Source organism: Bradyrhizobium sp. 139, assembly GCF_023074175.1.
Classification (GTDB): Bacteria; Pseudomonadota; Alphaproteobacteria; order Rhizobiales; family Xanthobacteraceae; genus Bradyrhizobium.
The window spans coordinates 1-56,702 of record NZ_JADPKS010000111.1; the positions used below are offsets into that span (position 1 = coordinate 1).

Consider the following 56,702-nt stretch of genomic DNA (forward strand, 5'->3'; position numbering starts at 1 on the left):
ACAATCGGTCGCCCTCATGCAGTTGCGCTTCACTTCGCTCGTTGTGATCAACTCACGATGGGACTTTCACCCATAAGAGTGCACCCATGCTGGGCGCACAAGAGAAAGAGCCGGGTCCATCGACCCGGCTCCAGTGGCGTCATCCCGAAAACTCAGGACGCCTTCTTCTTACGCAGTGCATCGACGAACTTGATCAGCTCGATCGTGCCATCCCAGTCTTTGGTGGTGGCGGGATGAAAGCCCTTCTTCTGGCCGTCCTGGAGGCGATCGAAAGCGGCCTTGTCCTTCGCCGGAGCGTCGAAGAACGCCTTGGCGATCGCGGCCTTGGCCTCTTCCGGCAGATCGGAATTGTAGGCATAGGGGCCGTTGATAATCGGTGCCGACTTGTGGATGATGCGGAAATCATCCTTCTTCATCGCCGAGCCGTCGGCATTCTTCAGCATATTCTTGGTCAGCATCTGCGCCAGCGTCGAATCGTCGTCGCTGGTCCACTGGTTGGCCGCGACGTCGACCGTGCCCTGCGCCAGCGCGAGGATCGCGTTCTCATGGCTGCCGGTGAAGACGACCTTGCTGAAATAGGCGTCGGCGTCCGCGATGCCCATCTTGTCGAGCTCGAAGCGCGGCACGTTGTTGCCGGAGGTCGAGTTCGGGTCGACCAGGCCGAGGTTCTTGCCCTTGAGCTGATCGACGCTCTTGTAGGGGCTGCTCGCCTTGACGAAGAACACCGAGTAATAACCGGTCGAGCCGTCGGCGTTGATGTCGTTGGCGAAGGCGTCGGTCTTGACGCCGGTCAGGCGGGCGCGGGCGAACGACGCCGAGCCGTAGCTGGCGATATGAATGTTGCCGGCGCGCTGGCCTTCGATGACAGCGGCGTAGTCGCTGGCGATGCGCAGCGTGACCTTCACGCCCAATTCCCTGGAGAGATAGCCCATGAACGGCGCCCAGCGCTCGGTAACGCCCGAGGCGTTCTCCGCCGGAATGACCGCGAAGGTCAGCTCGGGATACTTTGCTTTCCAGTCTTCGGCGGAGGCCGACGAGGTGAACGCGAGCGCGGCGGCGCCGGCAAGAATGAGTCTGCGAGTGATCATGATAACCTCTTCATCGATTGGATCGGTTGACGAAAAACTGGCGAGTACTGATGCGTTGCGTCGTGGCTCAGGCGGCAGCCGCCGTTCCGAGCGCCGGGACACCCTCGGGCGCCGGCGCGGGCATGCCGCCCATAACGTCGGCGGCTTCGAGATCGTAAAGCTCGCGCGCGACATGATCGGTCAAGGCGGCCGGCGCGCCGTCGAACACCACCCGGCCCTGCGCCATGCCGATCAGGCGGTCGCAATAGCTGCGCGCCAGGTCGAGCGAATGCAAATTGCAGAGCACGGTGATGCCGAAGTGCTTGTTGATGCGCAGCAGCGCATCCATCACGATCCTGGTGTTGCGCGGGTCGAGCGAGGCGATCGGCTCGTCGGCGAGAATGATGTCGGGCTGCTGCACCAGCGCGCGGGCGATCGCGACGCGCTGCTGCTGGCCGCCGGACAGCTGGTCGGCACGTTGGGCGGCGAGCGAGGCAATGTCGAACTGCTCGAGCGCGGACATCGCCAGCGCCTTGTCCTGCTCGGGCCATGTCTGCGTCAGCGAGCGCCAGGCCGGCATCGTCGCAAGGCGCCCCATCAGGACATTGGTGAGAACATCGAGCCGGCCGACCAGATTGAACTGCTGAAAAATCATCGCCGAGCGCGCGCGCCACTGCCGCAGCTCCTTGCCGCGCAGCGTCGTGACGTCGATGCCGTCGAACAGGATACGGCCCTGTGTCGGCGTCACGAGACGGTTGATGGTCCGCAGCAGGGTCGACTTGCCAGCCCCGGACCGTCCGATCACGCCGACGAAGCCGCCGGGAGAAACTTGAAACGAGGCGTCATCCACCGCGGCTTTTGCGCCGAAGCGGCACGTCAGACCTTCAATCACCAGCATGCAGGACTCCAGAGTAGCTGGAGCAAACCGCTAACGCCGGCGCTTGACACTTGTGTGACACGCGCGTTGCGGTGCGGCGATCCTACGCACCTCATCCCCTGTCATCGCGCCGTCATGACATTGTCATCAGACCGCTCGAATAGGTACGCCCGCCCTCGATCTATCGGATGCAGCATGGCCGGCAAAACGCTCTCGGTTCAACCGACCATCGACCCCTCGGCCAAGGTGCACGAGACCAGGCTCGGCGCCTACACCGAGGTCGGCGCGCGCACCACCTTGCATGAAGTCGCCATGGGCGATTACTCCTATGTCGTGAACGACGCCCAGATCACCTACACCACCATCGGGAAATTCTGCTCGATCGCCGCGATGACGCGGATCAATCCGGGCAATCATCCGATGCATCGCGCGACCCAGGCGCATTTCACCTACCGTTCCAGCGCTTATTTCGAAGGCGAGAGCGACGACACAGACTTCTTCGACTGGCGGCGCCAGCATCACGTCCATATCGGCCATGACGTCTGGATCGGTCATGGCGCGATCGTGCTGCCGGGCCGCAACATCGGTACCGGCGCGGTGATCGCGGCGGGTGCCATCGTCACCAAGGACGTGCCGGCTTACACCATCGTCGCCGGCAATCCGGCGCGCATCGTGCGGCGGCGGTTCTCGGAAGAGATTGCCGGACGGCTCGCGAGGCTCGCCTGGTGGGACTGGGATCACGACAAATTGCGTGAAGCCCTGCCCGATTTCCGCAAGCTTGGGATTGAAGATTTCCTCTCGGCATATGAAGCACGGGCGAATTCCCTTACTCGTTCTCTTACTGGTTCTCTTGCCAGCAACCGAAGCGCGGTCGCGTGACAGACATTTTCCTTGAGGGCGGCCGGTCCCTGATCGGCTCCGAGCTCGTCGAAACTTCACTTGCCGTGTCCGGAACGGACATTGCGCAGATCGATGCCTCTCGCGGCCGCGCACGGCTGGCGATCGATGCACGCAATTTGCTGGTGCTGCCCGGCATCGTCGATCTGCACGGCGATGCCTTCGAGCGGCAGATGATGCCGCGCGCCGGCGTCGATTTTCCGATCGACGTCGCGCTTGCCGACAGCGACCGCCAGGCGATCAGCAACGGCATCACCACGGTATTCCACGCCACGACCTGTTCGTGGGAGCCGGGCCTGCGCAGCAGCGACAATGCGCGCAGCCTGATGGAGGCGATCGAGTGGCAGCGCCCGCAATTCGCCGCCGATACCCGCTTCCATCTCCGGCACGAGACCTACAATCTCGACGCCGAGCAAGAGATGAGCCAATGGCTCGCCGAGGGCCGCGTCGACCTGTTCGCCTTCAATGACCATATGGACGTCACCGTTGCCGACATGGCCAAGCCGCGCAAGCGCAACCGCATGGTGGAGCGCACCGGGCTGTCCAGCGAGGAATTTGACAGACTTGTCGAACGCGTGCTCTCGCGCGCCAGCGACGTGCCGGCGTCCGTGTCACGGCTGGCGGCGGTTGCCCGCGCCACCGACGTGCGGATGCTCTCACATGACGACGCGACGCCGTCGATGCGCGAGGAGTTTCGCGAGTTGGGCGCGATGATCGCCGAGTTTCCCATCAACGAGGAGACGGCGCGGGCGGCCGCGGCCGCGGGCGATGCCATCGTCTACGGTGCTCCGAACGTCGTACGCGGCGGCAGCCACACCGGCTGGACCAGGGCATCCGACATGATCGCCAAGGGCCTCTGCTCGGTGCTGGCGTCGGATTATTACTATCCCGCGCAGCTGCTCGCCGCGTTCCGCCTCGCCGCCGACGGCGTGCTGCCGCTGACCGAGGCCTGGAGCCTGGTGTCCGCAGGACCGGCCCGCGCGACCGGCCTCACCGACCGCGGCGTGCTCGCGGAAGGACGACGCGCGGACATTTTGCTGGTCGATGACAGCGTGCCATTGCGGCCGCGGCTGATCGCGGTGATTGCGGGCGGAAAGCTCGTGCATCTCACCGATGCGACGCGGCTGCTCGCTGCGGTGGCGACGCCGCGCGAAGCTGCCGTCGCGGCATAAACCGGCTATGTTCGGACGATGACAGGTTTTCCCCGCTACGCGATCTATTTTGCCGCGGGTGCCGACAGCGCCCTCTCCCGCTTCGGCGCCGAGCTGCTCGGTTACGATGCACACACCGGCAATGAGCAGTCATTTCCGGACGAAGCGCTACGCGCGGCAGCGGACTGGCACGACATCACCGCCGACCCCCGCAGATACGGCTTTCACGCCACGCTGAAGGCGCCGATGGCTCTGGAGCCCGGCAGCACCGAGGCCGATCTCGTGGCCGCCTGTGCGACATTCGCCGGCAAGGCGCGTCCGATCCCGTCAATCCGTCCGACCGTCGATTCGATCAGCGGCTTCATCGCGGTGATTCCAGCGGAGCCGGTCGACACGCTCCAGCAACTCGCCGCCGATTGCGTTTGCGATTTCGATGGCTTCCGTAGGGCCCTGACCGCGGAAGACCGCGTCCGGAGGAAGCCCGAGAAGCTCAGCGAACGGCAGCGCGACTATCTCGATCGCTGGGGTTATCCCTACGCGATGGAAGAATTCCGCTTCCACATGACACTCACCGGCCGGCTGGATTCGGAACGGCGCAGACCGATTCTGGAGATGTTGCGGGCAAGGTTTGCGGCGCTCGGGCTTGATACGCTAACGATCGATCGCATCGCGCTGTTCAAGCAGGATGATGCCAAAGCAAGATTCCGCATCATCGGCGAGTGGGCGTTGACGCGGTAGGCTTTACTGCCAGCTCGCAAGATTGAAGACGAGCGCCACGACGCCAACCACAATGAGGCTGGTCGCCCAGATCGCATCCAGATTGAACCAGCTTCGCGAGACGAACCTCAATCCCAGATAGCGGTAGACCAGCCACGCCAGACATCCGCCGGCGCCGATCATGGCGGCAACGTGCACCAAAGATGCCAGCACTGCCATCCCGAGACTTGCCTTCATCAGCACGCCGGCAGCCTCATGGCCGGCATCGAGTTCGAAGGCCTGGCAGAGCCCGAGATAGATCGGCACGAGCATCAAGGCGGCGCCGTGAGCAATGGCAACGGCAAATGACCAGAGCGCCAATTGCGCTGGCGGAATCCGTGCCAGCGTGCGCGGATGCCGCCGCTCGATCAGCCGATAGACGCCGAAGGTGATGACGAGAAGGCTCGCGCCGAGCTGGATCGAACGCTGCCACTCGGCCAGCACGAGCAGGAACGCGAATGGCAACAGCACGAGAAGCGTTGCCAGGAGATGTCCGGCCGCCAGAGCCCACAACGCACGAAAGAGCGCGCGCGGGCTCTTGTCCATGAGCCCGGCCGAAACGGCGAGCGGCCATCCCATCCCCGGATTGACCCCGTGATAGAGACCGCTCGCAACAAGAGCGAGCCACAGCCAGCCGAGCGGCCAACTCCCGTGCCCCCAGCCTAGGCCGACGGGTAGCAAAAGGAGTCCGTCGAACAATCGCCGCCCTCCAGCCTGATCTGGTGCGCACGATATCCGTCGGGGAAGCTCACGAAGTAGTCCTTGTCGAGCTCGAGGCCGCCGTTGCGACCGACATTGGCCATGACTTCCACACCGGGAATCCCGTTGGGATAGAACTGGTCATCCCAGGTGGAATAGAGCGAATTGGTCCAGTATACGCGCCTGCCATCGCGGCTGATTTCGACCATCTGGGGACCGGCCGCAAATGCCTTGCCGTTCGGATGGGGGGTGCGGCGCGCGATGCCGCCGATGTGAACCGAGCCGGCGAGCTTCGGCTTTCGCGGATCGCTCACATCGTACTGGCGCATTTCACCCGTGCCCCAGCACGAGACATAGAGAAACCGGTCATCCATCGACAAGTCGATGTCGGTCACCAGTGGCGGCACGGCCCCAAAGCCCTGGAGCAGCGGCGGGAGCTTCTCCTTAGGCGCGGGCTCGGGCGGGATCGTCGCCGTCTTCTCCGCATGGAATTTTCCGCCTTCGCGCCACCAGGTCCAGATCGATGCTTCGAGATTCGTTGTGTCGACCACAACGCCTACGAAGCCGTATTCGCGAACCGGATCGTGCGCGGGCCGCACCTCCAGCGCCATCTGATGATTGGCACCGAGGTCGATGGTCTGCACGTTGCGACGGGCGCGGAGATCCCAGAAGTGGAGATGATGCCCGTATTTGTTCGCCAGCAGATCTTCCGGGACGATCCCGTTCTCGAACTGCGGCGGCAACGCCCATTCGCTCGTCACCATGTAGTCGCGCGGCAGGTTCCACCAGAAATCATAGTGCCGCGTCTGCGGACCGCGGTCGATCTCCCATCGTCCAAGGACCTCGAACGTCTCGCAATCCATGATGAAGACGCCTGGAGGCCCGTTGGTGCCGTCTTTGCCGCCGCCGCCCAGCGTGCTCACATAAATGCCGTCCGGCCCGCAATGGATGGTATGCGGCCGCGAGTAGCCGGTCTTTTTGAAGACTTCCTCGGGCTCGATGATCTTGTGGATTTTGGCTTTGGTCGGATCTGGCTTGGTATCGATGATGTAAATCCGCGACGAGCGCAGCCCGGGGATAATGAGATAGCGCCGCTCGATGAAGGCATGTCCGGCGAGTGGCGACAAGGCGGAGGAGCAGGCGTTCCAGCCGAAGTGATGAAACTCATCGCCCTTGTTGGGCATCGTCACGGTGTGAACGATTTGGCTGTAGGTCGGCGATCCCGGCTTGACGTCGATGACCGCGAGAGCATCCGGTCTCGAGAAATCTGGACTGAGCAGCAACGTGTAGGCAAAGTTCTCCGCAGGTGCTTCCATCGCAAGCTTGGGCGATGCGTGAAAGGTGGGATCCGGCCTCATCGTCATGGCACTGCCTCCCTGTTTCGTCGGCTCGCTCCAACCTGGCTCGGGATAGCGGCATAATGAAGAGCTGTTACGCGATGTCTTGAGATGCTCCGCGGGCCTGGTTGGCGAGCGTACACTACGTCATCGCCGGGCTGCGGGAAACCGCCCGAACCGCGCCAATTCGACGCCTTTAGCCAAACGGAAAACGGCGGGATCAGGCGAGCGCGCGCACCTCACATTCGGCGCCGCCCCGGGGGGCGGGGACCCATAACCCCAGGGAGCGGTATCCGCGCGAGCTGGCAACTCCGATTTTTCGCCAAACCCCTCCCCTATGGTTATGGGTCCCGAATCTGCGCGCGCTTAGGGCGCGCTTGTCCGGGACGACAGGGGAAATTGCGTTACTTCCCCCACCGCAGCGCCAGCGCATCGCGCTCCTTCGCCAACTCCAGCAACCCTGCCCGCGTCGCCGGGTGCAGCGGCTGAAGCGGATGACGTACAGCGTCCGATTTGATCACGCCGCCGGCCTGCATCATGACCTTGCAGGCGATCAGGCCGCATTGGCGGTTCTCGTAGTTGATCAGCGGCAGCCAGCGCTCATAGGCGGCTTTCGCCTGCTCGCGCTTGCCGGCGAAAAAGGGGTCGACGATCTGGCGGATGCCGTCGGGATAGCCGCCGCCGGTCATCGCGCCGGTCGCGCCGGCGTCGAGATCGGCCAAGAGCGTAATCGCCTCCTCGCCGTCCCAGGGACCCTCGATGTCCTTGCCGCCCGCCTCGATCAGGCTCCTCAGCTTTGCGGCTGCGCCGGGCACCTCGATCTTGAAGTAGCGGATGTTGGAGAAGTCGCGCGACAGCCGCGCGAGCAGCTCGACCGACAGCGGCGTGCCCGCCACCGGCGCATCCTGGATCATGATGGGAATATCGATCGCGTCCGAAAGCACGCGGAAGAATTCGACAATGCCTTTCTCGGGAACCCGGAAAGTCGCGCCGTGATAGGGCGGCATGACCATCACCATCGCGGCACCCGCCGCTTCCGCCTGCTTGCTGCGCGCGGCGCAGACCGCCGAGCTGAAATGGGTGGTGGTGACGATCACGGGAAGCCGGCCCGCGACATGCTCCAGCACGGCATGCATCACGGTGTCGCGCTCGGCATCGGTCAGCACGAACTGCTCGGAGAAATTGGCGAGAATGCAAAGGCCATGCGAGCCGGCATCGATCATGAAATCGATGCAGCGGCGCTGGCCGTCGAGGTCGAGCTCGCCGCGCTCGTCGAAGATGGTGGGCACGACCGGGAACACGCCGCGATAGGGGCGCTGGGCCTTGGGTTGTGTGACCGGCATCGAACTCTCCATCCCTGACGTTCTCTTAAGTCTGCAACGCTCGCGTGGCGCAGCGTCACAGATGTACTCGTCGCGCGGACCGGCGGCAATGCCGTTTGCGCGACGTTGGGATGAAGAGATTTTTGAGGTTATGCGGTCTTCACCGCGCCGAGGAAGCCTTCGACCGCGACGCGGAGACGGTCGGCGTCGGCCGACATCTTCTGCACGGACTCTGACAGTACCGTGCCGGCGTTGCCGGTTTCCTGGTTGAGCCTGGCGACGCTACCGATGGTGTCGGTGACCTCGCGTGTGCCCTGGGCTGCCTGCTGGAAGTTGCGCGAGATCTCGGTGGTGGCCGCGCGCTGCTCTTCGACGGCGGCAGCAATCGCCGTCATCTTCTCGTCGATACCGCTGATGGCGCCGCCGATCGAGCGGATGGCGGTCACGGCCTGGCCCGTTGCGCCCTGGATCTCCTCGACCTGGCGGGAGATTTCTTCGGTTGCGGTTGCGGTCTGCGCGGCGAGGCTCTTGACCTCGCCGGCGACCACGGCAAAGCCGCGGCCGGCCTCGCCCGCACGCGCCGCCTCGATGGTGGCGTTCAGCGCCAGGAGATTGGTCTGGCCGGCAATGGCGTTGATCATCTTCACGACCTCGCCGATGCGGCTCGCGGTCTGATCGAGGATCTCGACCGTTACGTTGGTCCGCTCGGCCTGCGACACGGCCTCGCGCGCCTCGCGCGCGCTCGACTGCACCTGTGCGGAGATCTCGCCGACGGACGCGGAGAGCTCCTCGGTCGCGGCCGCGATGGTCTCGAGATTGTTGGTGGCCTGCTCGGCCGCGGAGGAGACTGCCGCGGTCTGGCTGGTCGATTCCGAGACCAGCGTGCGCACATCGGTCGCCGTCGCATCGAGCTCCCTCGCCGACGCAGCGACGCTGTGGATCACCGCCTGCACGGTGTCGTCGAAGCTGCGGCATGCGTCATCCACGGTACCGGAGCGGGCCAGTTGCAGCGCCTGCTGCGATTCGCGCTCCTGGGCCAGCCGCTCGGCGGTCGCCGCGCTCTCGCGCAAGCTTTCGAGCGCGGCGGCCATGGTGCCGAACTCGTCGGGATATTTCGGCTGCGGCACCGGCGTGGCGTAGTCGCGCGCGCCGATGCGTGCAATGGCATCCAGGATAGCGCGAACCGGGCGCATGAGGCGATTGCGCACCACGTATACGCCGGCGAGGGTGACGGCGAGTGCAAGCAGAAACGCGAGCGACTGCACGATGAGATTGGCGAGCGCCTTGGCCTGCACGGTCTCGGCACGCGCGATCGACTGATCCAGCGCCTTAGTCGCGACCCCGACAATAAGCGGGAACGGCGACTGGCAGAGCGAATTCCACTCCGAAGCAGGCATCGCAGGCTTGCCGCTGCCGTCGAAATTCTTGGTGAGATCGCCGATCTGCCTGAGGACGCCGTCTGTCTTGGCCTTCGCGTCCGACGCTGCCGTAACCAGCTCCGCCGTCACGTCGGGCGCAGCCAGCAACTCGGCCATGCCCGCCCAGCCGGAGCTGATCGTGCCGTCCCATTGCGCCACCGACCGCTTCTGGGCGTCGTCAAGCGGCTTGCTGCTGTTGACGTTCGAGCGAAGCGACGAGCAATGGATTCCATAGCGGTCGCGCACCTGCCAGGCGAAGCGGCGGACCTGGATCATGCGGGCGATGTAGGGATCGTTCATCCAGGCGCGGTTCGACACCGCGGTGGAGGCGAGGTTCGCCGTCTCGATGACCTTGGTGACTGCATCGTACCAGGAGTTGGTTCGCTCCATCTTGCGCTCGGCGCGCGGAAGCTTGGCCTCGTCGTAGAACAGCTGGAATTGCGGCGCGGCTTCGTTCCAGCGCTGCTTCAACGTGCCCGCGAGCTCGTCGCGGCGGGTGAATTCGATTGTTGAGAGCGCAGCGCCAATCGCTTCATAGCCGCCCTGCTCGGCCTTCTCCGCTTCGCCGAGCTTGGCGCGCGGATCGTCCTCGCCGAGCAGCGCGCTCTGGGCATCGCCGCGATTGTTGCGCAAGGCGAGCACGCCCTGGAAGATCGCCTTGTCGGCGGCGGCAAGCCGCGCGGTCTCGAGACTGTCGCTGTAGCGGCCGAAGGCTCCGCCCATCTGGATCGCCGTAGAGGCCAACGCACCGGCGGCCAGCAGGGCCATCAACGTCAGGAGAAGCGAGCTTACCGATTTCTTAAACATTGCCATGGATCAGGGGCCTACTCTTTACGAGTGGCCACCTTGCACCGCGACATGCCAATGTTCGGTTAAGGTTTTAATTGAATTGAGGCGGTTCCGTTTGCACGAATTCGGGCGGCCCGCGTCCCTTTACCCGACCTTGGTGAAATCAGGCGGACGGCGCTCGGCGAAGGCGGTGAACGCCTCGCGCGCCTCGGCGGTGCGCAGGCGCTGCGCAAACTGCTCGCCCTCGGCATTCATCTGCGCGACCAGAGCCTCGCCGTTGCGCATCAGCCGCTTGGTCGCGGTGAGCGCGCCGGCAGGCTGGCGGGCGAGACGCTGCGCCAGTGCGAGTGCCTCGGCATCGAGCTTGTCGAGCGGCACCACGCGGTTGGCGAGGCCCCATTCCAGCGCGGATTTGGCCGGCACGGTCTCACCCAGCGCGAACACCTCATAGGCCCGGGCGTAGCCGATGCGCGCCGGCATCAGCAGGCTGGAGGCAGCCTCCGGCACCAGCGCGAGGCTGACGAAGGGCGTCGACAATTGTGCGTTGTCGGCGAGCACGACGAGATCGCAATGCAGCAGCATCGTGGTGCCAACGCCGACGGCGCGGCCCTGCACGGCCGCGACCAGCGGCTGGGTGCAGCGCGCCAGCGACTGGATGAAGCGCACGACGTTGCGGCTGCCCTCGGACTTGCCGGTTGCGACGGCGGCGAACTCGCCGACGTCATTGCCGGCGGTGAACATGTCACCCTCGCCGCGGATCAGGATCACACGGGCGGACGGATCGAACTCGGCGGATTCGATGGTGTCGGCGAGCTTGCCGTACATTGCATCCGTCAGCGCGTTCTTCTTGTCGGGACGCGCCAGGGTAAGCGTGAGAATTCCGCCGTTGTTCTCGATCCGGACGTGCTCGGTCATGGGTCTGCTCCTTCTATGCCTCGGGATCTCTTGGAAACTTGTCCTGAATGCTGGTCAGCCAGCGCGCGACGATGTCGATCTCCGCGCCGGTGAATCCTTCGGTCAACGTCGCGTTGATCTTGGCCGCGTCAGTCTTCGCCTGCGCCAGCGCAGTGCGCCCCTTCGGCGTCAGCCAGATGCGCCAGGCGCGTCCATCCTCGCGATCGGGCTGCCGCTCGACCAGCCTTGCCGCAGCCGTGCGATCGACGAGCCCTGAGATGCCGGCCGGCCCCATATCGAGCGCCGCGCCCGCCTCGCCCATCAGGACGCCGTCCTGCTTGCCGAGGATGAACAGCAGCCCCGCCTGCGCCGGCGTCACCTCGTTCTGCGGCTGCGCCGCCATCCAGCGCTGCAATCGCCGCTGCGCAACGCTCAGCAGGTAGATCAGCCGGTGATGCCCCGCTGCAGCCGATTTATTTCGCATGCGAAATATATAGCCGAGGCGACTCGGGTTGTCAAAGTGCGGCTGCTACGCCGACGCGGCGCGGCAACCGTCCAGGAACAGGACCGCGCAGGTCTGCACCCGGCCGCATCGAGCGAAACGCGTGCCGTTCCTTACGGCGCGCAAGCAAAGCTCGAGGCTTCCGTGACCGGGCCGCTCTTGTAATGCGGCCAGGCCGGCCAGCGGCACAGCGGCATCGCCCGCAACACCGCAAACGACGGCGCCTCGACCTTCTGCTCGGCAACCTCCAAGTCGCCGGGCGCCTTGCCGTTCTCGACCCAGTCGACCAGCGCGCTCAGCATGTCGACATTGGCCGGCGCGCCGGAGCCGACGTGGTCGACGCCCGGCGCGGTGTAGAGCCGGGCGAACTCGGCGGTCTCGGCCTTGCCGAGCTTGCGTTCGACGCTCCCGAAATACCGGATGCCGGCATAGGGGCTCTGCGCGTAGTCCGCCATATGTTCGAGCATGATCAGCCGGCCGCCGCGGGCGCGGAAGCGGCTGAGGTCGGGATCGGTCGAATCCATCAGCTTCGAAACTTCGAGCAGCCGCGCCTTGTGCTCCCCGACCTTGTAGGTGGTGACGTCGAGCTTGGGATCGCGTGCGAACACGTATTGAATGCCGCCGGCGCCGTAGATCCAGGCGATGCCGTTGTTGGGCGCAGGCGGCTGCGCGGGCGGCGCCGTGCCGAGCCACCATGCGACCCAGCCGCCGGTCGGCCCGATCGCCGGCGTGTCCTCACCCGACACGCCCCAGCCCGGGTAATCGTCGAGCCCGTTGGCGAGCGCGAACGGAAATTTGTAGGTCGCGTGCAGCGTATTCACCGCCTTGATCTGGGCCTCGGTGAGGCATTGATCCCCGCTCTGACCCGCCGCGCAGCGCAGCGCCTCGACCTTGAATGCCGCCTTGCAGGCCACGGGATCCTGCACCAGCGCATCGTCGGAGCCGTCGGCCTTGTCGCAAGCCTGCCGCACGGCGTCGCCGACCAGCTTCACCTGGGCCGGATTGATCCAGCCCTCGCCCATGGTGGCAAGTCCCGAGCGCGTGCCGGCATGCTGCAGGCCGACCCAGTTGATCACGGGCACGCGTGCGAAGATGCCGTCGAAATCATCAGGGTAGCGCTGCGCCATGGTGAGGCCTTCGCGGCCGCCTTCGGACGAGCCCATGAAGTACATTTTTTCCGGCGCCTTGCCGTAGGCGCGCTGCATCAGCGCAACGGCGGCGTCGCGGACCTTCTTGTAGGCGCGATGGGCGAAGTTCTCGAAGGCTTCGTCATTCAGCGCGAACAGCTGCGGCGGCTCGCCGGGCCGGGATTCGTGACCGGAATCGGTGCCGTAGGTGACGAAGCCGCGCGCCAGCGGCGACGGCTTGTCGAACGGATAGGCTGGCGGCAGCGCAAGGCCAGTGATCAGCACACCGTTGAAGCCTCCGCCGCCATATTGCAGCGAGCGACCGTTCCATTCGACAGGAAGGTTGACCTGGAACTTGATCGGCGGCGCCTTGGGGTCGGCCGGCTCGATATGGCCGATCACCTTGCAGAAGCCTGGATTGGCCGGCGTGATGCGTCCCGACGGTGTCGGCCCGCGTTCGGCAACAGCGAGCTGCGACGGTGCCTGCAGCGTCGCGGTATCGATCTTCACGGCATCGGCAGCGCCGACGAGGCCTTTACAGGCCGTATCCGCGTCCTCCGCCAACGTCGCCGCGGAGGCGGTGCTTGCGCCCATCACGGCTACCGAACCCACGAGCAACGCACGCAATTTCGCTCTGTTTCGCGGCATCGTTTCCACCCGGCTCTCTCTATCTTTGTTGCGTTCGAAGGTTGGCTGCATTCAATGCAACCTTCGCCTTTCCGTCAATCGCTCGCGCCGGCATTCGATCAGAACGATCCCAACACACCGCCCAACGCAATGACGGCCACCAGCGCCAGCAGCGATGCCACGATACCCACCATCACGATGTCGAAATAGCTGTCGCGATGAGTCAGGCCGCAGATCGCAAGCAGACTCACCACGGCGCCATTATGCGGCAGAATGTCCAGCGTCCCCGAGCCGATCACCGCCACACGGTGCATCAGCGCGAGGTCGATGCCGGTGCGCGCGGCAAGCTCGACATAGGTTGGACCAAGCGCGTCGAGGGCGATGGTCACGCCGCCGGACGCCGAGCCGGTCAGCGCCGCCAGGATGTTGGTCGCAACCGCAAGCGACACCAGCGGGCCGCCTTCGATCGCGAGCACCCAGTCCCGCACCAGCGCGAACGCCGGCAGCGACGCGACGACCGCGCCGAACCCGACCAGGCTGGCGACACTGAATGCCGGTAGCACCGACGCGTTGGCCCCGGCATCCATGGTCTGCCGCAACGCCGGCAGGCGAACCCGGTTCAGTACAATGGTCGTGGCGATGGCCGCACTCAGCGCGGCTGCAACCGACCACACGCCCGCGACGGCGGCCAGCGACGTTTCGCCAAAGCGCTGCTCGGCGAGATAGCCGACGTCGAGTCGCGGCAGCACCAGGAGCGACATCAGGAGGTTGACGGCCACGACGACGATCAGCGGCAGGATCGCGCTCAGTACCGGCGTGGGCACGTCGCTACGGTGACCATGCTGCATCTCCGCCGGATCGAACTCCCGCGCCGTCGTCGCGCGTTCCCGCACGAGTTCGTCCGTGGCGGCGCGCTCGGTCGCATCCTCGATGTCCTCGCCATAGCCTTCTCCGGCACGGCGGGCCGCGGCTTCGGCGCGATGCAGCCACCACAATCCCGCGCCGAGCATGATAAGAGACGCGAGGATGCCGAGGCCCGGCGCGGCGAAGGGCGTCGTGCCGAAGAACGGCATCGGGATCGCATTCTGGATCGACGGCGTGCCCGGCAAAGCCGACATGGTGAAGGTCGACGTGCCCAGCACGATTGCAGCCGGAATTAGCCGGCGCGGAATCGCGGCGGCGCGAAACAGCGACCGGGCCATGGGAACGATCACGAAGAACGCGACGAACAGGCTGACGCCGCCATAGGTGACCAGCGCGCCGGCGAGCACGACCGCCAGAATGACCCGGCGCTCGCCGAGACATTTCGCCATGAAGGCGGCAACCGAGGTCACCGCGCCGCTGTCGTCCATCAGCTTGCCGAAGACGGCACCGAGCAGAAAGATCGGGAAGAACTGCGCCAGAAATCCCGCCGCATTCACCATGAAGACCTGCGTCAGGTTCGCAAGCAACGGCTCGCCGCCGAGCAACGCGGCCACCAGGGCCGCGAACGGCGCCAGCAGCAGGACACTCCAGCCGCGAAAGGCGAACAGGACGAGCAGTCCGAGTCCGACGAGAATGCCGAGAAGACCCACGTCTCAGCACTCCGCCAAGAGGATGTCGAGATCCGCGGTCGAGCGCCGGCCGATATCCGCGCCGTGCTCGCCGAGAAACGTCTCGGCCGCCTGACGTCCCTCAGAGCGCAGCATCGAGACGAACTCCCATTCGGCATTGAGCTTGGATGATGCGCCGAATTTCGCCAGCATGTCGCTCTTGACGCGATGGGTTCGCATCTTCGCCCAGCGCGCGCCCTCGCCGCTGCCGGGGTCGGCGGCCTGGCGCAGCAGCGCGATCATGCGCAACTCCTTCATCAGCGGCGAATTGAACGAAATCTCGTTCAGCCGATTGAGAATCTCCGCAGCCGTCCGCGGCTCTTCCTGCGTTTCAGTCGGATTGATCTGCACCAGGATCGTGTCGTGCGCGTCGCTCTCACGGACCAGCGGCGTGATCGTCGGGTTGCCGGCAAAGCCGCCGTCCCAATAGGGTTCACCATCGAGTTCGATCGCGCGGAACATGGTCGGCAGGCAGGCCGACGCCAGCAGCACGTCAGCCGTGATCTCGGCGTTGCGGAAGATCCGTCCGCGTCCGGTGCGAACCCGCGTCGCGGTGATGAACAGTTTGATGGGCGAGCGCGCGAGCCGTTCGAAATCGATGCTCTCGGCCAGCACCGCGCGCAGCGGGTTGTAACCGGTCGGATTGAGATCATAGGGCGACAACACCCGCGACACCAGATCGGTGAGGATGTAGGCCGGCGACGTGTCGAGTGTCCAGCGTCCCATCAGCCGGTCGAGCGGCGAACGCTGCAGGGGGCTGAAAGCCGCGGCCTTCGAAATCCGGCGCCAGTATTGTTCGAGCGCATCGCGCGCGCCCTCGGCGCCACCTGCGGTCCACCCATCCGCCAGTACCGCCGCATTCATCGCGCCTGCGGACGTGCCGGAGATTGCGGCGATAGCGAGCCACTTCTCTTCGAGCAGGCGGTCGAGCACGCCCCAGGTGAAGGCGCCGTGCGAACCACCGCCTTGGAGCGCGAGATCGATCAGTACGGCGTCCCGTTCCATGGCGGCACTCACGCAACTGAAGCTCAAATTCGACGCGATTTGTCACACGCCGAGGATGACAGCAGTGTAGAGAGCCCTGGCCACGCATTGCAACCAGAACGTGGGCGGCCTAGTGCTCGAATATCAGCCTTGCGCCGACCGTGCCTTCGAGGGCGCGGATCTGCCGAAGCAGCATGGCCGAATCCTGGCCGGCGAGGTCCGCGTCGAGCACGACGTAGCCGAGGTCGCCGGCGGTCTCCAGATATTGCGCGGCGATGTTGATGTCGCGCTGGAGGAAGACCTCGTTGAGCCGCCGCAGCATGCCCGGCACGTTGCGATGAACGTGGCTGAAGCGCGCGCCGGACGGGCGAAGATGCAGTTGCACCTCCGGAAAGTTCACCGCACCCATGGTCGAGCCGGTGATGAAAAAGTCGACCAGCTTGCGCGCGACCTCGCCACCGATCCGCTCCTGCGCCTCCTCGGTCGAGCCGCCGACATGCGGCGTGAGGATGACGTTGCCGAGGCCCTGCATCGGGCTCTTGAAGCGATCCGCGTTCGAGGACGGCTCGACCGGAAACACGTCGATGGCGGCACCGGCGAGATGACCGTCGCGCAAGCAACCCGCAAGTGCGTCGAGATCGACCACGGTGCCGCGGCTGTTGTTGATCAGGAAGGAACCCGGCTTCATCGCCCGCAGCTGCTTGTCGCCGATCATGCCGGCGGTCTCCGGCGTCTCGGGCACGTGCAGGCTGACGACGTCGCTCTGCGCCAGCAGCTCTTCCAGCTTCTCGACCGGTTCGGTGTTGCCGTGGCGGAGCTTGTCGGTGCGATCGAAATAGATCACCCGCATGCCGATCGCTTCCGCAAGCGTCGAGAGCTGCGAGCCAATATTGCCGTAGCCGATGATGCCGAGGGTACGGCCGCGCACCTCGCGGCTGCCGGTCGCGGATTTGTCCCAGCCGCCCTCATGCGCCGACACCGAGCGCGGGAAGATGCGCCGCAGCAGCATCACGATCTCGCCGATCACGAGCTCGGCGACGCTGCGCGTGTTGGAGAACGGCGCATTAAAGACGGGAATGCCGCGCTTGCGCGCCGCCAGCAGATCGACCTGATTGGTGCCGACGCTGAAGCAGCCGACCGCGAGCAGCTGGTCGGCAGCCTCCAGCACGTCGTCGGTGATCTGGGTGCGCGAGCGGATGCCGAGCAGCGACACGCCCTTGAGCGCGCGCCGCAGGTCTTCGCCGTCGAGTGCCTTGGTCAGCCGCTCGACATTGGCAAAACCGGCGCTCCGGAACAGGTCCACGGCGCTGTCATTCACGCCTTCGAGCAACAGCGCCTTCGCGTTGCGCTCGGGGCTTTGGCCTGGGGCTGGCATGGTGTCTCCATCGATGGCGGCCTTGCCCGCAGCTCATAGACCGCGGACGATGCGCAGCACAATAGGGGCTGGATGCGGGGATATGATGGCGGTCCGGTAGAGGTTTACGGTGCCAGCCCCGTTATCCTGAGATGCGAACCTTGGGGCGCCCTTGCGCACCAAGGTGAGCCTCGAAGGATGAGCGGCCCAGATACAGCCGGGCCGTCGCCCTTCGAGGGCCACTAAAGAAGCGGCCACCTCAGGGTGACGGTGCACATATGCTCGCTTAGCCTCAAATCACGTAAAACCCGTGCGTCGCATCGCGGCGGATCTGCTCGACGAGGCCGTACTCCCAATCGAGATAGGCCTGCATCGCCCGTTCGGCGACTTCGGTTCCCTCGTAGGGACGGCGATAGCGATGCGCCGGATCGGGCTTCGGCAGCACGGACGGCGGGCCGACCTCGAGCGCGCCGTCGTAACCGCCTTCGAGGACGTAGACCTCCCAGCCCATCTGCGCGAGCCAGGACGCCGTCATGTCGGCACGCACGCCCTTGTCGTCGGTCAGGACGATGCGCGCGCCACGCACGGGCGCGGCCATGTCGGTTTCCTGGACGAGCTGGCCACCGGGATAGTGACGGAAACCGGAGAGATGGCCGGCCGCATACTCGTCCGCGCCGCGCACGTCGAAGCGATAGAGCGTGCGGTCGGCTCGCGCGACAAGGGCGGACATCTCGTTCACGCCGATATGGCGGACACCGGCGCGATAGGCGACGTCGCGCGCGTTGGCCGGGCCGCCCGCGAACGGCCCGATCGCGCCACGCCTGTCGGCGCCGTGGTTGAGCGTGTGCCGCGCCAGCGTCCAGCCGATGGTGCCGTTGCGCAGCGCCCGCACCTTGTTCGGCACGCCGGCATTGATCAGCGACTGGGTGCCGATGATCGAGCGCGTGCGGCCGGCGCAATTGACGATAATGGTCGTGTCGGGATCGGGCGCGGCCTGCCCTGCGCGCAGCACCAGCTCCGCACCGGGCACGCTGACCGAGCTCGGAATGTTCATGGTGGCGTATTCGTCAAAGCGGCGAACGTCGAGGATGGCGATGTTGGCCTTGCCCGCGATCAGCTTCGCGACCTCGTCGGCGCTGAGCGAGGGCGTGTGGCGGCGTGCCTCGACCAGTTCGCCAAAGGCCTTGGAATAGGAATTGACGTCCTGGAACACCTCATAGCCCGCCGCGCGCCAGGCTTTCAGCCCGCCGTCGAGCGCGCGGACATTGGTGTAGCCGAGCGCGGCAAGACGTTCGGCGCCAGTTGCGACCAATCCCTCGCCGTCGTCATAAAGCACGATCGGCACATCCTTGCGCGGCAGCCGCACCTCGGCCTCGATCGCGATCCGGTCCGCAGTCATGTTGGCGGCGAACAGGGGATGGCCGGTGGCGAAAGCGGCCTCCCGCCTGAGATCAAGCAGCGCGACCTCCTCGCGCAGGAGCAACGCGCTGCGGATGCCGGCGGGGGAGACGGTCGGGAGCTTCATGGCACGAACCTTGAGAAGAGGGCCAGGAGCTTTTGAACCATTGTTGCGCTGTTGGCTAGCCACGCCAGAGAGCCGAGGCAACAAGACGGCAGCCTTGTCGACAGGAGCAAATCGAGAGGGATGCGATGTGCTGGGCTCGCTTGGCGCAGTCACAAATTCACCGCGCAGACAGCGCGCTAGTCACATTCGCATGTGGCGACGACCCCTGAAAAGTCGAGTTGCGCGAGGGCCTCGCCGTCGATCCAAAAGTGAAGCACGCATCCAATGTCGGAGTGCCAATTGAAGAATGCAAGATCGCCTTGTATCTGGAGCAGTAGCACGTCCTCCAAATGCACTTCCGTCGCATCTTGGGGGCCGCTGCCATACCCCAACATCTGATGGAGCGCTGTCAGGAAATGGCGATACTTTCCATCTCCTGCAGCTGGCGTTTTCCAATGATTCTGCCGCGCAAGATTCGCAACGTAGCTGAGGGGCGCGTCGTCACGAGCATCGACATCCTGGGTCGCCATGCAACGGATCGTATGGTTGATGGCATTGCCTAGGTCCCCCGCGATTTTGGACGTGTACGTCGATACCTGTCTGTCCATTTTGCCATAGGCCTGCACGACGCCGATCCACCAAGACCTGAACGTCGCTTTTGTGTCCGCATCGACGTCATCCATTGGGGGCATCGCCCGACAACGCTCTAGCCAGCCGATTGCACCGATGCGAAGGCGATTCAATTCCACGGCTGCCTCGTCGGTGAGCGGCTTGTAATACGATCCGGGTGTCAGATCGCGTAGGACGTTCGACAATACCGACCGAACCACATAGGTGATCAGGAGCCAGTTGAAAGGCCAATTCTCGTCTTTCTCATATTTGGACGCCGACCTAAATTGCAGCAGATCCCTTTCGTTGGGCTCGCCCGGGCCCAGCGCCTTACATAATTCTTCGATCATGAGTTCGCCTCCCACAGTGTCCTCGAGGAAATAGAAATCGCGGAACACGCGGAAGGAGAGCGGATATTTGAATTCGACCTTGGAATGAAAATCGATGGCCGGATCGAGCCATTTGACCTGGGCGTCACCGTCAGTGCCCGCCAGCGGCATCAGATCTGGCGGTGGCGCGCGGTCGGGATACGCGCCACCGGCGGTAGCGCTATAGAGTACGCGGCAAGGTGGATGTCCTTCGCCAACGAACACCGAGCTACAGAAGAAATAGAGTGTGCCTTGTTCCGGAAGCGGCGACCAACCGGAGCCCGGCACCTCGGCCAAGTCGATCTGGGCGACGAAAGTGAGCGCGACCGTCTCTAGCGTTTCGTTCGCCCTGACTTCCGCCGTTGGCCACTCGAGCTGCGGGGGCAGCTTGGGGAGACCGCCGAAGAAACTTCGCGCCGGGTGGGTCAGAGGTACGGGCAGATCGCTGCGGCTGACCAGCACTGCAGGCAATGCCGTCGCCTCGAACTCGTCTCGTTCGGATAGCGCCATCAAGATCACCACGACTCTAGCGTGTACCGCGGGGATCGAACCATTTCGCGAAGCTTCGGGCAAGTGTTTCTTGTCCCGCGCGCGAGCGCTTCGCTGTTGTCACGCGAGAGCTATTTGGTCGACCGCTGAGCGGTCGGCTAGGCGCCTCGTACTCGCTCGCCAGGAGTCAGGCGCCCGAGCGGCGGCGGCATCGGGCGCCGCAGTTTGCGGCGCGACAGGTACAGCAGAACGCCGGAGAGCGCGAACAGAGGCATCAGGGCCGCCGCGATCATGAAGGCGAGCTTGCCGGGCCAGCCCAGAATTGCGCCGCGGTGGATGTCGAGCACGTTCGCGATGATCTGGAGCGTGGCCTGTAACAGCCGCTGTGCGTGAAGAGAACGGCAAGAGCAGTTGAATCGCTCTAGTGTTGAATCATTCCAGGCGCAGAACCATGTTGAATGACAATCATGGATTGCTTTCACGTCAGCCGCGACACGCTATGCGTGAATTTGCGGCAACATGTCGGCCTTTGCCGCGATCTCACGCGATGGCGGGGGTCGTCAGCTCGTCGAGCTTTCGCTTGAGCGCGGCGCCGTCCGACACGGCGCGGAGCGGCGGGCGGACGCACAGCCACGCAGCGTCGCCGGTCTGGGCCGCCAGGATGGCCTTCAGCGTCGCGAGGAACGAAGGCGTGTTCAGCACAACGCCGATCGCGGCCTGCATGCGCGCTTCGACATCCTTGCCTTCGACCATGCCCTTGACAAGCTCGGGCACGACGTTGGCCATGCCGCAGATGGTGCCGGCACCGCCGGCGGCAATCGCGCGGGTGATGTCGGCTTCGTTGCCGACGGTAATGGCGAGCTCGGGAGCTGCGTCACGGAATGCCAGGAACTGCTTGAAGTCGCCGCTGGAGTCCTTCAGGCCAGCAACCACCTTGCCGTAACGCTTGCGCAAATTCGCAGCGACGCTGGTCGGGATCGCGACACCCGAGACCTGCGGGATATGGTAGAGCGAAGCACGCAGACGATCGTCGGCGACGCCATCGATGATCGCGGCAAAGGCATCCTCGATGCCCTCGGGCGTGACGCTGCGATCGAAGTAGGGCGGCAACAACAGCACGTGACGCAGGCCGAGGCCGAGCATGGTGCGCGTCAGTGCGATGCTGTCGGTGATGGCGGGAAAGCCGCCGCCGATACCGATACGCTCGGGCGCGACGCCGGCCTTGAGCACGGCTTCGATGGTGGCGACGCGTTCGGCGACACTGAACGAGGTGCCCTCGCCGGTGGTGCCGAACAGCACGACGCCGTCGACGCCCTTGCCAAAGAGTTGCTTGGCATGAGCCGCGAGCTTTGCGGAGTCCACGCTGCCGTCCGTCGCCAGCGGCGTCGCCGACGCCACCCAGAACCCGCGAATTGCCTCCGTCATCCCACTGCCCTTTTGCTGCAAACTCGAACTAAGCCTCTGATCTCCAATGACCTTGAAGCGCTTGCGAGCCTTGTTTTTGCTTTACTTTTTGTCTTGTACCTTACATACAAGGATCACGCAAATCCTTTCCGTCGTCATGGCGCGCGAGAGGCGCAGCCGGATCCTGAGGAGGTCTCGCTTGGACATGATGAGCCCCGTGAAGCGTTCCGGCCACTTGCTCGGCGCATTGCGCGACAAGCTCGGCGCGGCCGCCGTACTGATCGGCACCGACGTGCCCGCGCGCAATTGCAACGACTGGAGCGCGAGCCTGCCGCAAACGCCGCTTGCGGTGATCCGACCGGTTGATGCGCAAGGGGTTGCCGATGCGATTCTGACCTGTCGGCAAGCGCGCTTGCCATTCGTGCCGCAGGGCGGACTGACCGGGCTGTGCCGCGGCGCATCGCCTGAAGCAGGCTGGGTCGCGATCTCGCTCGAGCGCATCACCGGGATCGAAGAGATCGATCGTGCCTCGGCAACGATGACGGTGAAATCAGGCACGCCGCTGGAAGCGATTCAGAAAGCCGCCGACGAGGCCGGCTTCTTCTTTCCGCTCGACCTCGGCTCGCGCGGCTCCTGCGCGATCGGCGGCAATCTTTCCACCAACGCCGGCGGCAACCGCGTGATCCGCTACGGCATGACGCGCGAGCTGGTGCTCGGCCTCGAAGTGGTGCTGCCGGATGGCACCATCATGACCAGCCTCAACAAGCTGATGAAGAACAACGCCGGCTACGATCTGAAGCAGCTCTTCATCGGTTCGGAAGGCACGCTCGGCATCATCACCCGCGTGGTGCTGCGGCTATTCCCGAAGCCGCGCTCGACCATGGCTGCGCTGTGCGCGGTGAAGGACTATGCCGCGGTGATCGCGCTGCTCGATGCGGCGCGAAGCGGGCTCGGCCCGCTATTGTCGGCGTTCGAGGTGATGTGGCCGGACTATTGGGACGTGATCACGAGGCGCGCCGGCGTGAAGCCGCCGGTCACTGCAGGCCACGGTCTCTACGTGCTGGTCGAGGCCCAAGGCACCGACGAAAGCCTGGATGCACCGCGCTTCCAGAGCTGGCTCGAAGAGCTGATGGAGCGCGGGCTGCTCGCAGATGCCGCCGTGGCGCAATCGCTGGCACAAACGCAGGCGTTCTGGCGCGTGCGCGACATCTGCGCCGAGTTCGGCCAGGTGCTGGGGCCGCACATCTCCTACGACATCGGCCTTGCCGTGGCGCGGATGGACGAGTTCGCCGCGCGCTGCAAGGCGGCGCTCGCGAACGGCATCGCGGGCTGCGAGAGCGTCTATTACGGCCATATCGGCGACGGCAATCTGCATCTCGTCGCGTGGGTCGCCGGTCTTTCCGTCGAGCAGCAGCCGAAGGAAGAGATGGACGCGATCATCTACGGTCTCGTGCGCGAGCTGGGCGGCAGCGTCTCCGCCGAGCACGGCATCGGCACCTTGAAGAAGAAGTGGCTGGGCCACGCCCGCAGCGATGCCGAGATCGCGTTGATGCGGACGCTGAAGGCCGCGCTCGATCCCGATCACCTGCTCAATCCCGGCAAGGTGATCTGAGAGAGCATATGCGCTCCTTGAGACTCGATACGCCGAAATCGCTGTCGCAGCGGGTGGTGCTGCGGCTGCGCCAGGCCATCATCGACGGCGAGTTCGCGCTCGGCGCCGCCATCTCCGAGGAGATGGTGGCAAGCTCCTTCGGCGTCAGCCGCACGCCGGTGCGCGAGGCGATGGGCCAGTTGCAGGCGCAAGGCCTCGTCGTGATCCGGCCGCAGGTCGGCAGCTTCGTGTTCACGCCGAGCGCGGAGGACATCAATGCGCTCTGCACCTTCCGGATCGCGCTCGAGCCCAAAGCCGCCGAGCTCGCCTTCCGCCATGATCGGAGCAATGCGGTCGCGACGATGAGCGAGGCGATCGCAGCGATGGAGCCGGCGGTCGCCGCGAAGGACAACATCGCCTATGGCCGCGCCGATGCCGCCTTTCACGAGGGGCTGTTCGCGCATTGCGGCAACCGCTATCTCATCGAATCCTACCAGCTCGTCTCGGGCCGCGTCGCCGCGCTCCGCACCAATTTGACCTCGCCGATCGACGTGCGCACCCGCTCGTCCTTCGAGGAGCATCGCAAGCTGCTCGATTTGTTCGCGCGCGGCGAGTTCGCCGCGTTCGAAGCGCTGATGAGCACGCACATCAGCAATTCGGGCGCGGTCTACGCCAAAGCGCTAAAGGTGCATTGAGCGCCTTTTACCGGGCGTCGTTCGATCCCGGCCGGTCGAGAAAATCCAGCGCGGTGTTGATCTGTTCGAGTTGATGCTCAATCTTGTCGCGGTCCTCGACCGACGGCGCCTGCTCGAGCTGTTCCACGAGGTTCTGCTTTCGTGACAGCAAGTTCTCTATGACTGTATTCACGGCTCCCCCATCGCCAGCGGCGAACATCGAGGCAATACCAGACCCCGCACGTGAGCGTGCGCGCGCCGGGCTCGGCGCAAACCCTCCATCAGAATGTTCGCGGAGACGGATGGTTCCTGTATCCGGCCTGATCACGACGCTCTGGGCACCCGCATTGCCGTTGGGGGAACCGCGATTCTTCACGGGCCCATCGGTTATATTCGCGGGCACGGAGTCCTATGCGTATCGACGTGGACACCCAGATCATCGCCGCCGAAAAGCCCCTGATGGCCCATGTCCCCGCAAGCCGGCGCCGTTCCTGCCGATGAGCGGCGCCGAGATGGATGCGCTCGGCTGAGACGCCTGCGACATCGTGCTGGTGACGGGCGATGCCTATGTCGACCACCCGAGCTTCGGCATGGCGATCATCGGCCGCTTGCTCGAGGCGCAAGGCGACAAAACGTCGAAAACAACCCCATGCACAGTAGCCGACATGAGCGGGATCAAGGGCTTAGGCGCGCATTGTGGAGACGTTGCCCCGTCGGGCAAAACAGGAGCGGCGCAGTCGCCGTGGCAGGTTATCTCAAACGCTCCATGTTGCGCACATTTTTGGGCGCGCGATAACTACGCGACCGCCAGCATCATCTCGGCGGACCGTGTTGTGTTCAACGTCAAAGGCAACGACTACCGGCTGGTCGCTGCCGTCGATTTCGAGAAGAGCATCGTGTGGATCAAATGGATCGGCACGCACCGGGACTACGACAAGATCGATGTAAGAGAGGTTCGACATGGCGGCGACTGAGATCAAGCCGATTCGGACGAAGCGGGGACTATGATGGTGCGCTCAAGGAAGTGGAGCGCCTCTGGGGCGCGAAGTCGGGTACACCTGAGGGTGACCGCCTGGACGTGCTCGCGACGCTGATCGATGCATATGAGACCGAGCACTATCGGATGGATCCGCCCGATCCCATCGAAGCCATTAAGTTTCGCATGGAGCAGCAAGGGCTGACGCGGCGGGACCTCGAAGAGATCGTTGGAACCCGGACCCGCATCGCCGAGGTTCTGAATCGAAAGCGCGGGTTGTCGATCACGATGATCCGCCGCCTTCACGAGCGTCTCGGCATTTCCGCAGACGTGCTGATCCGACCCAGCCGGAAAAAGGCGGCGTGACGAAATCGTTGACCCGTCGGGCAAAACAGGCGCAGGATGGCAATATCGGGCTCATGAGATGGGCGAGCCCCTACCGCTCCTCGTCATCGATATCCTCGAGTTTCACACCGCGTCCCGCGCGCAGGCTGTTCCGCGCCTGCTCAAAGCCGGACATCGCCAGTTCGCGCCTGCGAATCGGTAGAGGGCCAACGGCGGAAATGGCTGCTATCGTGCGACTCATGAAGCGCACTTCCAACTGGATAGCGACAACCGGCGGTCCTCACCTGCTGATTGCCGATGAACAGCTCCCACATTGGCGGGGCATCGAAGAATGGCGAGATCATAGGGACCCGACTGACCAAAGCGACTATGCTCGTGCGTGTAGAATAACGACCTGGTTGGGATCAGTCCTCAGCAACGCAGGTAGCGCTGTTGCGCTATCCGGCGATGCGGGCGACGTGGCTTGGTACGCAGATGGTCAGGACGACAGAGGCTTTTTCGTTCAATGGCTTGGCGTCGATGACGAAAGACTTATAGAGCCTGCACTGCACGCGCCGCAGTTGCGGCAGAGCCTTGAGAGCGCGGACGCCGAACGGCTCGAATTTGAGACAGGTCCGTCCGGTGCAATGTGGTTGATAGATGCGTCGGATCGAGGTGAAGATCTGCGCAGCGGGCATCAGGCACTGGCGCTACGTCCAGGCGGCTATCTCGCCAAAGCCAACTATTACCGCTCTACTGGGCTGGCGATTATTGTTCGCGAAATCTGTTGGATCCGGTCGCTTTCGAGCAAAGTCAGTTGAGGGTCAGACGCGCGGTCGGAAGTGACGTGAGCCTCAGCATTTTGGTCCACGGGGGAGCATCACCGACGTTAACCCTGTCGGCAAATGATTCGCCGCAGGTCGGCAGCCGCCGGCAAAGTTGCCTTATTCGCGCGGAGAATTTTCAGCGGCACTAACTGAGGTTAGAGGCGCATTATGCTGAGAATGGCGTTGTTGGGCCTCCTCATCCTGTTGAGTGTAGGAGTGCTGTCGGCAATGGAGCTGAGCGCTCCACCGCGTCGCGCAGTCGCGATCGTCCAGCCGTCTGCGGAGCAGAGCGCAAGCAGCTCTGCTTCGCATGACGCGTTGGCGAAGGCCGATCGCCTCGAGGTCGCCGCTGTGAGCAGCGCGATGCCGACACAGGCTGCTTCCGCCGAAATTCACGCTGGTCCGCAAGACATCAAGGTCGGTTCGTCCGCGCCGGAACCGGTCGTCCGTCATCGGCACAATCCGAAGACGATCGCGACCGCCGAACGTCCCAAGCCGAAGCCAACCGATATCAAGGCAACCGTCGTCAAGCGAACGGACAATTTTCAGCGTGCAAAGGCCGCCAGCGCGACCGAGCCCTGTCGGCTCAAGGCGTTCGGCGGCTTGCTCAAGGCTTTGAATTTGACCGGCTGCGAAATCTGAGGATTCCACGAGCAGTTCAAGCCCGAGCCTGCTTCCTCCGAGAGGCGCGGCATACCCTGCCGCCATCTTTCCCTCGGCCGACGTCTCGCAAACTCTTCCGATCATCCATATGTTGCCCCTCATGAAAAAGATCGGATTCCTCTCCTTCGGGCACTGGACGCCCTCGCCGCAGTCGCAGACCCGCTCGGCGGCGGACACGCTGCTGCAATCCATCGAGCTCGCCGTTGCAGCGGAAGAGCTCGGCGCGGACGGCGCCTATTTCCGCGTGCATCATTTCGCGCGTCAGCTCGCCTCGCCCTTTCCACTGCTGGCCGCGGTCGGCGCCAGGACCAACAAGATCGAGATCGGCACCGCCGTGATCGACATGCGCTACGAGAACCCGCTTTACATGGTGGAGGATGCGGGCTCTGCCGATCTCATCGCCGGCGGGCGGCTGCAGCTCGGCATCAGCCGCGGCTCGCCCGAGCAGGTGATCGATGGCTGGCGCTATTTCGGCTACCAACCGGCCGAAGGCCAGAGCGACGCCGACATGGGCCGGAGCCACGCGGAGGTGTTTCTGGACCTGCTGCGTGGCGAAGGTTTTGCAGAGCCCAATCCGCAGCCGATGTTTCCAAATCCGCCAGGGCGCTTGCGCCTGGAGCCGCATGCGCAAGGCCTGCGCGAGCGGATCTGGTGGGGTGCCGGCTCGAACGCCACGGCGGTGTGGGCGGCGCAGCTCGGCATGAATTTGCAAAGCTCGACCCTGAAGAACGACGAGACCGGCGAGGCCTTCCATGTGCAGCAGGCCGCCCAGATCCGCACTTATCGTGCAGCCTGGAAAGAGGCCGGCCACCCCCGCGAGCCCCGCGTGTCCGTCAGCCGCAGCATCTTCGCGCTGATGAATGATCGCGACCGCGCCTATTTCGGCGGCGAACGCGGAGGCGAAGACCAGATCGGCTTCATCGATCCGCGCACCCGCGCGATCTTCGGCCGGAGCTATGCGGCGGAGCCGGATGCGCTGATCGAGCAGCTCCGGCGGGACGAGGCGATCGCCGAGGCGGACACGTTGCTGTTGACCGTGCCGAACCAGTTGGGCGTGGCTTATTGCGCGCATGCGATCGAGGCGATCTTGACTCATGTCGCGCCTGCGCTGGGGTGGCGCTGAGGCGAACGGCGAGATGCACCCGCCATACGCCGGGTTCACCCCGTCTTCGTCCCCGTGATGACGGCGAGCGCCTCGACGAAGCGGTCGAGATCGGACTCCTCGGTGCGCCGGGTTGAGCCGGGTTGAGCCGGTTTGGGCGCTCACCTCGGGCGCCGAAACACTTCAGACCCACCGGCAAACGAGATCAGCCACATGGATGTGCTCGATCGAATGAACTGTTATCGTTGGATTGCGACCAATAGCCTATAGCCGGCATGATGCCGGGGGAAGTTCTTACTGATCTCATCGACGATGTCGTTCGAACGATTGCTTGAAGATTGAAGGGCGTCAATGCGCGTAGACGCTTCAAAGCTCAGGATGCTCAGTGTCGCCATTTGGATCCTGCTGCTGCCTTGCCTGTTCTACACTTTGTATCGCAACTACCGATCGCTCGACGCGTGTCGATTCCAGCAGATCGAGTTGGAGACCCTCGATGCCAGGGTTCGGGAGCAGGGAAATAGCGGATGAGCAATATCGCGAACGCAGCTCCAAACAACATGAGGTATCGCCTCTTTATGGGTGCGGTTGGTGTCCTAATGTTGGGCTGGACGATCGCTTACGGGTACGCGAACTATCAAAGTGACGCATGCCTGAAGAGCGCCAATACCCGTGTCGAGAGCATCAGGACGCACATGGCGCCCGGGACCACAGCGAAACAAGAAAGATAAGCCGAGAAGATTGCCCGGCCCGCCCGGCTACACTTCTGTCATCGCCCCATCTAGCGTCATTGCGCCTGTTTGCGTGTGAAGCAGATTACAGGCGATGGTGCGTGCTGCGCCTCAGGCACAAGGCGTACATGCTTTGAACCTTGCCAGGCGTAGCGCACCACGCCCTTGCCGGCATGGCTGCGGGACTGCCGGAGTGACGGAAGCTCAGGTCGCGGGCTGATAGCGCGTGAGCGACTGGGGCTCCGCATCGCGGTTGACGACCGCCTGCATCCTGATCCGGCTTCCGATCACCAACCCGGTGAGCGAGAGCATGAGCCCCAGCGCCGGCGGCGCGAACAGGGCCTCTTCCTGAAACAGGCCGTTGAGCAGCACCACCATCACGCCGAAGCCTGCGAGGCCCTGCGTCAGATATCCGGATGACGCATAGAGGCGCCAGGCCTTGAGGGCCATCGCGAAATAAAAGCCGAGCGGCACGAGGGCGGCGACGCCCATCTGGTACAGCAGCACGCCGATCGCGCTCTCGACCGCGCCATCGATCGTTCCGGCCTGCTGCGCGGCGCTCCAGTCGATCGAGAAATAGCTGTCCGACAGGTTTCCGCCGATGCCGAGACCGCGGCCAAGCGGCTTCTCGAAAAATCCGTTCAAGCCGCCCATGAGGCCGATGACGTGATAGTCGCCGATCTGCAAGCCAACACGGATCGCGGCAATTGCAAACACGATCAAGGCCACGAAGCCAAGCAATAGCGTCACCACAGCGCCGAGCAGTCGGGTCGACGCCCAGGCTGCGGCCACGAACACCACCACGATGAGCGCTCCCTTCACGCTGCAAACGATCAGGAGAGGCAGCGCAACGAGAGCCAGGAACGGACGCCCCACCGAAAACAGAAACAGCCCAAAAAAAGCGATCCCGTACGCGAAGCTGATCGGGTGCATATTCGGTCCGTGGATGCGAAGGATCTTCGACAGCCCGAACCCTTCGAGCAGGGGCGTATTGAGAAAGTCGAAGCTGAAACGATCCTTCAGATCGACCGGCACGTTGCCGGTCGCGCGCATCTCGGCTTCCCAGACGCCAGAACGGGTCGCCTTGAGCTCGTCGAAACCCCAGAACGTGTAGCCATTCGTGATGGCCAGCCAGAAATCCCGGAACGCAAACTCGATGTATCCGCACAGAATCAGAATAGCCCCAAGCGTCACCAGGAACGGCGTGGCGCGGACCTCATAGGTCGCGGCCGTCAGCAGCGAGAGCTGAAACAGGAACAGCGGCAGCACGATATTGCGCAAATAGACCGTTGCCGCCTGGCCATCCTGGACGAAGCCGATCGCGAAATACAACGACACCACGGCGAGGGTCACGACACCCCAGCGCATGATCTGATTCACTTCGGCCGACCGGTTCCTCTGGCCGAACACGTGCAGTCCAAATGTCGTCAGCCACATCACGGAGCAGACGAGGAAATTATAGCCCTTGATGAAGTCCAGATCGGACGGGACCGAAATGAGAGGCGACAGGATCGAGACGAACAGGTTCTGGAAGAACAGGACGAAGATCGCGATGGGCGGCGCGTAGGTCGGAACCGCAAGGACGACGGCGATGCCGATGAGGATCTCGACGACAATGGCCAGAACCGGACTGGCCACGTGCAGGACCGGAGCAAAGGCGATCGACGCGACGGCAATGCAGATCGTCGGGATCAGCTCGCGCAAGGGCGAAGGCGATGGCCCGAAAATGCCGGCCTGTACGGCCTGATACTGCGGTGCGTACCCACCACTCATAAATCGTCCTTTGGCCTCGCGCGGGTCACGATAGCGGCGGGATGTGTAAGGATTCGTTAACGATAGCGCAGTGGCGCGAGGTCAGCGCCTGCCCGGCCTGGTTGCGCCCAGTAGCGCCCGCATCACGTCGGGATCGGGCCTGCCCGTGCTGCTGTCGAGAAGGCCGAATCCCTGCGCCAGCTCCCAATTCGCCCAGCCCCAGCAATGCTCCCTGGCATAAGAGGTCACCGACGACAGCCAGCGCAACCGGCTGTCCCGGGGCGCGCCGGCTTTCAACACGCCAAACTCGTTGACGATAATCGGCCGCGAGAACTGCTGCTGCCACGCGACGGCGGGCTCAAGCCAGCGATCGACGCCCGGCTTGTCCTTGGCCGCGGCAATCGCCGTGTCGAGCATGCCGAGCGCCTTCGTTGCATTCCTGTCCCGCAAATCCTGGCGGAGCGCCTGAACGGCGGGATCGCCGGCATTGATCGGGTAAGGCAGCCCTGTGATGTCGTGAAGCGGATCCTGCTCATCCCAGTGGGCTTGATGGGTGAACACCATGGGATCATAAACGTGGATCGCATAGACGACGTTCGGATCCGGCAACGGGCGGAATCGTGGCAGCGAATCCGCGCGCTGCCAGTTGACCGGACCGACAATCAGGGTGGTGGCGGGAAGCAATTGGCGAACGAAGGCGGCGAGCGCTTCGGCCTCCCTTTGCCACCTGCCGGCCTCGACATCGGGCTCATTGAGCAGCTCGGCGAAGACGCGATCGGCCGGATAGGGCCGGATGATCCGGGCAAGACTGCTCCATGCGTCCTCCATCTCGCGCAGCGATGCGTCAGGATCGTCCTTGTGCAGGCGATTGAAACGTTCGCCGGGATGAAGATCGACTGATATGGCGTAGCCGAGCGAGATGAGCTGCTTCAACGCCTTGTCGAGCGCCCGCAGCGTCTGGTCGCGTTCCGCCTGGGAGGCGAAACGAAGCATCACGCGCTCGGCGGGCACCGGCAACCGGACATGGCTCATTCCCGCCTTGCGAAGCTGCTGCAGCAACTCCCGGCTTGGCGGCGTGGACGCCTGACCGTTGATCCAGCCATCGGCGTTGAAGCCGCGCGACAGTGCGGCAAGCCTCTCCGGCGCGACCGTCTGCGGCAAAGCCACACAGGTGTCAGCCTGTGCCGGCGGGCCAAATGACATCGACAGGACCATCGCCGCGACGAAAAGACAGCCGCGCGGCGCTGCCCTTGTCAAACCGCCAGCCCCATGGCGCCGCCGTCGGAATTGGGTGCTGCCGAGTTCGACGGCGCATGATTGACGACGAGACCGGTCGGCACGGTACCGTATCGCGAAAGTGCAGCGGTGACCCGCCGCATCGCCGCCGAACCGAGCTCGCCGGCGCGAACCACCGGGATGATCAGATCCGCGTGCGCGGCCAGCGCGATGGCGTCAGGCTGCAAGGCGAGATTGGTCGCATGAACGATGATCAAATCGAACTCCGAACGAAGATCGTCCTCGGGCCTGGCATCGGCTTTTCTGCCGGCGCTCAGCAGCTCGTCGATCGACTGAAGTCCTGCCGTGGTCGCGCCGTCCTGCCATTCGGTCACCGGCGGCTGGCTACCGCCGAACTCCGACTGGAGCCGGATCAGCACACTCATCATGCCCCGATTCACCGCCGCCCGATTCAGCGAGCGCGCAACGGCGTTGCCGCCGGCGCTTTTGCCGACCGACAACACGAGGACGATCTTGCAGCCACGCACCGGCGCGCGATCGATTCTCTCGAGAAGCGGACGCAGATAGGCGCCGAGATCGACCTCGGCCGTCGCGGCGATCGGCCTTTGCCACACAGTGTTGGCGACGGCGCCGGGCGCCAGATCGGGGATGCGGGCCCAGACAGGCAGGTTCGGCATCGCCTCGGGTCGGCGCGCGGCCGGAGCCGGCCGCTGGAGTTGCGCGTCCGCCGCTTCCGCAGGAGCTTGAGCGCGAGCCTCAGCAGGCGCAGGCCTGTCGGACACGCTCGTCATCGCCGCAACTGCGGCCGTCGAGGTCAGGATCGAACCGATCGCGAGCGCCGCGAGCAGCAAGGCGAGCGGCGGACGGGTCGAGCGCAGCGGAGGAATGGCGGGCGAGGCGATCTTGGTCTGGGAGCTTTGCAGCTGCCGCTGTTCGTTGGTGGTCTTGAACCTCGACAGGAACTGCTCATAAATGTTCTTGTTGGCATCGGCATCGCGCTGCAGCTCCTGCAGCTTCACCAGCGCCTGACCGTCGACCAGCATCTGCGTCTCGACCGCCCTGAGCTGCTTTTCCAGCGCGTTTTGCTGCTCCAGCTGAGCCTCATATTCGGACTTCGCCGTGTCGATGTTCTTCTTCCGCTCGAGCTCGATCTGCCTGTTGAGATCAGCCAGCTGGCTGGAGGAGATCGCGAGGTCGGGATGGCGGTCGCCGTACACCGCTCTCTTCTGCGCGATCTGATCGTTCAGGGTCGAGCGCTGCGCGCGCAGCATGCTCAGGAGGTCCTGCTTCACGGGACCTTCGACATTGGCCTTGAGATCGCGTTGCACCTGCTCGTAACGCGCCTTGGCTTCCTCGGTGCGAAGACGAGCGGCGGAGACCTGCTGATTGAGATCAGTTACCCGCAACTGCTGGGTCGTGGAATCTTTTCCGGCATTGAGGATCTTGTGCTCAAGCCTGAAGGCCGCGACGGCGTCTTCCGACGCGCGCAGGCGCTCGTTCAGCGTCTTCAGCCGGTCCTTGAGCCAGTCGGCCGCCTCGTCCGTAGCCTCGGTGCGGACACGGCCCTGGCTGGCGACGAACGCCTCGGCGGTGGCATTGGCGTAATACGCCGCCCGGCCCGCACTGTTCGAGGTGAATGAAATGGCAATGACGTAGGTCAGTCCGCGGCGCGAGATATCGAGACGGCTGCGGAATTTTTCGAGCAGGCGCGTCATGTCGGTATGACCGCCCGCGATGTCCTCGTCGTCGGCGATCTTGAGCTGCTCGATCAGCGGCCGGAGAAAGCCGTCCGATTTGGCGATCTCGATCTGGCTCTGAAGCGCTGCGGCATCCTGGCCGATGCCCGGCAGCACGTCCTGATCCGAGGTCACGCGCAGTTCGCGGGGATCGACGACGACCAGGGCCGTCGCGGCAAAGCGGACCGGCAGAACCATCAGGACTATGATTCCCACCGCGAACAGCGCCAATGCCAGCGTCAGGATGCGCCGGCCATTCTCGCGCAGGAAAGAGAGCACACCGGCGGCGGTCAGCGATCCCATGATCAGTGCCGGGCCGCTACTGTCAGGCTTCGGCGTTGCAGCCCGCGGCGCTTCCCACGAAGCCGCAGGCTCCGTCGGGGCGATGCTTCGCGGAGATGCGCGGCTACCAAACGCCATAGGAATTGGACTCGAAATCAACTGACAGCCACGGTACGGAGGCTTGCTGCACCGTAAATATCCATGGTTAACCGGCGGTTACGGCCGTCGCGGCGAAGCCGCCATGCTGCCGCGTCCGCCCAAGCGATCCGGCCGGATAACCAGCGAGGGACCGATGGCTGTCTCGGGAAAATGGCAAATGGCGCTCGCGGGCAAGGCAGGTTGCGAAGCAGGTTGCAAGGCAGGTTAGAGGCGCTCGTTTCGCAATCGGTCCGCCAGGACATCTATGAACGCGCGCGTCTTCGCGACTGGCATGCGCGTCGGTCGAAAGACCGCATGGATCGGAAGTTTGGAGACCTCGAACTCTTCCAGGACGAGTTCAATCAAGCCTTGATCGAGCAGGCTGCGGATTTGCCAGAGCGGCGCCAGGCCCAGGCCGAGGCCGCCCAGCACGACGGCCGCCGTCGCGGCGACGCTGTCCGTCCGAAAGCGTCCGTTCACCCGCACCAGCCGGCGCTGGCGGCCGATGCGGAACGGCCAAGGCTCGGGGTGTCCGTCGGCGACGCGGACAACGCATTCATGTCGGGTGAGGTCGCAAGGATGCCGGGGGCGGCCGTTGCCGGCAAAATATGCCGGCGCACCGAACGCGACGACGCGAAGCTCGCCAAGCCGCCGGGCCTTCAGCGTCGAATCCGCCAGATGCCTGATGCGCACCGCCACGTCGAGGTCGTCATCAATCAGATTCACGTCGCGATCGGACGGCTTCAGCTCGACCTCGACCTGCGGATGGCGCTTCATGAAATCGCAAATCGCAGGCGCCACATGGACGGCGGCGAACTGGACGGGCGCGCCAATGCGAATAACGCCCGATAGATCGGCGCGCTTGTTGGCGGCTTCCTGCTTTGCATCCGCAATGTCGGCCAAGGCAGGCTTGATCCGCACGTCGGTACGTACTCACCTACCGCGATCTGAAAACGCTACTGACGGACGAACGTCTGCTCGCCAATGAACTTAGGTTCGACGCGATTCAAGGGGCGATAGTGCCTACGACCACCGGCTGGACGTTTAGACTCGACGCGGCATTCTACTTTTCGGGGGACAACCCACCGGACGACACCTCGCTGCTCGTCGGCTTGTCCGACGATCGGTCCGCAGCACAACTGAGCACGTCGTCGTATTTCGACTATCTCAACCGGCCCGCCGCACTCGAGCAACTTCTGAGATCCAACGGCCAGTGGTTCTATCCACATCCGTGGCTCATGACATTCGTCGGTGATTCCAGGATCGAGTCCGTGGTCAGCGGCGAGTTGGACAGGCTGACGCCAGCCGATTTGGGAAGCTTCGGCCAAATCGTGCTCTCCGCTTTCCGCCGACCGGCGGCCGCCAGCCCACTGCTGCGGCTGCCGTCAGACGATTTAATATACGCGTTCAACCTGGTGCGGATTCCCACAACCGCCGCTGCCACCGAAGCCGAACGGCTTATCGCGGACAACAGGTCCGTCTACGAACGGGTCCGCGCCGCCGGCGGAACGTTGTATCCGGTCAGCGCACTTCCGATGACATCGGAGGATTGGCGCAGCCATTTCGGGGCGGCTTGGACGTGGCTCCATGACGCCAAACAAAACTTTGATCCGGGACACGTCTTCGCGCCCGGCTACGAGATTTTCTGAGCAGCCATTGCGCGAGCCGCACGCAGCCTGCTTGGCTGCAAACCGGACTGGATGCCGCCGATCAGCGGCGTGATGACCGCCGCGCTTCTCTATGCCTGGAAGCGGGCGTCCGGCACGACTGAAGGCCCGAAAGCTTAAGCCTGCGAGATCGAGCAATTGCTCTGGCGCTTTGCCGATACGCTCATCGACGCAACACGGCCCTTCGATGACGTCATGGCCGATTGCCTTGCTGGCGTCAGGATAGGCTGGCGTGGAATAGCGAAGATTTGGCGCGCCGCGGCCGATGAAGATGGGCACTATTGCCTCGCCGTTGCGCTGTGATGCCGGGGCCGGCCCCGGCTCCCATTGTCCAATCTGCGACAACCTGCGATGTTCCGCCACGCCTGGTGGGCGGCCGTGTTCCCGATCTCGCCAATTGCGGCGTTCGAGGGCAAGGCCTATGCTGAAGTCCGGCAATCACGCGGCCGCCCATCGTGCGGCGGGGCAGCCTCACGGTGGATGGCTCGCATAACCATCCGGAGGCCACGCCATGTCCATTGCCCCCACGCTGCACCGGTATCTGGCTGCCGAGAACATCCAGTATGCCGAGCTTCCGCACGATCCCACCATGTCATCGACGCGCGCGGCGCAGGCCTGCCACGTCTCGGGCGATCGTCTCGCCAAGGCCGTCGTGCTGCGGCATGACGGCGGCTATATGCTCGCGGTCGTGCCGGCATCGCACCATCTCAACCTGCCGGACTTGAAGGAGAGGCTTGGCGAGGATCTCGCGATGGCCAACGAAACCGAGATCAACCGGCTGTTCGCGGACTGCGCGCACGGAGCCGTTCCGGCGCTCGGCCGGTGCTACGGGCTCGACCTCATCGTCGATGACAGCATCCGGGCCCAGCCCGAAGTCTATATCGAAGCCGGCGATCACGAGACGCTGCTCCAGCTCACCCATGCGCAGTTCGCGCACCTGACGGCCAATGCACCGCATGGACACTTCAGCGTCCACGACTGACGCGGCATAACGACGAGATAAGCCCCGGTACGCCGCGCTCACGGCGCGCGTGCGGTCGCACCCGGTTCGTTGTATAGTCACGTCGCGGGGGCTGCGTTCGCAACGGAGGTCCTCCATGAAGGTCCGAGATGTGATGCACAAGGGCGTCGATTGGGTCAGCCCCGACACCCCGATCATCGAAATCGCAAAATTGATGCAAGAACACGACATCGGCTGCATTCCGATCGGCGAAGACGACCATTTGATCGGGATGGTGACCGATCGCGACATCGTCTGCAAAGGCCTTGCATGCGAGAACTTCAATGCTGAACGCATGACAGCGCGGGACGTGATGAGCGAAGGCATCCATTGCTGCCGGGAAGACGACGATCTGGCGAAAGCCCTGCATCACATGGAGACGCTGAAGATCCGCCGACTGCCTGTGATCAACAGGAGCAGGCGGATGGTTGGCATGATCAGCCTGGGCGATGTCGGGCAATCCGCCCCCGCTGATCTGGTGACCCAATGCGTGAAGAGCGTGTCGGCCCATCATTGAAGCTGGCTTGATCCCGGTCACTCGTCCCGCACTGTGGCTCGAGACGAAGAACAGACGACGACCTCAATGACGCGCCACGGCCGCTGAAGATGCGAACTCCTCGTCGCCGTGGCGCCATGATGGAATCCGCTAGCGGCTCACGTCGAGATCCGACATCGCGACGGTCACCGATCCCGGCTGTCCGGGCTCAGATATCTCTTTGCGCGAGCGCTGTCGGAACTACTTCCGCGGCCCGATCGCCGGGCGGAACGATCACGGTATTCGGCACGCGCATTGTTTGCATTGTTGGTCGAACTGGGGTTGGTCGCACTGGGGTTGGCCGCATTGGGGGAACCTGCTGCGCCGCCCGGCCGCGTAAGGCCCATGCTGCCGGCAGGTGTCTGCTCATTCTTGTTCAAGGCATCGCGATCCGGATATATTGCGCAATCGACGCACTGTGCAGACGCATAGGACGTCAGGGACATTGACATCAAGGATGCGGCGACGAGCGTTTTGTAGTTTATCATAGGCATCCTCTTGGTTCTGGTTGCTGCCAAGGCCGTGCGGCAATCGATCGACACGGAATGATGCCGATCGCTCGGCAGATTTCACCAAAGGGCTGGCTTGCGCAGGCGTCAACGCGATGGCCGACGGCTCATCGAACACAGGAAGGCACTCTTGCGTCAGGTGCGGTCGTGACGGGCGCGTGCGCTACAAAAACGGCGGCATCACATGAAATTGCGAACGGTGCGCCACGATGGACTGGCTGCGCTCATTCCGCGACGGCGGCCGCGGGTTGCAGGCCGTGCGCCTCGTCGGCGCTGATGGTCGGCGCCGATCCCTCCAGCGGCTGCCCAGACGTCTCACGCATGAGCAGCACGGCAAGCAGCCCAACCAGCGCAGCCAGCATCGCGTAGTAGGCCGGCATGTAATCGTCGCCTGTGGTGCGCACCAACCACTCCGCCACCAGCGGCGCCGTTCCGCCGAACAGCGAGGCGGACACGTTGTACGCGATCGACAGCCCGCCGTAGCGGATCGCCGTTGGGAACATGGCCGGTAGCGTCGACGGTGTCGTACCGATGAAGAGCGTCTGGCACAGGCCGAGGATCAGGAGCCCTGCCAGGGTCGTTACGATGTAGCCCCATTGTAGCAGCCACAGTGATGGTAACGACAACGCCAAATAGCCGACGCAGGCTGCCAGCAGCACTGGACGTCGCCCGATCCGGTCGCCAAGCCGCCCCACGAACGGGATCGCCACTAGCATCACCAGCATAGTCAGCAGGCTGAGCAAGAGGCTGTGCTTGGTGTCGTAGCCGAGCGTCCCCGACAGGTAGTTCGGCATGTAGGCCAGCACCAGGTAATCGGTGACGTTGAGCGCCGCCACCACAGCCATGCAGAGCAGAAAGACCCGGCTGTGCTCGATGACGATGTCGTGCAACCGGCTCCCGCCAGACCGCTCATGCGCCCGTTCGTCCATTGTAGCGAAGGCTGGCGTCTCCGAGAGCCTGAGCCGCAGATAGAGCCCAATGAGCCCGAGTGGACCGGCAAGCAGGAACGGTACCCTCCAGCCCCATGACTCCATGGCCGCGTCGCCGAGCGCCGCCGTCAGGCCGGTGACGAGCGCCGCTCCCGCCACAAATCCAGAGATGGTGCCGACCTCCAGAAACGATGCGAGGAAACCGCGTCGCCGATCGGGCGCAAACTCGGTGACGAACGTGCAGGCACCGCTGTACTCGCCGCCGGTGGAGAAGCCCTGCACCAGACGGGCGACGTAGAGCAGAACAGGCGACCAGATGCCGATCGACTCAGCGCTCGGGATCAGGCCAATCGTGAAGGTGGCCACCGCCATCGAGATGATCGTGATGGCAAGTATGCTCCGGCGACCTATCCGGTCACCGAGCATTCCGAAGAAGAACCCACCGATCGGGCGAACCAGAAACGCGACCGCGAACGCGGCCAGACTGTAGATCAATCCGTCGCCGCTGCCGGGGAAAAAGACCTTGCCAAGAACGACTGCAAGGTAGCTGTAGACGCCGAAGTCGAACCACTCCATCGCGTTGCCCATCGCGGTGGCAGCAACAGCGCGTTTGACTTCTTGCTCGTCGACAACCAGCGGCTGGCGCTCTTCTGCAGCACGTCGACCGGCCGTCGGAAATGTCCGGAGCATCGGTCGTATCCTTTGCCGAGCAGACAGCCACCTCGTGACGGGCGATCCGAAAGTCGGAGAACCGACCGGTCCGAGTTCCGAGTCGATAACGCACGAAAGTCGGGCCGGTTCGCGGGAAGATTCGGCGCATGTTCCGAAAGAAATGGACGATTTTCAGAAGGTTTGGATGGCGCCCCAAAGTGACAACCACATTTTCGCTGGCGCTCTGGTCGAACAGCGCCTTTGGCATCGAAAAACCGAACTGCGGCGCAGGCCTATCACGCCGCAGGCGTTGAATCGGCGGCTGCCGATGTTCGCGATTCCATACCGAAATGGCGCGCCCGGAACGATTCGAACGTCCGACCCTCAGATTCGTAGTCTGATGCTCTATCCAGCTGAGCTACGGGCGCGTGTTTCGCAAACAACGATTGCGGGCTAGGCCCACATGCAGCCCCCGGCGAAGCCGGAGGGGTGCGAAAGAGCGCTTTGACTAACCGCTCTTGTTGGAATTGGCAAGGTCCGGAATGGGGTGATTTTGCAGGGAAATGCCGGTTTCCGTTGTCATTCCGGGGCGCGATGAAGTCGCGAGCCCGGAATCCATAACCACGAGCCGGGGTTATGGATTCCGGGCCTGGCCCTTCGGGCCATCCCGGAATGACGGATGGAGTGGAGCAACGCAGCCCGGAAATATCTTCGTCTCGGCCGCTGGCCGACTACGCCCGCGCCCGTTCGTTGCGGATGGAGAGGAGTTCCACGGGGCGGTCGGGGATAACGATCCGGAAGGTGGCGCCGATGGTGCCCTCGACCAGGTGGATCTCGCCGTCATGGGCACGGACGAGTTCGGCGGCGATGGCCAGACCAAGCCCGCTTCCGCCGGGGCGGCCGGAGGTCTGGAACGCCTCGAACAGATGCTCCCGGGTCTTCTGGGGGACGCCGGGGCCGGTGTCGGAGACCTCCAGAATGGCGACGGCGCCTTCGCGTTTCCCCGTAATCCGGATCTGCTGCGCGCCGCCTTGGCTGCCTTGGCCCGACGAATGGCTTTCCAGCGCCTGGGCGGCGTTACGGACGAGGTTGAGCAGCACGCGGAAGAGCTGGTCGGGATCGGCATCGACCGTGAGCCCGCGCTCGATCGCGGCGACCCAGGCGATCGAGGCATCGCTCGCAAGGCCCGCGGTTTCGCGCACCTCCAGCACCACAGGCTCGATCAGGATCATGCGGCGGTCGGGCGCCGCCTCCTGGGCACGGCCGTAGGACAGCGTCGACTGGCAGAAGGCGATGGCGCGCTCGAGCGAGCGCACCAGCTTCGGCGCAAATCGCTGCACCCGCGGATCGGGCACGCTGGCGAGTTGGTCGGACAAGAGCTGGGCCGAAGCCAGCAGATTGCGCAGATCGTGGTTGATCTTGGAAACGGCGAGGCCGAGGGCGGCCAGCCGGCTCTTCTGATGCAGCATCGACATCAAATCGCGCTGCATGTCCGACAATTCGCGCTCGGCGACGCCGATTTCATCGCTGCGCTGGCTCGGCACGATGATACGCGCCGAGCTTTCGGGGTTTTCGTGGAAGCCGACCAGGCTCGCGGTCAGCCGCCGCATCGGGCGCACGAACAGATAATGGAGCGCAAGATAGACCAGCCCCGCGGTCAGCACCGCGATGATCAGCGCGACCACCACGACGTTGCGGGAGAAGCGGTACATCGATTGCCGCAGCGGCAATTCGTCGGTCACGATCTCGATGAACTGGGCATTGCCGACGCCGGGCCCGACGATGCGGATGGCCTGGTTGCCGGTCTCCAGCATCATCCGGAACGAGCCGGTGATCGCCTCCCACACCGTCATGTCGCGCAGGTCGATATCATGCTCGATGGCAGCCGGAAGGTTGTCGCTGGCGAGCAGCCGGCGCTGCTGCCCCATCTTGATGGCGACGGCGCGGGCATTGATGCTTTTCAGGATCTGGCGCGACAGCGAATCGGGAACCATGCCGAGCGGGGCGGCATCCAGTACCAGCGCCGCCGTGTTGGCCGCCGCGACGCGGTCATTGAGCCGGTTGACCCAGAAATTGGCGATGGCGGGCACATAGAGCAGGACGGCGGCGATCATCACCAGGGGGACGGTGAGCAGCAGCAGCTTGCCTGATAGGCCGAGCCCCCCACGGGGCCGCATCGCCGGCTGGCCCGGCTGATCCGTATCCTGGACCGGCTGGAGGTCTGTCGCTGCCACGAAATTCGCCCCTATTGGCCTGGCTAATGGAGGATGCGATCCGCCCCGGGGGCCGGTCAAATTACGAATCGCTCATCTTCCGAAGTGGGATGTAAGCGCGAATATCGCGACTCGCTACCTCAAGGGTTAAAAACCCCGCACAAACAGCGATATTCACTGGAATCGCGCTCTCTTGCGGCGTTGACGAAAAGAAGGCGCTCCCTTATAAGCCGCGCAACTGTCCGCGATGACCCGGTGTGACGCCGGGAGCGGCTCTCTTGGGGCCGAAAACGGCCCGTCTTGGGCCGCATCTTCCGGACTTTACCATCAATTCTACAGGCAAATTGCCCGGTCAGCGGAGAAAAACCCGTGAAGCGGACTTACCAACCCAGCAAACTGGTGCGCAAGCGCCGTCACGGCTTCCGTGCCCGTCTCGCCACTGCCGGCGGCCGCAAGGTTCTCGCCGCCCGCCGCGCGCGCGGCCGCAAGCGTCTGAGCGCCTGAGCCGGACCCCCCTTTTGGGATTTCATCATGGATCGGCTGAGGCAGCGGGCGGATTTCCTCGCCGTTGCCAATGGCGCGCGGGTGAATAGTCCCGCGTTCGTCCTGCAAAGCCGTGGCCGCGACGACAGCGGCCCGATCCGGATCGGCCTCACCGTCACCAAGAAGAACGGCAACGCCCCCGAGCGCAATCGCATCCGGCGCCGGCTTCGCGAATTGGTGAAGCGGCTCGACCCGGTGTCGATGCAGCCCCATCATGATTATGTGCTGGTCGGCCGAAGGGACGCGCTCTCGCGCGACTTCGCGACCATGCTCGACGATCTGCGCATAGCGTTCACAAGGCCCGCGCGGCATACGGGACGCGGCCCAAGAACAGGCCCAAGAACCGGCCCAAGAACCGACGGCTTAAAGCCCGGCCCCGCGACCAGCCGCAAACCGGATTGATGACGAGAGAATGATGACCGACAATCGCAATACCATCCTCGCCGTCATTCTGTCGGGCCTGGTGCTGATCGCCTGGCAGTATTTCTACAACGTGCCGGCGATGGAAAAGCAGCGCGCCCAGCAGCAGACGCAGGCCGAGCTCCAGAAGGGCACGCCGCAGCCGACGGCTTCCGCGACGCCGGGCAGCACGCCGCAGCCCGGCAGTGCGGCCCAGCCGTCAACACCGGCCGCGAACCAGGCCCAGCCGGTCGTTGCCCGCGACAGCGCGATTGCAGCCAGCCCGCGCGTGAAGATCGACACGCCCCGGCTTGCCGGCAGCGTGTCGCTGAAGGGCGGACGCATCGACGACCTCGCGCTGGTGCAATACCGCGAAACGGTCGACCCGAAATCGCCGCCGATCATCCTCTATTCGCCCTCGGGCACGGCAGAACCCTATTACGCCGAGTTCGGCTGGGTGCCGGCGACGGGCATGACGGCGAAGCTGCCGGACGCCCAGACCGTCTGGCAGCAGGACGGCAGCGGCAGCCTGACGCCGACGACGCCGGCGGTGCTGAAGTGGGACAATGGCGAGGGCCTCACCTTCCGCCGCACCATCTCGGTCGACGAGCACTATCTCTTCACCGTCAAGGACGAGGTGAGCAATGTCGGCAACGCGCCGGTCACGCTCTATCCGTTCGCGCTGATCTCGCGCCACGGAACGCCGCAGGTCTCCGGCTATTACATCCTGCATGAGGGCCTGATCGGCTATCTCGATGGCCTGCAGGAATACGCCTACAAGAAGATCGACGAAGCCAGGACGGTGAACTTCAAGGCTACCAATGGCTGGCTCGGCATGACCGACAAGTACTGGGCCTCGGCGCTGCTGCCGGACACCAGTGCCCAGCTTCAGGCGCGCTTCTCGTCGAATCCCGTCGGCAACGTCCACACCTACCAGACCGACTATCTGCTCGATCCCGTCACCGTTGCGATCGGCGGCAGCGCGACAGCGAATGCGCGGCTGTTCGCCGGCGCCAAGGAAGCCGGCGTCGTCGGCGTGTTCCCGTTCGCCGGCCTCGGCGGCTACAACAAGGAGCTCGGCCTCAACCATTTCGATCTGTTGATCGACTGGGGCTGGTTCTACTTCATCACCAAGCCGATGTTCCTCGGCCTCGACTTCTTCTACCGCTTCTTCGGCAATTTCGGCATCTCGATCCTGCTCGTGACCGTGATCGTGAAGCTCTTGTTCTTCCCGCTGGCCAACAAGTCCTACGCCTCGATGGCGAAGATGAAGTCGGTCCAGCCGCAGCTTCAGGCGCTGAAAGAGCGCTATCCGGACGACAAGGTGAAGCAGCAGCAGGAGATGATGGAGATCTACCGCAAGGAGAAGATCAATCCGGTCGCCGGCTGTCTTCCCGTCGTGATCCAGATCCCCGTGTTCTTCTCGCTCTACAAGGTGCTGTTCGTCACCATCGAGATGCGGCACGCGCCGTTCTTCGGCTGGATCAAGGACCTCTCGGCGCCCGATCCCACCAATCTGTTCACCCTGTTCGGGCTGATCCCATTCGATCCGACAACGATTCCGGTGTTCGGCCACTACCTTGCGCTCGGCATCTGGCCGATCATCATGGGCATCACGATGTGGTTCCAGATGAAGCTGAACCCGACGCCGCCGGACCCGACCCAGCAGCTGATCTTCAATTGGATGCCGCTGATCTTCACCTTCATGCTGGCGGGCTTCCCGGCGGGCCTGGTGATCTACTGGGCCTGGAACAATACGCTCTCGGTGCTCCAGCAGAGCTTCATCATGCGCCGCAACGGCGTGAAGGTGGAGTTGTTCGACAATCTCAAGGCGACGTTCGCGAAAAAGGCGACGTAGCGCCCGTCATTGCCGGGCGCAAATGCCTCCATATCGTCATGCCCGGGCTTGTCCCGGGCATCCACGTTTTGGAGGGTCCTATGCGGATAGACGTGGATGGCCGGGACATTTTGAGCGGGAAGACGCGCTTCGCGCTTTTGCCCGGCCACGAAAGGATAGAGCGCTCGCATGACCGACGACAAAGATGCGAAGCTGATCGAAACCGGGCGAAAACTGTTCGCCCGCGACTGGCAATTCATCTGGGCTTCGCCATCGATCGCGACGCTGCCGCCAATGGATGGGCTGGAGATCGCCTTTGCCGGCCGCTCCAATGTCGGCAAGTCCAGCCTGATCAACGCACTCACCGGCCGCAACGCGCTCGCGCGCACTTCGCATACGCCGGGTCGCACCCAGGAGCTGATCTTCTTCGAGGTCCCCGGGAAAAATGACCTGCGCCTCGTCGACATGCCCGGCTATGGCTATGCCAAGGCGCCCAAGAGCCAAGTCGCGTCCTGGACCGAGCTGATCCACACATTCCTGCTCGGGCGCGCCAGTCTCGCGCGCGTCTACCTGTTGATCGACGCGCGCCACGGGCTGAAGGACGTCGATCACGAAATCCTGGGGACGCTCGACCGTTCGGCCGTCAGCTACCAGATCGTGCTGACCAAGGCCGATCAAGTGAGGGCGTCCGAGCTTCAGTCGCGCATCGCCGAGACGGAGGCCGCACTGGCCAAGCATCCGGCGGCGTTTCCGAACGTGCTCGCAACCTCGTCACGGAGCTCGATCGGCATGCCCGAGTTGCGCGCCGCGATGGCGAAGCTGCTGGAAGAGCGAAGCTCGTGACGGCTCGCCTGTTGCTGGGGCTTGCCGGTTTGATGGGCGCCGCCGGCGTCGCGCTGGCCGCCGCCTCCGCTCACGGCGCCGATGCAAACCGGCTCGCCTCCGCCAGCGCCATGCTGCTGTTTCATGCAACTGCCATACTCGCGGCGATCGCATTGCTCGCGCGCGGACTTCTGCACGGCGGAATTGGCCTCATCGCAGCGTTCGGCTTCGTGATCGGTGCCGCGCTGTTCGCGGGCGACCTCACCTTGCGGCAATATGCCGGGCACGCGCTGTTTCCGTATGCAGCGCCGACGGGTGGGACGGTGATGATTTTGAGCTGGCTGGTGGTGACGCTGGCGGCGGTGGTGGCGAAACGCTGACCCGTAGCCTGGATGGAGCGAAGCGCAATCCGGGGCCGGAGAGCGCGGCGCGAACCCCGGATTACGCTTCGCTCCATCCGGGCTACATACCAGTCACACTTTGCGCCCCGTCCGCCAATCGGATAGAACGCGGCCCGAGTGTCCCGCCAGCGAGATCCGCCTCATGACCGAAATCTCCCCGCTCGACCAGGCCCGCATCCTGTCCGAAGCGCTGCCGCACATGCAGCAGTATGACGAGGAAACCATCGTCATTAAATATGGCGGCCATGCCATGGGCGACGAGGAGACCGCGAAGAACTTTGCCCGCGACATCGTGCTGCTCGAGCAGACCGCGATCAACCCGGTGGTGGTGCATGGCGGCGGGCCGCAGATCGCGACCATGCTCAAACGCCTCGGCATCGTCTCGGAATTCGCCGCCGGCCTGCGCATCACCGACAAGGCCACCATCGAGATCGTCGAAATGGTGCTAGCCGGCTCCATCAACAAATCGCTGGTCGGCTACATCAACGAGGCCGGCGGCAAGGCGGTCGGCCTGTGCGGCAAGGACGGCAACATGGTCACCGCGACCAAGGCGACGCGGACCATGGTCGATCCGGATTCGCAAATCGAGAAGGTGGTCGACCTTGGCTTCGTCGGCGAGCCGGAGAAGGTCGACCTCACGCTGCTCAACCAACTGATCGGCTACGAGCTGATCCCGGTGCTGGCGCCGCTCGCAACCTCGAAGCAAGGCCAGACCTTCAACGTCAACGCCGACACCTTCGCCGGTGCGGTTGCCGGCGCGCTCAAGGCCAAGCGCCTCTTGCTGCTCACCGACGTGCCTGGTGTGCTCGACAAGTCGAAGAAGCTGATTCCGCAATTGTCCGTCAAGGACGCGCGAAAACTGATCGCCGATGGCACCATCTCCGGCGGCATGATCCCGAAGGTCGAGACCTGCATCTACGCGCTCGAACAGGGCGTGCAGGGCGTCGTCATCATCGACGGCAAGATGCAGCACGCGGTGCTGCTCGAGCTCTTTACCAACCAGGGCACGGGAACGCTGATCCACAAGTGATGAAAAGCGGGCCAAAGAAAGCCGTCATGGCCGGGCAAGAGCGCGAAACGCGTCTTCGCGAAGATGTCCCGGCCATCCACGATCTTTCGGCCCGCACGGCGAACGTGGATGCCCGGGACAAGCCCGGGCATGACGAGCGGGGGAAACAACAACGGCGCCGCTCGACCCTCACCCGCTTCCTGATGACGCTGCCCGCCGCGGCCGTCTCGTTGTTCTTCTCCTCCGCGCCCGCTCTCGCCGATCTGAAAATCTGCAACCGCATGTCCTATGTCGTCGAGGCCGCGATCGGCATCGACGACAAGGCGGCGACCGCGACGCGGGGCTGGTTCAGGATCGATCCCGCCACCTGCCGCGTGGTGGTGCAGGGCACGCTCAGTGCCGATCGTATCCTGCTCAATGCCCGCGCGCTCGGCGTCTATGGCGCTTCGCCGATCCCGCAGAACGGCAGCGACACGCTGTGCGTGGCGCAGGACAATTTCGTCATCGCGGCTGCGCGGCAATGCCGCAGCGGCCAGACCCAGGCCGCGTTCACGCAGATCACGCCGACGCAGGGCGGTGATGGCAATTTCACTGCCTATCTCGCCGAGGATTCCGAATATGACGACGAGCAGGCCCGCCTCGCCGGCATCCAGCGGCTGCTTGTGGTCGCAGGCTACGACGCCGCGCCGATCGACGGCGTCGACGGGCCGAAGACGCAAGCAGCGCTGGCCGCCTTCCTGAAGAGCCGCGGGCTGCCGTCCGACATCGTGTCCTCGCCGAACGTCTTCAAGGCCATGGTCGATGCGGTGCAGACGCCCTCGGCAACCGGCCTGACCTGGTGCAACGACACGCCGCACAAGGTGATGGCGGCGGTGGCGACCGACGACGGCAAGGCCGTGACCAGCCGCGGCTGGTATCGCATCGATCCCAAGACCTGCCTGCATCCCGACATCACCGGCCAGCCCAAGCAGATCTTCAGCTTCGCGGAAGCCATCGATGCCGACAACCGCGTGATCAAGCTGAAGGACAAGCCGCTGAACTGGGGTGGCGACAGGCCGCTCTGCACGCGCGAGACCAAGTTCGAGACCAATGAGCAGACCGATTGCGGAGCGCGCGGATTTGCTGCGACGGGCTTTGGTGCGGTGGATATGTCGAGCGGCGGTAAGACGCTGCGCTTTACGATGCCGTGATTGAGAGAGCTTTGATGAACCCACCCCGCGCCTTCGCCCATGTCGACACCTGGGTGTTCGATCTCGACAACACGCTCTATCCGCATCACGTCAATCTGTGGCAGCAGGTCGATGCGCGGATCGGCGAGTTCGTATGCAACTGGCTGAACGTGAACCCAGAGGACGCGCGAAAAATCCAGAAGGACTATTATTTGCGCTTCGGCACCACCATGCGCGGCATGATGACCCTGCATGGCGTGCGTGCCGACGACTACCTCGCCTATGTCCACAAGATCGACCATTCGCCGCTGCAGCCGAATCCGGCGCTCGCCGAGGCCATCGCGAAATTGCCGGGCCGCAAGCTGATCCTCACCAACGGCTCGGTCGACCATGTCGATGCGGTGCTGGCGCGGCTTGGCCTCGGCTCGCATTTCGATGGCGTGTTCGACATCATCGCGGCGGAGTTCGAGCCGAAGCCGGCGCCGCAGACCTACCGGAAATTCCTCGCCGACCATGCGGTCGATCCGGCACGCGCCGCGATGTTCGAAGACCTCGCCCGCAACCTCACCGTCCCGCACGCGCTCGGCATGACCACCTGTCTGGTGGTGCCGGATGGGACGAAGGAGGTGGTGCGCGAGGACTGGGAGCTGGGAGGCCGGGACGCCGCCCATGTCGACCACGTCACGGATGATCTGGCGGGGTTTTTGGGCATGCTGCCGCCACGCTAACCGCTGTCGTCCCGGGCAAGCGAGCGCAGACCCGGGACGACAGTGGAGTATGGACGACGGTGGAGTATGCCTTGACTCCACCCCTGCAAATCCCGAAAAAGCGCTCCAATTCACCGTAAATTCCCGCCTGCCCCTGAGGAAATCCCGATGTCCCTCCAAGCCCTCGAATCCAGCATCAACGGCGCCTTCGACGCGCGCGACGGCATCTCGATCTCGACCAAGGGCGAAGTGCGCGAGGCCGTGGACCAGGCGCTTGAGATTCTGGACAAGGGCGAGGCGCGCGTCGCCGAGCGCGGCGCCGACGGCGAGTGGAAGGTCAATCAGTGGCTGAAGAAGGCCGTGCTGCTGTCCTTCCGCCTCAACGACATGGGCGCCATTCCCGGCGGCCCCGGCAAGGCGACCTGGTGGGACAAGGTGCCCTCGAAGTTCGACGGCTGGGGCGAGAACCGCTTTCGTGATGCTGGTTTCCGCGCGGTTCCCGGCTCCATCGTGCGCCGCTCGGCCTTCATCGCCCGAAATGTCGTGCTGATGCCGTCCTTCGTCAATCTCGGCGCCTATGTCGATGAGAGCACCATGATCGACACTTGGTCGACGGTCGGCTCCTGCGCGCAGATCGGCAAGCGCGTGCACATCTCCGGCGGCGTCGGCATCGGCGGCGTGCTCGAGCCGCTCCAGGCCGAGCCAGTGATCATCGAGGACGATTGCTTCATCGGTGCGCGCTCGGAGGTTGCCGAGGGCGTGATCGTGCGCAAGGGCGCGGTGCTGTCGATGGGCGTGTTCTTGGGCGCCTCCACCAAGATCGTCGACCGCGAAACCGGCGAGATCTTCATCGGCGAAGTGCCGGAATATTCGGTGGTGGTGCCCGGCGCGCTGCCCGGCAGGCCCATGAAGAACGGCCAGATCGGCCCGAGCACCGCCTGCGCCGTCATCGTCAAGCGCGTCGACGAGCGCACGCGGTCCAAGACCAGCATCAACGAGCTGCTGCGGGATTGATCTTCTCCGTCATGACCGATGCCCTCTCGATTGCCCGCGATCTGATCCGCTGCCGCTCGGTAACCCCGGCCGATGCCGGTGCGCTGGGCGTGCTTGAACAAGCCCTCAACGCTGTCGGCTTCGCTTGCCACCGCGTGACGTTCTCCGAGCCCGGCACCGCCGACGTCGACAATCTCTATGCGCGGATCGGCACCGAAGCGCCGCACATCACCTTTGCCGGCCACACCGACGTGGTGCCGCCCGGCGACGAGAGCGCCTGGAGCGTCGGCGCGTTCTCGGGCGAGGTGAAAGGCGGCTTTTTGCACGGCCGCGGCGCGGTCGATATGAAGGGCGGCATCGCCTGCTCGCTCGCCGCGGTGCTGGAGCATCTCGCCGCGAACGGCGGCAGGCCGCGCGCCGATGGCAAGGGCTCGATCTCGTTCCTGATCACGGGCGACGAGGAAGATGTTTCGATCAACGGCACCATCAAGCTGTTGCAATGGGCCGCCGAGCGCGGCGAAAAATTCGATCATTGCGTCCTCGGCGAGCCCTCCAATGTCGAGACGCTCGGCGACACCATCAAGATCGGCCGCCGCGGCTCGCAATCCGGCACGCTCTATGTCGACGGTGTGCAGGGTCATGTCGCCTATCCGCAGCGCGCCGCCAATCCCGTGCCGGACATCTCGCGGCTGATCGTGGCGATCTCCGATGAGCCGCTCGATCACGGCAGCGCCCAGTTCCAGGCCTCCAATCTCGAATTCACCTCGGTCGACGTCGGCAACACCGCCAGCAATGTGATTCCCGGCCAGGCCCGCGCAAAGTTCAACATCCGTTACAACGACAACCACACCCAGGCGAGCCTGCGCGAGCTGGTCGAGACCCGGCTGACCAAAGCCTGCGGCAACCGCATCCGCGCCCGCATCGTCTGGGAGCCGTCGAACTCCAACGTGTTCGTGACCAAGCCCGGCCCGTTCACCGATCTCGCGGTCTCCGCGATCGAGGAGGTGACGGGTCGCAAGCCGGAGCTGTCGACATCAGGCGGCACCTCGGACGCGCGCTTCATCTCGAGTTATTGCCCGGTGATCGAGTTCGGCCTGGTCGGCCAGACCATGCACCAGGTCGACGAGCGTGTGCCGGTGGCGGACCTGGAGAAGCTGACGCAGGTGTATCGGGGGATTTTGGCAAGGTATTTTGGGTAGGCGATAGCGCCTCCTTGAACTCCGCTGTCATCGTCCGCGAAAGCGGGCGATCCAGTATTCCAGAGACAATGCGGGGATACGGAAAGTCCTGGCGTACTGGATTCCCCGCCTTCGCGGGGAATGACAGTGGTGGGCGTAGCGAGAGCGTCCCGCCTAATAATCCACCCTCACCAGATACAGCCCGTCCGGCGGGGCGACGACGCCACAGGCGGCGCGGTTTCGGGCTACGAGTGCCGCTGAGAGATCGTCGGCGGTCCAGCGGCCTTCGCCGACCCACATCAGCGATCCCACCATCGAGCGCACCTGGCTGTGCAGGAACGAGCGGGCCGAGGTGACGATGGTGATCTCGCGGCCGTCGCGCAGCACGTCGAGCTGGTCGAGCGTCTTCTCCGGCGATTTGGCCTGGCACTCGGTGTCGCGGAAGGTCGTGAAATCGTGCTTGCCGAGCAGACGTTGTGCCGCCGCATGCATCGCATCTGCGTCGAGCCGGCGCGGCACGCGCCAGGCGTGGCCGATGTCGAGCGCGAGATTGGCGCGAGTGTTGATGATGCGGTAGCGGTAGTGGCGCTTCAGGGCCGAGAAGCGCGCCTCGAAAGTTTCCGGCACGATCTCGGCCTCGAGCACCGCGACCGGATGCGGGCGCAGATGCGCGTTGAGGCCGTCGCGAAAGCGACCCGGCGGAAACTGCTTCTCGATATCGACATGCGCGACCTGGCCGAGCGCGTGCACGCCGGCGTCGGTGCGGCCGGCGCCATGCACGCGAATTTCGACGCCGGTCATCGCCTTCACCGCAGCTTCCAGCGCACCCTGCACCGAAGGCAGCGTCTCCTGCACCTGCCAGCCGAAGAACGGCGCGCCGTCATATTCGATGGTGAGCTTGTAGCGGGGCATCACGCCAGCCGCATCGGCGGTTTCAGCGGCACGCCGCGCAGGAAGTCCGCGGCCTGCATCCGCGCCTTGCCTTCGCGCTGGAGCTCGATGATGCGGATCGCGCCCTCGCCGCAGGCGATGGTGAGTTGGTCGTCGAGCACCTCGCCCGGCGCGCCCGCGCCGTTCGCCAGCTCGCCGCGCAGGATCTTGACGCGCGCATTCTCGCTCACGTCTGTCAGCTCAGCCCAGGCGCCGGGAAACGGCGACAGGCCGTGGATGTGGCGCAACACGGCGCGCGCGGGCCTGGTCCAGTCGATCCGCGCTTCGGCCTTGTCGATCTTGGCGGCATAGGTGACGCCGTCCTCGCTCTGCTTCCTGAGCTGGAGCCCGCCGCGGGCAAGCGCGGCCATCGCGCGCACCATCAGATCGGCACCGAGCCGGGAGAGGCGGTCGTGCAGATCGGTCGCGGTCATGTTGTCGGTGATCGCCAGACGCTCGGCCATGGCAACGTCGCCGGTATCCAGGCCGACATCCATCTTCATCACCATGACGCCGCTCTCGGCATCGCCGGCCATGATCGCACGGTTGATCGGCGCGGCACCGCGCCAGCGCGGCAGCAGCGAGGCGTGGAGATTGTAGCAGCCGAGCTTTGGCGCATCGAGAATGGCCTGCGGCAGGATCATGCCATACGCGACGACGACGGCGGCATCGGCGTCGAAGGCGCAAAATTCATCGAGTGCTTCCGGCGTCTTCAACGTCTTCGGCGTCAGCACAGGCACGCCGAGTTTTCGCGCGGCTTCCTCGACCGGTGTCGGCTGCAATTGCAGGCCGCGCCGTCCGCCCGGCTTCGGCGCACGGGTGTACACAGCCGCGATCTCGTGGCCATGCGCGACCAGCTCGAGCAGCGTCGGCACGGAGAAATCGGGCGTGCCCATGAAAATCAGGCGGAGGGGCATGGGGCGGCGCTCGGTAAGAGTTCTGTTTCTCCGTCATGCCCGGGCTTGCCCCGGGCATCCACGTTCCTGGCCGCTAAGAAGCAAGGCGTGGATGGCCGGGTCAAGCCCCGCCATGACGGCTGAGTGGGCGGCTACTCACTCCGCGCGCTTGGCGGCTTTCTCGAATTTCTTGATCACGCGATCACGCTTGAGCTTTGACAGATAGTCGACGAACAGCACGCCGTTGAGATGGTCGATCTCGTGCTGGATGCAGGTGGCGTAGATGCCTTCGGCGTCCTCCTCGTGCACCTTGCCGTCGAGATCGGTGAAGCGCACGCGCACCTTCGCGGGACGTTCGACCTCCTCGTAATATTCGGGGATCGACAGACAGCCTTCCTCGTAGACCGACAGTTCCTCGGACGAGGCAAGGATCTCGGGATTGATGAAGACGCGCGGCTCCGGCGTGGTCTCGCCATTCTCGTCGCGCTTGGCGAGATCCATGGTGATGAGCCGCAGCGGCTGCGCGACCTGGATCGCCGCCAGCCCGATGCCGGGCGCGTCGTACATGGTCTCTAACATGTCGTCAGCAAGCTTGCGGATCTCCGGCGTGACCTTCTCGATCGGCTTGGAGACCAGACGCAGCTGCTTGTCGGGCAGGATGATGATTTCTCTGAGGGCCATAGCCGCGATTTAAGCCGCGCGCCGGATGCGGTCAATGCGGCGAGGAACTCCGTTAACGGTCCGCTAACCATAAATCTTCAGGTCTTGGTAACCATAAAGATTAGGGGGCTATTAACCATAATCGTTCCCTCTTCGTTCGCTCATTGCAGCGAATCGCGCTAGAAGGGCAGGCATGAACGACATCATTCTCATGCTCGGCGACTGGCCGGTGCGCACGATCGATGCGCTGATCGGCTTCGGCGCCCTTGTCCTCATCCTGCTCGTAGTGATTGCGGTGGTGATCGCGCGCTCGGGACGGCGCGGCGCGGAACTCGCGGTGGCCAATGCCATTCGCGCCGACGAGCTCGAGGAGCGCGTCAGCCAGATGCTGCACGCCCAGAGCGAGGCCTCGGGCCGGGTCGATGCCATGACCCAGGCGCTGGCCGGCCGCCAGGCCGACATGGCGCGGGCGGTCAACGAGCGGCTGGATTCGGTGACCCACCGCGTCGGCCAGTCCATGGAGAACACCACCCGCAACACCATGGAGAGCCTGCATGCGCTGCACGAGCGGCTCGGCATCATCGACAGCGCGCACAAAAATCTTACCGACCTCACCACCCAGGTCACCACCCTGCGCGATGTGCTCGCCAACAAGCAGACGCGCGGCGCGTTCGGGCAGGCGCGGATGGAGGCGATCGTCCAGGATGGCTTGCCGAAGGGCGCCTACGAATTCCAGTTCACGCTCTCGACCGGCAAACGGCCCGACTGCGTGGTGTTCCTGCCGGACCAGCGGCCGCTCTGCATCGACGCGAAATTTCCGCTGGAAGCGATGACCGCGCTGCACGACGCCCGCACCGACGAGGAGCGGCGCATCGCCACGCAGCGGCTGCGCGGCGACGTGATGAAGCATGTCAGCGACATCGCCGAAAAATATCTCGTTACCGGCGAGACCCAGGAGATGGCGCTGATGTTCGTGCCGTCGGAATCGGTCTATGCCGAAATCCACGACGGTTTCGACGACGTGATCCAGAAGGCCTATCGCGCCCGCGTCGTGCTGGTGTCGCCCTCGCTTTTGATGCTCGCGATCCAGGTGATGCAGCAGATCATGAAGGACGCGCGCATGCGCGACGCCGCCGACCAGATCCGCACCGAAGTGATCAAGCTCGGCGACGACCTCGGACGCCTGCGCGACCGCGTGCTGAAACTGCAGAAGCATTTTGCCGACGCCAACGAGGATGTCCGGCAAGTGCTGATCTCCGCCGACAAGATCGAGAAGCGCGCGGGGAGAATCGAGGAACTCGATTTCAGCAAGACCGATGCGCCCGAAGGCCCGCATCTGGTGGCGACCGGAGCGCCGGAGCTGTTTCCGAGGAAGCTCCAGGCGGGGGAGTAGGATTGTAGTACTACGTCATGCCCCGCGGAGGCGGGGCATCCAGTACGCCGCGGCGGTAGTGATTGAGCCGAGACGCTGGTGAGTACTGGATCGTCCGCCTTCGGACGATGATAGGGAGAGGTGGCGAATGGGAGAGCGCTACTACTACGTCTACATTCTCGCCAGCAAGATCGGCGGCACGCTTTACATCGGCGTGACGAATGATCTGATCCGACGGGTGGCGGAACATAAAGCGAAATTGATCGAGAGCTTCACGGAGAAGTACGACGTCGCGACGCTGGTCTACTTCGAACAGTTCGACGATCCGGAGAATGCGATCAAGCGGGAGAAGCGGCTCAAGAAGTGGAATCGCGCGTGGAAAATTCGATTGATTGAAAAGAGCAATCCGAATTGGGATGATCTTTATCCCGGGATAGCCGGCCCACCATGAGGCCGTCATGCCCCGCGCAGGCGGGGCATCCAGTACGCCGCGAGGATCGTGATTGACCGAAGTGCCGGTGAGTACTGGATCGTCCGCCTTCGCGGACGATGACACCGAGGGATGTTGAGAGCTTTCGACTCGCTAGCGTCACAAGAGCCTTTTCAGCCAGAATCTGCTAACACCTCCCCATGACCGCACCCGACGCGACCTCCGCCACCCGCACCGATACCCCAACCGCGTCCTGGCGCGACAGCCTGGCCGTTTACCTGCAACCGCGGGTGCTGATCGTGCTGTTCCTCGGCTTCTCGTCAGGGCTGCCGCTGGCGCTGTCGGGATCGACACTGCTGGTGTGGATGCGGGAAGCCGGGGTTGATCTCAAAACCATCGGCCTGTTCGCGCTGGTCGGAACGCCCTACACGCTGAAATTCCTGTGGGCGCCGCTGGTGGATGCGCTGCATGTGCCGCTGTTTACCCGCGCCTTCGGGCGGCGGCGCGGCTGGCTCTTGTTCTCGCAACTCTTGCTGATCATCGCGATCCTGCTGCTGGCCCTCACCGATCCTGCGCGCTCGCCGTTCTACGTCGCACTCGGCGCGCTGCTGGTGGCGACGACGTCATCGACCCAAGACATCGTGGTCGACGCGTTCCGCGTCGAGAGCCTGCCGGAGAGCGAGCAGGCGGCCGGCATGGCCGCCTATGTCGCGGCCTATCGTATCGGCATGCTGATCTCGACCGCAGGCGCACTGTTCATCGTCTCGGGCTTCGAGAGCACCGGCATTGCGCGACAATCGGCCTGGATGTGGGGCTATGTGGTGATGGCGGCGATGGTGCTGATCGGGACGATCACCGCGCTGGTCGCAACCGAGCCCGAGCAGTCGGTGCGGGCGGAAGCTGCGACACAAAGCGAGACGGCGTTCGCGCGCGTTCTGCGCGCGGCAATCGGGGCCTTCTCGGAATTCTTGATGCGCAAGGACGCGCTCGCCGCTCTCGCCTTCGTCGTGCTGTTCAAGTTCACCGATGCCTTCTCCGGCACGATGACCGCGCCGTTTGTGATCGACCTCGGCTTTTCCCGCAACGACTATGCGGCGATCGTGAAGGGCGTTGGTCTCGCTGCAACGCTGATCGGCGGCTTTGCCGGCGGCTTCGTCGCACGGCGCTATTCGCTTGCGACGAGCCTGTGGATCGGCGGCATGGTGCAGGCGCTCGCCAACCTCTCCTTCTCCTGGCTGGCATTCGTCGGCACCAGTCAATGGGCGCTGGCCTTTGCCATCACCTGCGAGAACTTTACTAGCGCCATCGGCACCGTGATCTTCGTCGCCTATCTCTCCGCGCTGTGCCAGAATCCGCTGCACACGGCGACACAATACGCGCTGCTCACCGCGCTCGCCGCGGTCGGGCGCACATATCTGTCAGCGAGTGCGGGCTTCGTCGCGGACACGACGGGCTGGCCGCTGTTCTTCGTGATCTGCGTGCTGGTCGCGATCCCCAGCCTCATACTGCTGGCCTGGCTGCAGAAGCGCGGGCATTTCGAGGCGCTGGGGCCGGTGCGGGTTTAGGCTGCCGTAGGGTGGGCAAAGGCGCAAGGCGCCGTGCCCACCATCGCGCCGAAAGTTCGAGGAGATGGTGGGCACGCTTCGCTTTGCCCACCCTACGGCATCTCGATCCAATGCCCCTACTGCTTCCTGATCAAACTCCACTTCGTGATCACGGCCTCGCTCATCTGGCCGGGATCGCTGGCGCAGGCGACCTCGTCGACCTTGACCGAGATCTCCTTGCCGGCAAACGTCTTCAGCTGCGCGGCCTGGGCATCGCCGCTCGGAACGAGCTGGAACGTCTCGGGACCCGTCTCGAGATTGCACAGGCCGCTCGGCGCCGGCAGACGGCGCGGCTCGGAGGTGATCTGGTAGGTCGCAACCCTCTTGCCGGCATTCTTGACGTCGCGCACTTTCATTGCGTTCAATTCGCCCGAGAGCACATCGCCGGTATTGATCGGCTTGCCGGGTTTTGGCGGCGGCGGCGCCTCGTCGCCCTGCTGCGCGGAGATGGC

The 56,702-nt window shown here is 64.3% G+C and carries 51 protein-coding genes, 1 tRNA gene and 3 pseudogenes (1 of these 55 running past the window's edge); 27 read left to right on the plus strand and 28 right to left on the minus strand.

The window, feature by feature from the left end:
• Positions 1–152 precede the first annotated feature (152 nt).
• Both phnD and phnC read right to left on the minus strand, forming a co-directional pair.
• Positions 153–1,088 carry a phosphonate ABC transporter substrate-binding protein gene (gene phnD / locus IVA80_RS26165; protein WP_247437157.1) on the minus strand — a complete coding sequence of 312 codons (936 nt, stop codon included), beginning with the start codon at positions 1,086–1,088 and terminating at the stop codon, positions 153–155.
• Between the two features lie 67 nt (positions 1,089–1,155).
• Positions 1,156–1,965 (minus strand): phosphonate ABC transporter ATP-binding protein, encoded by an 810-nt coding sequence (phnC, locus tag IVA80_RS26170; protein WP_247437158.1) that lies wholly within the window; start codon positions 1,963–1,965, stop codon positions 1,156–1,158.
• 174 nt (positions 1,966–2,139) lie between these two features.
• Between phnC and IVA80_RS26175 the strand changes: the two genes are divergently transcribed.
• Genes IVA80_RS26175 through IVA80_RS26185 form a run of 3 tightly spaced genes read left to right on the plus strand, consistent with a single transcriptional unit; the run spans position 2,140 to position 4,730 of the window.
• Positions 2,140–2,823: a chloramphenicol acetyltransferase gene (locus tag IVA80_RS26175; RefSeq protein WP_247437159.1), complete on the plus strand. Its 684-nt coding sequence runs from the start codon at positions 2,140–2,142 to the stop codon at positions 2,821–2,823.
• Complete coding sequence (locus IVA80_RS26180) at positions 2,820–4,013, plus strand: alpha-D-ribose 1-methylphosphonate 5-triphosphate diphosphatase (RefSeq protein ID WP_247437160.1); 1,194 nt, start codon at positions 2,820–2,822, stop codon at positions 4,011–4,013. The genes IVA80_RS26175 and IVA80_RS26180 overlap by 4 nt, the downstream gene beginning before the upstream one ends.
• Positions 4,014–4,031: 18 nt before the next feature.
• Positions 4,032–4,730 carry a DUF1045 domain-containing protein gene (locus IVA80_RS26185; protein ID WP_247437161.1) on the plus strand — a complete coding sequence of 233 codons (699 nt, stop codon included), beginning with the start codon at positions 4,032–4,034 and terminating at the stop codon, positions 4,728–4,730.
• Between the two features lie 3 nt (positions 4,731–4,733).
• Here IVA80_RS26185 and IVA80_RS26190 read toward each other — a convergent pair whose 3' ends face one another.
• From IVA80_RS26190 to IVA80_RS26255, 14 genes and pseudogenes are all read right to left on the minus strand, one after another.
• Positions 4,734–5,327: a hypothetical protein gene (locus IVA80_RS26190; protein ID WP_247437259.1), complete on the minus strand. Its 594-nt coding sequence runs from the start codon at positions 5,325–5,327 to the stop codon at positions 4,734–4,736.
• Positions 5,328–5,410: 83 nt separating this feature from the next.
• On the minus strand, positions 5,411–6,811 hold the full coding sequence (locus IVA80_RS26195; protein ID WP_247437162.1) for a selenium-binding family protein: 1,401 nt from the start codon (positions 6,809–6,811) through the stop codon (positions 5,411–5,413).
• 377 nt (positions 6,812–7,188) lie between these two features.
• Positions 7,189–8,127 (minus strand): dihydrodipicolinate synthase family protein, encoded by a 939-nt coding sequence (locus tag IVA80_RS26200; protein ID WP_247437163.1) that lies wholly within the window; start codon positions 8,125–8,127, stop codon positions 7,189–7,191.
• Positions 8,128–8,255: 128 nt separating this feature from the next.
• Positions 8,256–10,337 (minus strand): methyl-accepting chemotaxis protein, encoded by a 2,082-nt coding sequence (locus tag IVA80_RS26205; protein ID WP_247437164.1) that lies wholly within the window; start codon positions 10,335–10,337, stop codon positions 8,256–8,258.
• A 120-nt stretch (positions 10,338–10,457) separates the two neighbouring features.
• Positions 10,458–11,228: an enoyl-CoA hydratase gene (locus IVA80_RS26210; RefSeq protein ID WP_247437166.1), complete on the minus strand. Its 771-nt coding sequence runs from the start codon at positions 11,226–11,228 to the stop codon at positions 10,458–10,460.
• A gap of 13 nt (positions 11,229–11,241) precedes the next feature.
• On the minus strand, positions 11,242–11,691 hold the full coding sequence (locus tag IVA80_RS26215; protein WP_247437168.1) for a MarR family winged helix-turn-helix transcriptional regulator: 450 nt from the start codon (positions 11,689–11,691) through the stop codon (positions 11,242–11,244).
• 131 nt (positions 11,692–11,822) lie between these two features.
• Positions 11,823–13,484 (minus strand): tannase/feruloyl esterase family alpha/beta hydrolase, encoded by a 1,662-nt coding sequence (locus IVA80_RS26220; RefSeq protein ID WP_247437169.1) that lies wholly within the window; start codon positions 13,482–13,484, stop codon positions 11,823–11,825.
• Positions 13,485–13,582: 98 nt separating this feature from the next.
• Positions 13,583–15,037 carry a GntP family permease gene (locus tag IVA80_RS26225; RefSeq protein WP_247437170.1) on the minus strand — a complete coding sequence of 485 codons (1,455 nt, stop codon included), beginning with the start codon at positions 15,035–15,037 and terminating at the stop codon, positions 13,583–13,585.
• A 3-nt stretch (positions 15,038–15,040) separates the two neighbouring features.
• The gene (locus tag IVA80_RS26230) at positions 15,041–16,060 is read right to left on the minus strand and encodes a patatin-like phospholipase family protein (protein WP_247437171.1); all 1,020 of its coding nucleotides are present in this window, start codon (positions 16,058–16,060) and stop codon (positions 15,041–15,043) included.
• A 109-nt stretch (positions 16,061–16,169) separates the two neighbouring features.
• Positions 16,170–17,414: a phosphoglycerate dehydrogenase gene (serA, locus tag IVA80_RS26235; protein ID WP_247437172.1), complete on the minus strand. Its 1,245-nt coding sequence runs from the start codon at positions 17,412–17,414 to the stop codon at positions 16,170–16,172.
• 271 nt (positions 17,415–17,685) lie between these two features.
• Entirely contained in the window at positions 17,686–18,918 is a 1,233-nt protein-coding gene (locus tag IVA80_RS26240; RefSeq protein ID WP_247437173.1) for a rhodanese-like domain-containing protein, read from the minus strand.
• Between the two features lie 176 nt (positions 18,919–19,094).
• Entirely contained in the window at positions 19,095–20,384 is a 1,290-nt protein-coding gene (locus IVA80_RS26245; RefSeq protein WP_247437174.1) for a DUF1963 domain-containing protein, read from the minus strand.
• A 137-nt stretch (positions 20,385–20,521) separates the two neighbouring features.
• A pseudogene (locus tag IVA80_RS26250) lies at positions 20,522–20,725 on the minus strand (PepSY domain-containing protein); the annotation flags it as partial.
• A gap of 178 nt (positions 20,726–20,903) precedes the next feature.
• On the minus strand, positions 20,904–21,788 hold the full coding sequence (locus tag IVA80_RS26255) for a dihydrodipicolinate synthase family protein (protein WP_247437175.1): 885 nt from the start codon (positions 21,786–21,788) through the stop codon (positions 20,904–20,906).
• A 178-nt stretch (positions 21,789–21,966) separates the two neighbouring features.
• On the opposite strand from IVA80_RS26255, the gene IVA80_RS26260 reads away from it, so the two are divergent.
• Positions 21,967–23,379, plus strand: coding sequence for an FAD-binding oxidoreductase (locus IVA80_RS26260; RefSeq protein WP_247437176.1), 1,413 nt, complete (start codon positions 21,967–21,969; stop codon positions 23,377–23,379).
• An 8-nt stretch (positions 23,380–23,387) separates the two neighbouring features.
• Positions 23,388–24,053: a GntR family transcriptional regulator gene (locus IVA80_RS26265; RefSeq protein WP_247437177.1), complete on the plus strand. Its 666-nt coding sequence runs from the start codon at positions 23,388–23,390 to the stop codon at positions 24,051–24,053.
• A gap of 7 nt (positions 24,054–24,060) precedes the next feature.
• Here IVA80_RS26265 and IVA80_RS26270 read toward each other — a convergent pair whose 3' ends face one another.
• Entirely contained in the window at positions 24,061–24,408 is a 348-nt protein-coding gene (locus tag IVA80_RS26270) for a hypothetical protein (protein WP_247437180.1), read from the minus strand.
• Between the two features lie 47 nt (positions 24,409–24,455).
• Between IVA80_RS26270 and IVA80_RS38695 the strand changes: the two are divergent.
• The 6 genes and pseudogenes from IVA80_RS38695 to IVA80_RS26300 form a co-directional block, all read left to right on the plus strand.
• Positions 24,456–24,658, plus strand: a pseudogene (locus IVA80_RS38695) (YgiQ family radical SAM protein); the annotation flags it as partial.
• Positions 24,659–24,697: 39 nt separating this feature from the next.
• A complete protein-coding gene (locus IVA80_RS26280; protein ID WP_247437261.1) occupies positions 24,698–25,006 on the plus strand; it encodes a type II toxin-antitoxin system HigB family toxin in 309 nt (102 codons plus the stop codon).
• A pseudogene (locus IVA80_RS26285) lies at positions 24,993–25,374 on the plus strand (helix-turn-helix domain-containing protein). Before IVA80_RS26280 ends, IVA80_RS26285 begins: the two are co-directional and overlap by 14 nt.
• 218 nt (positions 25,375–25,592) lie before the next feature.
• Positions 25,593–26,153, plus strand: a complete 561-nt coding sequence (locus tag IVA80_RS26290) for an Imm21 family immunity protein (RefSeq protein ID WP_247437182.1) — start codon at positions 25,593–25,595, stop codon at positions 26,151–26,153.
• A gap of 234 nt (positions 26,154–26,387) precedes the next feature.
• Positions 26,388–26,801 carry a hypothetical protein gene (locus tag IVA80_RS26295; protein ID WP_247437184.1) on the plus strand — a complete coding sequence of 138 codons (414 nt, stop codon included), beginning with the start codon at positions 26,388–26,390 and terminating at the stop codon, positions 26,799–26,801.
• Positions 26,802–26,922: 121 nt separating this feature from the next.
• The gene (locus tag IVA80_RS26300; RefSeq protein ID WP_247437186.1) at positions 26,923–27,945 is read left to right on the plus strand and encodes an LLM class flavin-dependent oxidoreductase; all 1,023 of its coding nucleotides are present in this window, start codon (positions 26,923–26,925) and stop codon (positions 27,943–27,945) included.
• A gap of 911 nt (positions 27,946–28,856) precedes the next feature.
• Here the strand turns inward: IVA80_RS26300 and IVA80_RS26305 are convergent.
• The 4 genes from IVA80_RS26305 to IVA80_RS26320 all read right to left on the minus strand — a co-directional run bounded on the left by IVA80_RS26305 (position 28,857) and on the right by IVA80_RS26320 (position 34,699).
• Complete coding sequence (locus IVA80_RS26305) at positions 28,857–30,425, minus strand: hypothetical protein (protein WP_247437188.1); 1,569 nt, start codon at positions 30,423–30,425, stop codon at positions 28,857–28,859.
• A gap of 81 nt (positions 30,426–30,506) precedes the next feature.
• Positions 30,507–31,607, minus strand: coding sequence for a cellulase family glycosylhydrolase (locus IVA80_RS26310; protein WP_247437191.1), 1,101 nt, complete (start codon positions 31,605–31,607; stop codon positions 30,507–30,509).
• A gap of 50 nt (positions 31,608–31,657) precedes the next feature.
• A complete protein-coding gene (locus IVA80_RS26315; RefSeq protein WP_247437193.1) occupies positions 31,658–33,796 on the minus strand; it encodes an exopolysaccharide transport family protein in 2,139 nt (712 codons plus the stop codon).
• Positions 33,797–34,021: 225 nt separating this feature from the next.
• Positions 34,022–34,699 carry a substrate binding domain-containing protein gene (locus tag IVA80_RS26320; protein ID WP_247437194.1) on the minus strand — a complete coding sequence of 226 codons (678 nt, stop codon included), beginning with the start codon at positions 34,697–34,699 and terminating at the stop codon, positions 34,022–34,024.
• Positions 34,700–34,815: 116 nt separating this feature from the next.
• Here IVA80_RS26320 and IVA80_RS26325 point away from each other — a divergent pair, with 116 nt between their 5' ends.
• From IVA80_RS26325 to IVA80_RS26335, 3 genes are all read left to right on the plus strand, one after another.
• Positions 34,816–35,445: a hypothetical protein gene (locus IVA80_RS26325; RefSeq protein WP_247437196.1), complete on the plus strand. Its 630-nt coding sequence runs from the start codon at positions 34,816–34,818 to the stop codon at positions 35,443–35,445.
• 529 nt (positions 35,446–35,974) lie between these two features.
• Complete coding sequence (locus IVA80_RS26330) at positions 35,975–36,445, plus strand: YbaK/EbsC family protein (RefSeq protein WP_247437198.1); 471 nt, start codon at positions 35,975–35,977, stop codon at positions 36,443–36,445.
• A gap of 115 nt (positions 36,446–36,560) precedes the next feature.
• On the plus strand, positions 36,561–36,980 hold the full coding sequence (locus tag IVA80_RS26335) for a CBS domain-containing protein (RefSeq protein ID WP_247437200.1): 420 nt from the start codon (positions 36,561–36,563) through the stop codon (positions 36,978–36,980).
• Positions 36,981–37,731: 751 nt separating this feature from the next.
• Here IVA80_RS26335 and IVA80_RS26340 read toward each other — a convergent pair.
• The 3 genes from IVA80_RS26340 to IVA80_RS26350 all read right to left on the minus strand — a co-directional run bounded on the left by IVA80_RS26340 (position 37,732) and on the right by IVA80_RS26350 (position 41,264).
• A complete protein-coding gene (locus IVA80_RS26340; protein ID WP_247437201.1) occupies positions 37,732–39,126 on the minus strand; it encodes an MFS transporter in 1,395 nt (464 codons plus the stop codon).
• Positions 39,127–39,438: 312 nt separating this feature from the next.
• Positions 39,439–39,515: transfer RNA gene (locus tag IVA80_RS26345), tRNA-Arg, on the minus strand.
• 303 nt (positions 39,516–39,818) lie between these two features.
• Positions 39,819–41,264: a HAMP domain-containing sensor histidine kinase gene (locus IVA80_RS26350; RefSeq protein ID WP_247437263.1), complete on the minus strand. Its 1,446-nt coding sequence runs from the start codon at positions 41,262–41,264 to the stop codon at positions 39,819–39,821.
• A 405-nt stretch (positions 41,265–41,669) separates the two neighbouring features.
• Here IVA80_RS26350 and rpmH point away from each other — a divergent pair, with 405 nt between their 5' ends.
• The 10 genes from rpmH to dapE all read left to right on the plus strand — a co-directional run bounded on the left by rpmH (position 41,670) and on the right by dapE (position 50,379).
• Positions 41,670–41,804, plus strand: a complete 135-nt coding sequence (rpmH, locus tag IVA80_RS26355; RefSeq protein WP_008542748.1) for a 50S ribosomal protein L34 — start codon at positions 41,670–41,672, stop codon at positions 41,802–41,804.
• Positions 41,805–41,831: 27 nt separating this feature from the next.
• Positions 41,832–42,245 carry a ribonuclease P protein component gene (gene rnpA, locus IVA80_RS26360; protein WP_247437203.1) on the plus strand — a complete coding sequence of 138 codons (414 nt, stop codon included), beginning with the start codon at positions 41,832–41,834 and terminating at the stop codon, positions 42,243–42,245.
• A gap of 13 nt (positions 42,246–42,258) precedes the next feature.
• Entirely contained in the window at positions 42,259–44,100 is a 1,842-nt protein-coding gene (gene yidC, locus IVA80_RS26365; protein WP_247437204.1) for a membrane protein insertase YidC, read from the plus strand.
• Positions 44,101–44,268: 168 nt separating this feature from the next.
• Entirely contained in the window at positions 44,269–44,922 is a 654-nt protein-coding gene (gene yihA / locus IVA80_RS26370; RefSeq protein ID WP_247437205.1) for a ribosome biogenesis GTP-binding protein YihA/YsxC, read from the plus strand.
• A gap of 32 nt (positions 44,923–44,954) precedes the next feature.
• Complete coding sequence (locus tag IVA80_RS26375) at positions 44,955–45,281, plus strand: DUF423 domain-containing protein (protein WP_247437265.1); 327 nt, start codon at positions 44,955–44,957, stop codon at positions 45,279–45,281.
• A 163-nt stretch (positions 45,282–45,444) separates the two neighbouring features.
• A complete protein-coding gene (gene argB / locus IVA80_RS26380; protein WP_247437206.1) occupies positions 45,445–46,332 on the plus strand; it encodes an acetylglutamate kinase in 888 nt (295 codons plus the stop codon).
• Between the two features lie 182 nt (positions 46,333–46,514).
• Positions 46,515–47,501, plus strand: coding sequence for a DUF1036 domain-containing protein (locus tag IVA80_RS26385; protein WP_247437267.1), 987 nt, complete (start codon positions 46,515–46,517; stop codon positions 47,499–47,501).
• A gap of 14 nt (positions 47,502–47,515) precedes the next feature.
• Entirely contained in the window at positions 47,516–48,208 is a 693-nt protein-coding gene (locus IVA80_RS26390) for a pyrimidine 5'-nucleotidase (RefSeq protein WP_247437207.1), read from the plus strand.
• A 147-nt stretch (positions 48,209–48,355) separates the two neighbouring features.
• Positions 48,356–49,201: a 2,3,4,5-tetrahydropyridine-2,6-dicarboxylate N-succinyltransferase gene (dapD, locus tag IVA80_RS26395; RefSeq protein ID WP_247437208.1), complete on the plus strand. Its 846-nt coding sequence runs from the start codon at positions 48,356–48,358 to the stop codon at positions 49,199–49,201.
• An 11-nt stretch (positions 49,202–49,212) separates the two neighbouring features.
• Positions 49,213–50,379 (plus strand): succinyl-diaminopimelate desuccinylase, encoded by a 1,167-nt coding sequence (gene dapE / locus IVA80_RS26400; protein WP_247437209.1) that lies wholly within the window; start codon positions 49,213–49,215, stop codon positions 50,377–50,379.
• A 153-nt stretch (positions 50,380–50,532) separates the two neighbouring features.
• On the opposite strand, the gene truA is transcribed toward dapE, so the two are convergent.
• The 3 genes from truA to def form a co-directional block, all read right to left on the minus strand.
• Positions 50,533–51,270 carry a tRNA pseudouridine(38-40) synthase TruA gene (truA, locus tag IVA80_RS26405; protein ID WP_247437210.1) on the minus strand — a complete coding sequence of 246 codons (738 nt, stop codon included), beginning with the start codon at positions 51,268–51,270 and terminating at the stop codon, positions 50,533–50,535.
• The gene (gene fmt, locus IVA80_RS26410; protein ID WP_247437211.1) at positions 51,270–52,205 is read right to left on the minus strand and encodes a methionyl-tRNA formyltransferase; all 936 of its coding nucleotides are present in this window, start codon (positions 52,203–52,205) and stop codon (positions 51,270–51,272) included. Before fmt ends, truA begins: the two co-directional genes overlap by 1 nt.
• Positions 52,206–52,340: 135 nt before the next feature.
• Complete coding sequence (def, locus tag IVA80_RS26415; RefSeq protein ID WP_247437212.1) at positions 52,341–52,865, minus strand: peptide deformylase; 525 nt, start codon at positions 52,863–52,865, stop codon at positions 52,341–52,343.
• 172 nt (positions 52,866–53,037) lie between these two features.
• Between def and rmuC the strand changes: the two genes are divergently transcribed.
• The 3 genes from rmuC to IVA80_RS26430 all read left to right on the plus strand — a co-directional run bounded on the left by rmuC (position 53,038) and on the right by IVA80_RS26430 (position 56,211).
• A complete protein-coding gene (gene rmuC / locus IVA80_RS26420) occupies positions 53,038–54,237 on the plus strand; it encodes a DNA recombination protein RmuC (RefSeq protein ID WP_247437214.1) in 1,200 nt (399 codons plus the stop codon).
• 127 nt (positions 54,238–54,364) lie between these two features.
• Entirely contained in the window at positions 54,365–54,667 is a 303-nt protein-coding gene (locus IVA80_RS26425) for a GIY-YIG nuclease family protein (RefSeq protein ID WP_247437215.1), read from the plus strand.
• 179 nt (positions 54,668–54,846) lie between these two features.
• Entirely contained in the window at positions 54,847–56,211 is a 1,365-nt protein-coding gene (locus IVA80_RS26430) for an MFS transporter (protein ID WP_247437217.1), read from the plus strand.
• 116 nt (positions 56,212–56,327) lie between these two features.
• On the opposite strand, the gene IVA80_RS26435 is transcribed toward IVA80_RS26430, so the two are convergent.
• Positions 56,328–56,702 carry the 3' portion of a hypothetical protein gene (locus tag IVA80_RS26435; RefSeq protein ID WP_247437219.1) on the minus strand. Its footprint extends 63 nt past the window's final position, so only the last 375 of its 438 coding nucleotides appear in the window; its start codon lies off the right edge, out of view; it ends in the stop codon at positions 56,328–56,330.

What these genes read in the sequence shown, in the direction of transcription:
- IVA80_RS26375 (WP_247437265.1), top strand. Translation starts at nt 44,955, where the DNA reads ATGGGCGCCGCCGGCGTCGCGCTGGCCGCCGCCTCCGCTCACGGCGCC.
- IVA80_RS26190 (WP_247437259.1), bottom strand. Translation starts at nt 5,327, where the DNA reads ATGGGATGGCCGCTCGCCGTTTCGGCCGGGCTCATGGACAAGAGCCCG.
- IVA80_RS26210 (WP_247437166.1), bottom strand. Translation starts at nt 11,228, where the DNA reads ATGACCGAGCACGTCCGGATCGAGAACAACGGCGGAATTCTCACGCTT.
- IVA80_RS26220 (WP_247437169.1), bottom strand. Translation starts at nt 13,484, where the DNA reads ATGCCGCGAAACAGAGCGAAATTGCGTGCGTTGCTCGTGGGTTCGGTA.
- IVA80_RS26385 (WP_247437267.1), top strand. Translation starts at nt 46,515, where the DNA reads ATGACGCTGCCCGCCGCGGCCGTCTCGTTGTTCTTCTCCTCCGCGCCC.
- IVA80_RS26195 (WP_247437162.1), bottom strand. Translation starts at nt 6,811, where the DNA reads ATGACGATGAGGCCGGATCCCACCTTTCACGCATCGCCCAAGCTTGCG.
- argB (WP_247437206.1), top strand. Translation starts at nt 45,445, where the DNA reads ATGACCGAAATCTCCCCGCTCGACCAGGCCCGCATCCTGTCCGAAGCG.
- yihA (WP_247437205.1), top strand. Translation starts at nt 44,269, where the DNA reads ATGACCGACGACAAAGATGCGAAGCTGATCGAAACCGGGCGAAAACTG.
- IVA80_RS26315 (WP_247437193.1), bottom strand. Translation starts at nt 33,796, where the DNA reads ATGGCGTTTGGTAGCCGCGCATCTCCGCGAAGCATCGCCCCGACGGAG.
- truA (WP_247437210.1), bottom strand. Translation starts at nt 51,270, where the DNA reads ATGCCCCGCTACAAGCTCACCATCGAATATGACGGCGCGCCGTTCTTC.
- dapD (WP_247437208.1), top strand. Translation starts at nt 48,356, where the DNA reads ATGTCCCTCCAAGCCCTCGAATCCAGCATCAACGGCGCCTTCGACGCG.
- IVA80_RS26305 (WP_247437188.1), bottom strand. Translation starts at nt 30,425, where the DNA reads ATGAGTGGTGGGTACGCACCGCAGTATCAGGCCGTACAGGCCGGCATT.
- IVA80_RS26290 (WP_247437182.1), top strand. Translation starts at nt 25,593, where the DNA reads ATGAAGCGCACTTCCAACTGGATAGCGACAACCGGCGGTCCTCACCTG.
- IVA80_RS26390 (WP_247437207.1), top strand. Translation starts at nt 47,516, where the DNA reads ATGAACCCACCCCGCGCCTTCGCCCATGTCGACACCTGGGTGTTCGAT.
- IVA80_RS26255 (WP_247437175.1), bottom strand. Translation starts at nt 21,788, where the DNA reads ATGACGGAGGCAATTCGCGGGTTCTGGGTGGCGTCGGCGACGCCGCTG.
- def (WP_247437212.1), bottom strand. Translation starts at nt 52,865, where the DNA reads ATGGCCCTCAGAGAAATCATCATCCTGCCCGACAAGCAGCTGCGTCTG.
- IVA80_RS26215 (WP_247437168.1), bottom strand. Translation starts at nt 11,691, where the DNA reads ATGCGAAATAAATCGGCTGCAGCGGGGCATCACCGGCTGATCTACCTG.
- IVA80_RS26295 (WP_247437184.1), top strand. Translation starts at nt 26,388, where the DNA reads ATGGAGCTGAGCGCTCCACCGCGTCGCGCAGTCGCGATCGTCCAGCCG.
- IVA80_RS26310 (WP_247437191.1), bottom strand. Translation starts at nt 31,607, where the DNA reads ATGTCATTTGGCCCGCCGGCACAGGCTGACACCTGTGTGGCTTTGCCG.
- yidC (WP_247437204.1), top strand. Translation starts at nt 42,259, where the DNA reads ATGACCGACAATCGCAATACCATCCTCGCCGTCATTCTGTCGGGCCTG.
- fmt (WP_247437211.1), bottom strand. Translation starts at nt 52,205, where the DNA reads ATGCCCCTCCGCCTGATTTTCATGGGCACGCCCGATTTCTCCGTGCCG.
- phnD (WP_247437157.1), bottom strand. Translation starts at nt 1,088, where the DNA reads ATGATCACTCGCAGACTCATTCTTGCCGGCGCCGCCGCGCTCGCGTTC.
- IVA80_RS26230 (WP_247437171.1), bottom strand. Translation starts at nt 16,060, where the DNA reads ATGGAACGGGACGCCGTACTGATCGATCTCGCGCTCCAAGGCGGTGGT.
- IVA80_RS26430 (WP_247437217.1), top strand. Translation starts at nt 54,847, where the DNA reads ATGACCGCACCCGACGCGACCTCCGCCACCCGCACCGATACCCCAACC.
- IVA80_RS26185 (WP_247437161.1), top strand. Translation starts at nt 4,032, where the DNA reads ATGACAGGTTTTCCCCGCTACGCGATCTATTTTGCCGCGGGTGCCGAC.
- IVA80_RS26205 (WP_247437164.1), bottom strand. Translation starts at nt 10,337, where the DNA reads ATGGCAATGTTTAAGAAATCGGTAAGCTCGCTTCTCCTGACGTTGATG.
- IVA80_RS26245 (WP_247437174.1), bottom strand. Translation starts at nt 20,384, where the DNA reads ATGGCGCTATCCGAACGAGACGAGTTCGAGGCGACGGCATTGCCTGCA.
- IVA80_RS26175 (WP_247437159.1), top strand. Translation starts at nt 2,140, where the DNA reads ATGGCCGGCAAAACGCTCTCGGTTCAACCGACCATCGACCCCTCGGCC.
- IVA80_RS26335 (WP_247437200.1), top strand. Translation starts at nt 36,561, where the DNA reads ATGAAGGTCCGAGATGTGATGCACAAGGGCGTCGATTGGGTCAGCCCC.
- serA (WP_247437172.1), bottom strand. Translation starts at nt 17,414, where the DNA reads ATGCCAGCCCCAGGCCAAAGCCCCGAGCGCAACGCGAAGGCGCTGTTG.
- IVA80_RS26340 (WP_247437201.1), bottom strand. Translation starts at nt 39,126, where the DNA reads ATGCTCCGGACATTTCCGACGGCCGGTCGACGTGCTGCAGAAGAGCGC.
- IVA80_RS26425 (WP_247437215.1), top strand. Translation starts at nt 54,365, where the DNA reads ATGGGAGAGCGCTACTACTACGTCTACATTCTCGCCAGCAAGATCGGC.
- dapE (WP_247437209.1), top strand. Translation starts at nt 49,213, where the DNA reads ATGACCGATGCCCTCTCGATTGCCCGCGATCTGATCCGCTGCCGCTCG.
- IVA80_RS26240 (WP_247437173.1), bottom strand. Translation starts at nt 18,918, where the DNA reads ATGAAGCTCCCGACCGTCTCCCCCGCCGGCATCCGCAGCGCGTTGCTC.
- IVA80_RS26300 (WP_247437186.1), top strand. Translation starts at nt 26,923, where the DNA reads ATGAAAAAGATCGGATTCCTCTCCTTCGGGCACTGGACGCCCTCGCCG.
- IVA80_RS26350 (WP_247437263.1), bottom strand. Translation starts at nt 41,264, where the DNA reads ATGCGGCCCCGTGGGGGGCTCGGCCTATCAGGCAAGCTGCTGCTGCTC.
- IVA80_RS26330 (WP_247437198.1), top strand. Translation starts at nt 35,975, where the DNA reads ATGTCCATTGCCCCCACGCTGCACCGGTATCTGGCTGCCGAGAACATC.
- IVA80_RS26265 (WP_247437177.1), top strand. Translation starts at nt 23,388, where the DNA reads ATGCGCTCCTTGAGACTCGATACGCCGAAATCGCTGTCGCAGCGGGTG.
- rnpA (WP_247437203.1), top strand. Translation starts at nt 41,832, where the DNA reads ATGGATCGGCTGAGGCAGCGGGCGGATTTCCTCGCCGTTGCCAATGGC.
- rmuC (WP_247437214.1), top strand. Translation starts at nt 53,038, where the DNA reads ATGAACGACATCATTCTCATGCTCGGCGACTGGCCGGTGCGCACGATC.
- phnC (WP_247437158.1), bottom strand. Translation starts at nt 1,965, where the DNA reads ATGCTGGTGATTGAAGGTCTGACGTGCCGCTTCGGCGCAAAAGCCGCG.
- IVA80_RS26200 (WP_247437163.1), bottom strand. Translation starts at nt 8,127, where the DNA reads ATGCCGGTCACACAACCCAAGGCCCAGCGCCCCTATCGCGGCGTGTTC.
- IVA80_RS26280 (WP_247437261.1), top strand. Translation starts at nt 24,698, where the DNA reads ATGAGCGGGATCAAGGGCTTAGGCGCGCATTGTGGAGACGTTGCCCCG.